Below are 57,671 nucleotides of genomic sequence, written 5' to 3'. Positions count from 1 at the left end.
CAGCTCAAACCGGAAGCGCTGGAAGCCGCGGCAAAGGAGAGTGGTTATCCGCTGACTCTGAATCGCCACGAAGGCTATGATCACAGCTATTACTTCATTGCCAGCTTCATTGGGGAGCACCTGCGATTCCACGCAGAGCACCTGAACAAGTAATGCTAAGGGGAGGCACGGAACTGTTTCCGGTGTTCCCCCGGGCTTATTTCAAACCAGCGGCGGTATGCCTTGTGCAGTGCCGCTGGGTTGGAAAACCCGAGTAGCCAGGCAATTTCAGACAGCGACGTTTCCGTTTCCCGAATATAGTCTCTCGCCAACTGCTTTCTGGTTTCATCCATCAACTCCCTGAAGCCTGTGTTTTCAGAGGCAAGTTGCCGCTGCAGTGTCCATGGCGTAACCCCCAACTTCGAAGCAATGGTCTCAAGGCTCGGTGTTTCTCCCCGGAAAAGGGGCGTGAGCAGGCTCTTTACTCTATCACCCGTCGTCCATCCTCTCTGAATCTCCCGCATTTCCACATCGCATAGCTGCGTTAGCTTTTCATGCATGGCTGATTGTACCTGCAGAGTGTCTTGCCTCCATATGTCTTGTCGCACGGTTATGCTGTTTTTGGCAGCTCCAAACTGTACCGGGCAACTAAACCAGGCTTCGAAAAGCTCATCCATTCCAGTCGATGGGTACTCTATAGATACCCTTTCCAATACATCCCAGCGTCCACTCACTGTGCGGAGAAACTGCGTCCAGGCGCTCAGCACAGAATCCACAACAAAATAGTTGAATGGGTTGTAGGGTCGTATGGAGTAAAACTCAAGCATTCGCTTTTCCGGCTTGGCTTTGGGTGTGCCCCGGCTGTTTCGACTGGTTAGCAAGGAATAGCGGACGAGTGTTTGTATTGCGCTTCCTGCAGTGCTGGCGCATTCCCCTGCAAGGCCTGCCAGCCCAGCATCAACGGGCCTGGTCAAAGCCCCCATCCGCAGACCTAGTGCAGTATTGCCGCAGGCTTGGATGGCGGCGTGCCCCAGTCTCATAAAGCGAGGAATGCTGATTCTGGCTGCAGACGATGTGAGAGTTTGTTCGGGAAGCTGAAAGCGGTGTGCAAGCTCTTGAACATTTACTCCTTCTGCTTCAGCGGCGCGGAGCAGTACCGAAACATATAGAACGCTGATGTCGCCGAGGGGGTTGCGGTCCGAGGGGGTCTGAGAAAGGGGTGATTTCATGTTCAACCGCCACCAGTTGTCATCTGAGGATAATATAATGTTATTCAGGGATATTGTTGAAAGCAACCCGCATGGGTACTTTAGACAGCATTAAAAAGAGCAGGGCGGCCAAGACCCTGCCAGTGACCATTCTGAGGAGACCAATGATGACTACTAATACGACACCGGGCCTTGCCAAGTATTCGAATCTGCTTGAGCCGCTGGACCTGGGCTTCACCAAACTGCGCAACCGCACGCTGATGGGATCCATGCACACTGGCCTGGAAGAGGCTAAAAACGGCTTTGAGCGTTTGGCTGAATTTTATGCTGAGCGGGCTCGCGGCGGCGTTGGCCTTATCGTAACTGGTGGCATTGGGCCTAACCCGGAAGGCGGCGTGTTCCAGGGCGCAGCCAAGATGACCAACGACGACGAAGTGGAAAAGCATAAGGTAATCACCAGTGCCGTTCACAAAGCGGACGGGAAAATCTGCATGCAGATTCTTCACGCTGGTCGTTATGCCTATTCCCCTGCGCTGGTTGCCCCTTCTGCTATTCAGGCTCCTATTAACCCGTTCAAGCCCAAAGAGTTGGACGAAGCCGGTATTGAAAAGCAGATTGAAGATTACGCTGTATGTGCCCAGCTTGCTCAAAAAGCGGGCTACGACGGTGTTGAGATCATGGGTTCTGAAGGCTACTTCATTAACCAGTTTATTGTATCTCACACCAACCATCGCACCGATAAGTGGGGTGGCAGCTATGAAAACCGCATTCGCCTGCCAATTGAAATTGTTCGCCGTGTGCGTGAGCGGGTGGGCGAGAATTTTATACTGATTTACCGCCTATCCATGCTGGATCTCATCGAAGACGGAAGCACCTGGGAAGAAGTGGTGCATCTGGCCAAGGAAATTGAAAAGGCTGGTGCAACCATCATCAACACAGGCATTGGCTGGCACGAGGCCCGCGTGCCTACGATTGCCACCTCAGTTCCCCGTGGTGCTTTTACTCAGGTAACTGCCCAGCTTAAAGGCGAAGTTAGCATTCCCTTGGTCACCACAAACCGTATCAATATGCCGGATGTTGCCGAGAAAATTTTGGCAGAAGGCGCTGCAGATATGGTGTCTATGGCACGCCCATTCCTGGCGGATGCAGATCTTGTGCTGAAAGCTGCTGAAGACCGGGCTGAAGAAATCAATACCTGCATCGGCTGTAACCAAGCGTGTTTGGATCATACCTTTAGCGGCAAGCTGACATCCTGTTTGGTAAACCCGCGTGCCTGTCACGAAACTGAACTGACCTATGTGAAAACTGCGTCACCCAAATCGATCGCTGTAGTGGGTGCAGGCCCAGCGGGGATGGCATTTGCATCTGTCGCCGCAGAGCGCGGCCACAAGGTGACTCTGTTTGACGCGGGTAAAGAGGTCGGCGGGCAGTTCAACGTAGCCAAGCTGATTCCAGGCAAAGAGGAGTTCTACGAAACCCTGCGCTACTTCCGTGTAATGCTGGATAAGCATGGTGTAGATGTTCGGCTTGAAACCCGTGTAAATGTTGATGATTTAAAGGCGGGTGGGTTTGACGAGGTTGTGCTGGCTACGGGCGTAGAGCCGCGCACACCGGATATCGAAGGTGTTGATCATCCGAAAGTGATTGGCTACCTGGACGCACTGCTTGAACGCAAACCAGTGGGGCAGAAGGTCGCTGTGATCGGGGCTGGTGGTATCGGCTTCGACGTGTCTGAGTTCATTGTTCACAAGGGTACCTCTGCGGCACTGGACACTGAGTTGTTCATGCGTGAGTGGGGTGTGGATCTGACCGTTGAGCACCGAGGAGGCATTAAAGGCGTAAAGGCAGAAGTTCCTGAGCCTGCCCGCGAAGTCTTCCTGCTTCAGCGTAAGACGTCCAAAGTGGGTAAGAACCTGGGTAAGACCACGGGTTGGATTCACAGAACCTCTCTCAGAAATCGCAATGTGCAGATGGTGCCTGGCGTCACTTATCGCAAGATTGACGACGAAGGCCTGCACATTACTGTTACCCCCAAGGGTGCAGAGCAAGGCGAAGATCGGGTGCTGCCGGTAGATACCATCATTCTGTGTGCTGGCCAGGAGCCACTGCGTGAGCTGCAGGGCGGGCTTGAAGCAGCTGGTCTGCCTGTACACCTGATTGGTGGCTCAGATGTGGCTGCAGAGCTTGATGCCAAGCGTGCAATTGATCAGGGTAGCCGACTGGCTGCGGAGATCTAATGCCGACCTGATCTCAGGCTGATCACAAAACGTTGCAGTTTTAACCTGTGCATCGGAGACTCTCTGACTAGACTATAAGCTTTTAGTCTTTCAGAGAGTTTTTTGATATTGGAGAGTCTGTAATGGTATCTGCCCGCCAGGCAACGGACGATTATTCGGCGGTGTTCTTTGTTGAAGGCAACGAGGTGGCCCGGCAGATGCGAGCCAGCGAGTTCGGGGCTTTCCTCGATGGTTATGTCGGGCTATCGGATCTGGCTGAAACGGATGTGAAAGCGGTTCTGGTTGAGCTGAGCAGCGACCTTCTCGTGCATGCGCTTGTGTTTTTTCGCATCTGGTTTGATGAAGAGGGCCGAGCTGACAGCAGCTGGAATGTGCCCATCGAAGCACTTGCTCGCATGGGCGCAAAGGGCCCGGATATGGGCAGTGGCGCTATTCGTCTAGTCTGTCGCAGTCAATGTCCGGATCCTCAGTACGCATCTGAGTTGTGGGACCCGGATATGACTCCGGGCAACAATCACTTCCAGCTTATCCGCAAAACAGTCAGCGCCAATACACTGAAATTTCGCCATATTCCCCCTGATGAAGAGCATATCCCTGTACTGCGTGCTGGAGAGCAGGATTCGGCTTTGGATGACGAATCCCGTATCGGTGCTGATCGAACGCGGCTGGCGCAATTGATCCGCGAACAGCGCTTGCGCATCAAGACCCTGCAGAGCGTGCACCGGGACATGCTTTCAGAGGTGCAGCGAGAGCATCGGCTCGAGATCAAGGCGCTGGGTAACGAGATCGCTGATCTCGAACAAAAGTATGAGCGTCAGCGCCTTGGCAACGAACAGCTTAGGCAGCGCTTGGCAGAACGAAACCAGCAGTACCTCAGCATGCAGGAACAAGTGGCTTCTGGCAGTGTTGGAAACGACCGGGATGATGTCAACGCCACTGCAGAGCTTGTTTTGCTGAGGGAACAGTTGGAGCGCAAGCAGCGCAAATTGGAGCATCGGGATGAAAAGCTTGTTGCCCTCGAGCAGGAGGTGCACGAGCTTCGGCACCGGAAACCTCCGGAAAATACCGTTATGGGCCACCTGCAGGATGGATCTGCATTCCTGGTTGTCTATCACGCGGGGGTCGGTCACTTAACCCTTCCTTACGACAAAATTGAGACCTACTTTCGCAACCCAACGGCCTATGCAGCGGAACTTTGCGGTTTGAATGAACCTGCATACCTTCAATGGCTTGAGCATTATGAGAACCCGGTTTGCCAACATCGCTCAGATAATGATGCCCTTTGTGGCGAACCGCTGATGCGGGTTAGTCAGCCTGGTGAGTTCCGTCCTGGTTTCGACGACCGTTGTGAGAACCATCAACCGTGAAAGCAAGGAGCCACAACCAAGTCATCTCAGAACTTTTTTCAGTATCGGAGTAACTTTGGTTAGACTGTAGGTCAGATTGATAAAGGCGACACCACAGGAAGCTTCATGGAGCAATTCAGAAACATAGGCGTTATAGGTCGAATGGGCAGTGTTAAAGTGGTTGAATCACTGCGCCAACTGAAACAATACCTGATCGCCAACCACTACCACGTAATTCTTGAGGAAGACACAGCCAGCATGCTGCCTGGGCACGGCTTGCAGGTCGCCAGCAGAAAACTGCTGGGCGAAATATGCGATCTGGTTATTGTGGTGGGGGGTGACGGAAGCCTGCTGGGCGCAGCCCGGGAATTGGCCAAATCCAAGATTCCACTACTGGGTGTGAACCGGGGGAGGTTGGGTTTTCTTACAGATATCTCACCTGCAGACCTTGAAGAACGTCTCGGTAAGGTGCTTGCAGGAGAGTACATTGAAGAGACCCGGTTTCTTCTTGACGGCAACGTTGAACGCAACGGGCAGCCGCTGGGTTTTGGTACAGCTTTGAATGATGTGGTGCTGCACCCGGGTAAATCCACCCGGATGATCGGCTTTGATTTGTATATCGATGGTCACTTTGTCTACAGCCAGCGATCAGATGGCCTGATCGTGGCCACTCCTACAGGTTCTACGGCCTATTCGCTTTCAGCCGGAGGGCCGATTATGCACCCTAAGCTGGATGCGATTGCATTGGTGCCCATGTTCCCGCACACCCTGAGTAGCCGCCCGATTGTGGTGGATGGTAAGAGTGAGATAAAACTGGTTATTGGAGAAACCAATGAAACCTATCCGCAAATCAGCTTTGATGGCCAGATGAATATTGCCTGCGCGCCAGGTGACATTATCCGTATTGCCAAAAAGCCTTTCAAAGTGCGGCTGATTCACCCTACAGACCATAATTTCTATGCCACCTGCCGCGACAAGCTGGGCTGGGCAAGTGAAATAGCAGCGAGTTGATCATGGCTGGAAAGAATCATACTGCAAGTCGTGGTTACGACATCATCGGCGATATTCACGGTTGCGCGAATACGCTTGCCATGCTGTTAGAGCAGATGGGGTATAGCAAGGTGAACGGTGTTTACCAGCACCGGCGGCGGCAGGCTGTATTCATTGGCGATATTATTGACCGTGGCCCCAGAATTCGTGAAGCCTTGCACCTGGTGAGGAACATGGTTGAGCGCGGTTCGGCGCGTATTGTGATGGGGAACCATGAGTACAACGCTCTGGGCTACTGTACCCGTGCGCGAGCCGGTAGTGGCAAGACATGGCTGCGCGAGCACAACCCGCGCCACGACCGGCTGATCCGGGAGACTCTGGATCAGTTTGAAGCTCATCCTTACGAATGGAATGACTTTCTCGAGTGGTTTTACACTATTCCTTTGTTTATTGAGGAAGACGATTTTCGGGCAGTGCATGCTTGCTGGGATGATGAGCTCATACAGAAGTTCAAACAGTTGCAGGGAGGCGCCTGCATTGATGAGGATTTCCTTCACGCCTCTGCTGCAATCGAGTCGTTTGCCGGGCAGGTTATGGATACCCTTTTGCGAGGCACAGATTTGCGGCTTCCTCACGGTCTCAAAATAACCGGGCGGGACGGTTATGTTCGGGAGTTTTTCCGGACAAAGTTCTGGGCAGATAACCCACGCACCTATGCTGACGTAGTGTTCCAGCCCGACCCTTTGCCTCCGGAGGTGGCCAGCCGGGTTTTGACCGAGGACGAGCGTAAGCAGCTAATTACCTACCCACTGGATGCGCCGCCAGTGTTCGTTGGTCATTACTGGATGGACAGCGAACCTGCTCCATTGAAACCTAACGTAGCTTGTATAGATTATAGCGCCGTGAAGTACGGCAGGTTGGTGGCGTACCGTATGGATGGTGAGCGAGTGCTTTCACCGGACAAGTTTGTCTGGGTGAATGTGGCTCGGGATCACCAGGATTCCCCGGACTACCCCACCAGTGAAGACAGCGTCGCCCGTTAATGTGGTTGTGCGGCTTGTCGGTCTGTAGATCCTGCGAGGCAAGGTAAATTGTGTACCGAGTAAAGCAGTTGGATACCAGTGTTGATCTTGGCGGGTTCAGCCAATGGCTAAGAAGCCGGGGCGTCCCCCATAGAATCACCGCTGAGGGTAATTTTCAGGTGTTGTGGTTGGAGCATCCGGAACATGCCGAGCCGGTTCTGGAGGCTTTGGACCGATTCCTCGCCGAGCCCGAAATCCGTCAGGCCGTTGAGCATCAAAATCGCTCACCTGTGTTTGTGGCGGGGCGCTGGCAACCATCTCCACGTCATGCTCCATTGGTGCTGGGCATCATCGTGGTGGGTGTGTTGATGGCATGGTTCACCGGCCTGGGCAGCAACCAGTTCACTGTCAACCTGTTGATCATTGATCCCCGGGATCACGACTGGGGTACTCTGACTGAACGCCTTGACGCGCTTTCTGCAACGCTGGCCAGTGGTCAGGTCTGGCGGCTGTTCACCCCCGATTTTCTGCACTTCAGCTGGACCCACATTATTTTTAATTCCGTGATGCTGTGGTTCCTGGGCAGCCAGATCGAATGGTTTGATGGTCGTGGCCGGCTGGTGTTGCTTTTTGTTGTCACCAGCCTTGTGTCCAACGGGCTTCAATATGTAGTGTCCGGGCCGTTTTTTGGCGGCCTTTCCGGGGTCGTGTATGGCATTCTGGGTTATTGCTGGCTGAGCCAGAGAGTGAAACCAAGGTTCCAGTTCCCACCTGCGCTGGTAACCTTTGCCGTTGTGTGGATGGTAATTGGTTTTACTCCCTTGCCAGAAATGCTGGGGCTGGGGCGTATGGCAAACGAAGCGCATTTGGGTGGATTTGTTGCAGGCCTGGCGCTAGCAGCCATTTTGCCGGCCCGCCATAAAGGGAAGGCATAAAAAACCCCACCAGAGGTGGGGTGTAAAAGAAGCGAATTGCTCCTGATGAGAGAGACCAAATGATACGAAAGTTCGTCCTCATTCGGCAAGGCAATGATAATCATTACCGTTTGAGTCTGTCAAACGATTCCTCTACTTTTTCATGAAGGTTTTTTCAGGAGAACCGGATGACTTACGAAGAACTTATCGAGCGGCTGGACCCGAACGTTTATCAAAGCCTGAAGCGGTCAATTGAGCTGGGCAAGTGGCCAGACGGTCGGAAGCTCACGCCCCAGCAGCGGGAAATAAGCCTGGAGGCCGTTATCTATTACGAAAACCTGCACAACATTCCCGAGCAAGAGCGCGTTGGATATCTTGATCGTGGCAGCAAGGCGGGCACCGCCTGTGATCCCAGTGTGCAACGCACTCAGTCAGGTGGTAACAACATCGATCCTGAACAGTTTGTTGAGGTCAAATCTTGAGCGATATTGTGGATGTAACCGGGCGACTCCGGAAAATGCCCACAGAGGCTAGCGATCCTGTGTCCTATGTTTTGGCTGTGGGTGATGCTCGAGTAGCGTTGAACGAGCTCATTGGCAAACCTCTGCGCTTTGATTTTGAGGGCGTGATCCGATGCATTCATTGCGACCGAACAATCAAAAAGAGCTTTAATCAGGGTTATTGCTACCCCTGTTTCCGCAAGCTGGCGGCTTGCGATAGTTGCATTATGAGTCCTGAAAAATGCCATTATCATCTTGGCACCTGCCGTGAGCCAGAGTGGGGTGAAACGCATTGCATGATTGAGCATGTGGTTTACCTGGCTAACTCATCTGGCTTAAAGGTCGGGATCACCCGTGGCTCTCAAGTACCAACGCGCTGGATTGATCAAGGCGCTGTGGACGCGATACCCATGCTGAGAGTAGCCACTCGCCATCTCTCAGGCCTTGTTGAGGTGGCCTGTAAAGCACATGTTGCTGATCGCACGAACTGGCGCGCGATGCTCAGGGGCGATGTTGCAGAGCTGGATCTTGAGCACGAGCGCGAGCGAATACTGGCATTGATTGCCGATGATATTGCCATTTTGCGTCAAGAACATGGTGTGGATGCTATTCGTGAGGTGGATGAGCGGGGACTTGGTCTGAGTTACCCCGTGCAGACCTGGCCCGAAAAAATCAAAACCCATAACCTGGATAAAACACCGGAAGTGGAGGGGGTTCTTGAGGGCATCAAGGGCCAGTATCTGATCTTCGACACCGGCGTGATCAATATTCGTAAGTTTACCGGTTATGAAGTCCGCTTCAGGGTAATGGATACTTAAACCATCCCGTGTCCGCCCGCACTTATAAAGCCTGGCATGACCTTTTTGGGGTGTCCTATGGTTTGGAAATCTGGAGATAATTAATGCGCACAAGTCAGCCAAAGACCATCCGTCTAAGCGAATACAAAGCACCTGCTTACTTGGTAGATACCGTTGATCTTCGCTTCGAGCTCTTTGAGGAAGGCGCCAGAGTACACGCCACTCTTGCGGTGCGCCGTAACCCGGAGTCCACGGGCGCGGCTGCGCCGCTGATGCTGGATGGCGACAGTCTCAAGTTGGAGCAAGTTGTGCTGGATGGCAAAAAGCTGGCAGCAGGCGATGATTACGAAGAGACCGGCGCACAGCTTGTGATAGCCAAGGTGCCAGCCCGGTTCGAACTGACGGTCGTGACCTGGATCGAGCCCCAGAACAATACCCGTCTTGAGGGGTTGTACAAATCTTCGGGCATGTTCTGCACTCAGTGTGAAGCCGAAGGCTTCCGCTGCATTACCTATTTCCCGGATCGGCCGGATGTTATGGCTCGCTATCGCACTCGGATTGAGGCAGACAAAGCCAGTTGTCCGGTGTTGCTGTCCAACGGTAACGACGTTGAACGCGGGGATCTGGAAAATGGTCGCCACTTTGTAACCTGGGAAGACCCTTTCCCCAAGCCCAGTTATTTGTTCGCCTTGGTGGCGGGTGACCTGGTTGAGAAAAAGGATAACTTCACCACTTGTTCCGGCCGGGACATTGATTTGCGTATCTACGTTGAGGCACGTAATGCCGCTAAGTGTGAGCATGCGCTGGATTCTCTCAAGCGCTCCATGCGCTGGGATGAAGAGGTTTATGGCCGAGAGTACGATCTCGATATTTTCATGATTGTCGCCGTAGATGACTTCAATATGGGGGCCATGGAAAACAAGGGACTGAACATTTTCAACTCGTCCTGCGTCTTGGCCAGTCAGGAAACCGCAACCGACCTCGCGTTCCAGCGCATTGAATCCATTGTTGCCCATGAGTACTTCCACAACTGGTCTGGCAACCGGGTAACCTGCCGGGACTGGTTTCAGTTGAGTCTGAAAGAAGGGTTCACGGTGTTCCGGGATTCTGCTTTTTCTGCGGATATGGGCTCACCAACGGTGAAGCGCATTGAAGACGTTACATTGCTGCGCACCGCTCAGTTCGCAGAGGATGCAGGTCCCATGGCGCACCCGGTACGCCCGGCTTCGTATATGGAAATCAGCAACTTCTACACCCTTACCATCTATGAAAAGGGTGCCGAAGTGGTGCGGATGATTCACACCTTGCTCGGGCCAGAACTCTTCCGCAAAGGCAGTGATCTGTATTTCGAGCGCCACGATGGTCAGGCGGTCACCACCGACGACTTTGTTAAAGCGATGGAAGATGCGTCTGGCCGGGATCTCACACAGTTCCGTTTGTGGTACGACCAGGCCGGTACACCGGTACTGACTGTGTCCGACGCCTACGATGCAGAACTGGGAATCTACCGTTTGACGGTTCAACAGGATATTCCGGACACTCCGGGCCAGACGGGCAAGAAGCCGCAGCATATACCCTTTGCTCTCGGTCTGCTGGGCACGGATGGAGAGGCTTTGCCCCTCAAGCTGGAAAGCACCGAAGATGCAGCGAACGCGCCAACCGAGTGTATTCTTGAGTTGACCAAAGCAAGCCATACGTTCGAGTTCCACGGCCTGGCTCAGAAGCCGGTGCCCTCGCTGCTGCGCCACTTTTCAGCACCGGCGCGGGTGGTTTACCCCTGGACCCGCGAGCAGTTGGTGTTTTTGATGAGCCATGACCCGGATGGCTTCAACCGCTGGGATGCTGGTCAGCGTCTCGCTGTTGATGTTATCCAGTCACTGATCGGCGCGCCTGAGGATACTGAAATAGAGCCGCAGCTGGTTGCTGCTTACCGTAGCTTGCTTGGGGATGTGGCGCTCGACCAAGCGCTTGTTGCCAAGATGTTGCAGTTGCCCTCTGAAGCTTATCTCATAGAGCTGGCGGACAGCCCGGATGTTGCTGCCATTCACCGTGTGCGCGAGCGGGTGCTGGGTCACCTGGCAGGATCCCTGCGGGATGACTTAATTGACTGCTACCACCGGAACGCGAGTGAGGGAAGCTACGACCTCACGCCAGAATCCGTTGCTCGCCGAAGCCTGAGGAACACCGCGCTGGCCTGGCTATTGATGATTAATGACGAAGCCGGTCGCGATCTTGCCACTCTGCAGCTTCAAAATGCAGACAATATGACCGATCGCATGGGAGCCTTGAAAGCGCTGGTGAACTCCGATTACGCAGAGGAGCGAAGCAGAGCGCTTGAGGATTTCTATGAGCAGTTCCAGAGCGATCCCCAGGTTGTTGAGTTGTGGTTCTCGGTGCAGTCGTCCAGTGATCGCGCTGGCCAGTTGCCGCAGATTCAATCGCTGCTCAAACATCCCGCCTTTGATTGGAAAAATCCCAACAAAATACGCTCGGTGATTGGTGTCTTCGCTGGCCAGAATCTGGCGGCCTTCCATAGTCCTGACGGGTCGGGCTATGGGTTTCTCGCCGACCAAGTGTGCCGGCTGGATGATAGTAACCCGCAAATCGCAGCCCGACTGGTCACGCCGCTAACCCGCTGGAAGAAGTTTGCTCCTGGTTACAGTGCTCTGATGCGTTCAGCTCTGGAGCAGATCCGGGACAAACCAGAACTGTCGGCCGATCTTTACGAGGTGGTACATAAGAGCCTTGAAGCCTGAACGTAGACACGGTAGGAACTGGCTGCATGTGAAGCCCTGCATGCAGCCAGTTACAAAATCGCACTTTCGGTCGATAGACAACCTTGACGGATCGGTTAATCTTTCAGAAAGCCTGTTTTCCGTCAGGCAATAATAAAAAAGCCTTTCTACAGGCTTCCAGTTGAATTCAGGGCAATCTATGAATTATAAAAAGAGTGCGATACTCGGGGGCCTGCTCGCCCTCTCGATAGCATCAGCGCCTTCCTGGGCTGCAGTTTCTCCCAGTGAAGCTTCCCGTCTCGGCCGGGATCTTACCCCGTTCGGTTCCATAAAGTCCGGGAATGAATCAGGCACAATTCCGGCATGGACTGGAGGTCTCTCAGAGCCGCCGGCTGGCTATAACGGATCGGGCCAGCATCACATTGACCCCTTCCCGAACGATGAAGTGCTTTTCACCATCAATGCGTCCAATAAAGACCAGTATGCTGAGCATTTGTCGGACGGCGTTCTGGCAATGTTTGAAACCTATCCCACCAGCTTTCGCGTGCCGGTATACAAATCCCGCCGCACTCACGCAATACCTGATTGGGTTGCGGAGAACACCCGTGAGAATGCCGTTGAAGCACAGATTGTTGGTAAGGGTGAAGGTCTCAAAGGTGCTTATGGCGGCTACCCTTTTCCGATTCTGAGTGGCAATAACGAGGAAAAAGCCTGGCAGGTTATCTGGAATCATCTGACGCGTTGGCGTGGAATTTCAGGTACGCGTCGCTCCAGTGAGGTTGCTGTCCAAACTAACGGTAACTACTCGCTGGTGACCTCTCAACAGGAAGCATTTTTCAACTTCTATAACCCTGAGGGAGGAGAGAGTGAACTGGATAACGTAATATTTTATTACATCTCTTTCACTCAGTCTCCACCACGACTTGCAGGCAGTGCCATTCTTATCCATGAAACCCTGAACCAGGTCGTCAGCCCAAGAAATGGCTGGGGCTATAACGCTGGGCAGCGCCGGGTAAGAAGGGCTCCCAACCTCGGTTATGATTCGCCCATTGCATCTGCAGATAACCTTCGCACAGCGGATGATTCGGATATTTTCAACGGCGCTCTGGATCGGTACAACTGGTCTTACGAGGGATTGAAGGAAATTTACATTCCGTATAACAACTACCGCATCGGCGAAAAAGGTACACCCTATTCCGAAATACTCGGCATATCGCACTTGAATCCGGATCTCACACGCTGGGAACTTCACCGTGTGCACGTGGTTGAGGCCACGCTGAAAGAGGGGGCTCGGCATATATACGGCAAGCGCCGCTTCTACGTGGATGAAGACAGCTGGAACACGGTTTTGCTGGATCAGTATGATGGTCGTGACGAGTTGTGGCGTGTAACCATGGGCATGGCAAAAAATTATTATGAACTTCCAGGTGTGTGGACGGTTCTGGACGTCTATCATGATTTACAGGCCCGCCGCTATCACGTACTTGGCCTTGATACGGAAGAGCCCAATACACGGGTCCTTACTGACGACGTTCCGAACAAGCGTTACTATTCACCGGCTTCCCTGCGCCGTCGGAGTGTTCGCTAAGGCGCGCACTCTTTGTTGGTAGCACCAGTCTCGCTGCTTGAGGTCGAGATATCACATGCCGGTAACCCCAAGTGCCGGTTTGTTTGCCGTTTATTGCCGGTACTTCCGGCCAGAGACATACAGTTAAAACAACACAATAGGCAATTTGCATGGCTAAAAGGTTGATGTGCAAGACTCTCGGGGCGGCCTGTCTCGGGCTTTCCATGGTTTGGGTGGCGCCAACGGCGTTTGCGCTGCCGGATATTATTGAAACCCCCGCGCGGCAAACCGATTTGGCTTCTACGAACCTCCTTAACGACGCAGTTCGCACGGGCGACCGCATAGTTGCGGTTGGGGAAAGGGGGCACATCATATACTCGGACGATAACGGGCAAACCTGGGTTCAGGGTAGTGTGCCTGTGTCCGTTACCCTGACGGCTGTAGATTTTGGTAATGAAAGCCAGGGCTGGGCGGTTGGCCACAGCGGAGTGGTGCTGCATACCGAAGATGGCGGTGAGAACTGGAGTCTACAGCTAACTGGCACGGACGCGGCCGAGCTGGCGATTGCGAGCATGGAAGATCAGATTGCTGCCATGGAAGAGCGTATTGAAGCGGCTCCGGATTCCGAGAAAGCAGATCTTGAGTGGGCGATGGATGACTTGTTTTTTATCTTAGAAAACATGCAGTCAGACCTGGATATCGGTCCGGTAAACCCGCTACTGGGTGTCTGGTTTGAAGATGACCAGCACGGATTTGTCGTAGGCGCTTATGGCATGATCCTGCGCACAGAGGACGGCGGCCAGACTTGGAGTGATTGGGCGGCACAAATCGAGAACGCACAGAACTTCCACCTCAACAGCATTGCCCCTATTACTGGCGGCGCGCTTGCAATTGTTGGAGAGGCAGGGCAGATCCATATTTCAGTAGATGGTGGGGATACATGGGAGCGCCGGGAAAGCCCTTATGAGGGCTCTTTGTTTGGCGTGATCGGAACTGGCCGGGTTAATGAACTTCTAGCCTTTGGTCTGCGTGGCAACATGTTGTTTTCAACAGATCTCGGGAAGAGTTGGCGAATGGTTCCAAACAGTGCAGGTGCGACGCTTAACGATGGCGCCGTAGCTGACGATGGTCGGATTACTCTGGTCGGGAATGGTGGTGCAGTACTTATGAGCACTAATGGCGCAGAAACGTTTCGTGAGCATTTCCGAAACGATCGGGCCGGTATTATGAGTGTTGTTCCGGTAACCGGTACCAACCTTCTTGTCGTAGGTGAAAGCGGCGTGAAAATTACCGACGCCCGCGGAAAGAACCTCCAATAACGCCCTGATGCGGCAACAACTGAATAAATAATAGAGGGGCTTTTGAATGTCCAACCCGAACCATGACAGGGGTGAGCACTACCTGACCACGCCCAAGGCAGAGCCATTTTTGGAACGCCTGATTTTTAATAATCGTGCGGTGATCCTAATAGGTTTTCTGCTTTTAACGGTGTTTTTGGGCTATAACGCTGTAAAAATCCAGCCGGATGCAAGTTTTGAGCGGATGATTCCGCTTGAGCACCCATACATTATCAACATGCTGGATCACCGGAATGACCTGGAAAACCTTGGCAACTTTGTGCGTATTGCTGTGGAAACCAAAACCGGTGATATCTTCTCCGCAGAGTACATGGAAACTCTGAAGCAGATCACCGATGAGGTTTTTTATCTTAATGGTGTCGATCGTTCGGGGTTGAAAACCCTTTGGACATCGAACGTTCGTTGGGTGGAGGTAACAGAACAAGGATTTCAGGGCGGTATCGTTATTCCCGATGACTACGACGGCTCACCTGCCAGCCTGGAAAACCTGCGCCAGAACATACTTCGCTCCAACGAAGTGGGGCGGCTGGTATCAGATAACTTCCGATCCACGATCGTGTATGCGCCTCTTTATGAGAGGAACCCGGAAACCGGTGAGCCGTTGGATTACGCAACCTTCTCTCGAGAGTTGGAAGAAAAAATACGAGATAAATACGAGGCACAAAACCCCAATATAAAAATTCACATTGTCGGCTTTGCTAAAAAAGTTGGGGATTTGATTGAGGGTATTGGTTCGATTGCCTGGTTTGCTGGTATCACCATTCTTCTGACAACCTTGCTGCTGTTCTGGTACTCCCGTTGCATCAAAGGTACGCTGGTGCCTGTTTTTACCTCTATTGTGGCCGTGTTTCTGCAGTTAGGCGCCCTGAGACTTCTGGGCTATGGGCTGGATCCATACTCGGTACTGGTACCTTTCCTTGTATTTGCCATTGGCATCAGCCATGGCGTGCAAATTGTAAACGCCATGGCAGTGGAAGCTGCTAAAGGCTTTGATGCGGTAACTGCCGCTCGCCTGGCATTCCGTGCATTGTATATTCCGGGGATGCTAGCGCTGATTTCCGACGCATTCGGCTTCCTCACGCTGTTCTTCATCGAGATAGACGTTATCCGTGATCTTGCTATTGCGGCTGGTTTGGGTGTGGCCTTTGTAATCCTCACCAATCTGGTGCTCCATGTACTGATCATGTCCTACCTTGGAATCTCCAAAGGCGGTATTCGTCACGTACAGAACCAGGGTGAAAAGCAAGATCGCAAGTGGCGTTTGATGTCCTACTTTGCCCACCCTGGCGTCGCGCCGATTTCACTACTTATTGCTGTGGTCGGCTTGGGTCTTGGGCTTTACCACAAGCAGGATCTGAAAGTTGGAGATCTGGACCAGGGCGCCCCTGAACTTCGTGCCGATTCGCGCTACAACCTGGATAACGCCTATATCATCGATAATTACTCTACGAGTGCTGATGTGTTGGTTGTGATGGTCAAGACGCCGGAAGAACAATGCACCCAGTACAATGTTCTGCGAGCTATGGATTCCTTGCAGTGGGAACTCCAGAACACCCCGGGTGTCCAGTCGTCTGCTTCGCTTGCCGATGTTTCCAAAATTGTTACCAAGGCACTTAACGAGGGTAACTGGAAGTGGTATGAGATCTCCCGCAACCAGACCATCATAAACGCGTCTATCCGTGAGGCGCCGTCTGGGCTAATCAACACCAGTTGCAGCCTGACACCGGTGCTGGTGTTCCTTGAAGACCACAAGGCAGAAACCCTGGAAACTGTGGTTGAGAGGGTTGAGAAATTTGCCGGGGAAAACAGCAACGATGAGCACACCTTCTTACTGGCGGCGGGTAACGCCGGGGTTGAAGCGGCCACCAATGAGGTTATTGCCAGTGCCAAGGATATGATGCTTATCCTTGTATACAGCGTGGTGAGCCTCTTGTGCTTTGCGACCTTCCGCTCTGTGCGGGCTGTGTTGTGTATTGTTGTCCCACTGGGGCTAACGTCGATCCTTTGTGAGGCGATCATGGCTGTGTCGGGTATTGGCATCAAAGTGGCGACCCTCCCGGTAATTGCTCTTGGTGTAGGTATTGGTGTGGACTACGGTATCTATATCTATAGCAAGCTCGAAAGGTATCTGTTGGAAGGCAAGCCGCTTCAGGAAGCCTACTTTGAAACTCTGCGCTCAACCGGTAAGGCTGTCATGTTTACGGGTGTTACGCTGGGGCTTGGAGTGGTGACCTGGATCTTCTCGCCAATCAAGTTCCAGGCAGATATGGGCTTCTTGCTGTTTTTCATGTTCCTGTGGAATATGATTGGAGCCATCTGGCTTCTGCCTGCGCTCGCACGATTCCTGCTGCGGCCGGATCATATGATCGCCAAGTCACGCGCTGCAAAATAGAATTGGTAGCAGCTGAAATAAAAGCCCGCTAACTGCGGGCTTTTTTGTTGTCTGCTCAATCGGTTAGCGTGCGAATCAAGACTTTATTTATCGCGTAAAGTGGTCTATGTTCTAATTTGAGCGCGATGCTTGCCCGAGTCTTCAGGCGGGTAGTTGAATACAACGATGACAATAAGGAATGATTGACATGACACTGAAACTTAAAGCCTCTGCATTCGCAGTTGCTGCGGCTGTTACTCTGGGCGCTGCCTCCACAGCTGTTTCCGCACAGGAGCAACGTTTTGTTACTATCGGCACCGGTGGTGTTACCGGCGTTTATTACCCGGCAGGTGGCGCTATTTGCCGCTTGGTTAATATGGATCGTAAAGAGCACGGTATTCGCTGCTCTGTAGAAAGTACGGGTGGGTCTGTTTACAACCTGAACGCGATCAGCCAGGGCGAACTGGATCTTGCGGTTGCTCAATCTGACTGGCAGTACCACGCCTACAATGGCACCAGCCAGTTCAAAGACAGTGGTGCCAACACAAATCTGCGTGCTGTGTTCTCCCTGCACCCGGAGCCGTTTACTGTTGTCGCCAGCAAGGGTTCAGGTATCAAGAACTTTGAAGACCTGGCTGGCAAACGGGTTTCTGTTGGTAACCCAGGCTCAGGCCAGCGTGCCACAGCTGAGGTTCTGATGGACGAAATGGGCTGGACCATGGACAAGTTCTCTCTGGCTGCCGAGCTAAAGGCTGCAGAGCAATCTCAGGCTCTGTGTGATGGCAACATTGATGCCTTCTTCTACACGGTCGGTCACCCTTCTGGTGCAATCAAAGAAGCAACCACATCGTGTGACAGCGTTCTGGTGAACGTATACAACGATTCAGCTAAAAAACTGATTGATGACAACCCGTATTACCGGAAGGCGGTCATTCCCGGAGGCATGTACCGTGGCTCTGATAACGACGTAACCACCTTCGGCGTGGCGGCAACCTTTGTTTCTTCAACGGATGTGCCTAACGAAGTAGTTTACGAGGTTGTCAAAGCGGTATTTGAAAACTTCGACAGCTTCAAGCGTCTGCACCCAGCTTTCGCAAACCTGAAGAAGGAAGAAATGGTTTCAGATGCCTTGAGTGCTCCGCTGCACCCTGGCGCAGCCAAGTACTACAAAGAAGCCGGCCTGATTGAGTAATCTGATCCCAGGCGCATGAAATAGCTGCGGGCGAATTCTGCCCGCAGCCTTAATTAATCTATTGTTTCCCTCTTACAGGATTCTGCTATGACCAATAGCGACCCGAGAGTCGGGGATGGCATCGATAAGCAGAAGGTGGAGGAGTTTCTTCAAACCGAATCCGGTGGAAGGGCTGCTACCGGATCTGCTGCGATCATTCTTTTTGTTGTTCCTTTGCTCTGGTCTCTTTTCCAGCTTTGGATAGCATCACCATTACCCTATATTTTTGAATTTGGCGTGCTCAACTCTACAGAGTCGCGTTCGATTCACTTGGCGTTCGCCTCATTCCTGGCATTTGCGGCATTTCCAATGATTCGAGGCAGGCACGTCAATAAAGTGCCTGTCTTTGACTGGATACTCGCACTAGCGGCAGCGGCTACGGCGTCATACCTGTATGTTTTTTATGACCAGTTAGCAAGCCGTCCGGGCTCACCTAACACGCAGGACCTTGTAGTGGCCCTGACCGGGCTTGTGCTGTTGCTTGAGGCTACCCGCCGCGCGCTGGGCCTTCCCCTTACGATTGTTGCGGGTGTATTCATTGTTTACTCCCTTGCCGGCCCCTACATGCCGGATGTGATTTCCCACAAAGGAGCAAGCCTGAACAAGCTCGCATCGCACCAGTGGCTTGGCACCGAAGGTGTATTCGGTGTTGCTCTGGGTGTGTCTACCAGTTTTGTCTTCCTGTTCGTTCTGTTTGGCGCTTTGCTAGAACGCGCTGGAGCGGGAAATTACTTTATCAAGGTGGCTTACGCCATGCTTGGCCACATGCGTGGAGGGCCTGCAAAAGCGGCGGTCGTCGCCAGTGGTCTCAGTGGTGTTATTTCCGGCTCCTCCATTGCAAACGTAGTTACCACGGGAACCTTCACCATTCCGCTAATGAAAAAGGTGGGCTTCCCGGCCACCAAAGCTGGCGCGGTCGAGGTGGCAGCCTCAACCAATGGGCAGTTAACGCCACCCATCATGGGTGCGGCGGCATTTTTGATGGTTGAGTACGTGGGTATTTCCTACCTTGAAGTGATCAAGCATGCCATTTTGCCGGCGATGATTTCCTACGTGGCGCTCATTTATATTGTGCACCTGGAAGCTTGCAAGATGAATATGAAGGGGGTTGAGCGCCAGAACAAGCCGACCCTCGCCCAGCGTATGCTCGTGTGGGTAATGCTTCTCTTGGGGCTGAGTGTGTTGACTCTGGCCGTATATTATGGAGTTGGCTGGATGAAAGGCGTGTTCGGCAGCGCCGCCATGTGGATACTTGCGCCGCTTCTGGTGGCTATTTATGTCGGGCTTGTGGGCTACGGCTCGCGCTTTCCCGATCTGGAGGAGGATGCTCCGGATTCACTCATGGAGCAGCTGCCACCAGTCGGGCCCACGGTAAAAACCGGGTTGTACTTTCTGTTGCCAGTCGTTGTGCTGGTCTGGTGCCTGACAGTGGAGCGCTTCTCGCCACAGCTATCGGCCTTTTGGGCTACCGTGTTCATGGTGTTTATCATCATTACCCAGCGCCCACTGAAGGCCTTTTTCAAGAACAGTGGTAATTACACGGGTGGGCTGAAACAGGGAGGCCTGGATCTGGCCCAGTCGCTGGTCACCGGTGCTCGCAACATGGTGGGTATTGGTGTGGCTACAGCTACTGCAGGCATTGTAGTGGGAACGGTTACTTTGACCGGTATCGGCTTGGTAATGACTCAGTTTGTTGAGTTCATCTCCGGCGGTAATCTGCTGCTGATGCTGGCTTTCACTGCAGTTATCAGCCTGATACTTGGGATGGGGCTACCGACTACGGCTAACTACATTGTGGTGTCTACCCTCATGGCGCCGGTTATTGTAACACTGGGTGCAGAAAACGGTTTGTTGGTGCCTTTGATTGCCGTTCACTTGTTTGTATTTTACTTCGGGATCTTGGCGGATGACACGCCGCCAGTAGGGCTGGCTGCCTATGCTGCCGCAGCGATATCCGGGGCAGATCCAATACGAACGGGTATACAGGGCTTCACCTACGATATACGAACCGCCATTTTGCCTTTTATGTTCATCTTCAATACTCAGTTGTTGTTGATTGGGCTGACAGGGTGGTTTGACTTGTTGGTGACGGTGTTTAGTGCTGTGACTGCCATGCTGGTGTTTTCGGCAGCCACTCAGGGCTTCTGGTTTACCAAAACCCGTTGGTGGGAAACCATTGGCCTTCTGCTGATTACCTTTACGCTGTTCCGCCCCGGCTTTTGGTGGGATGAAATATACCCGCCCGCCATTGATCGTCCCGGTTCAGAGCTGATGGAGCATATCGATGATATTGCCCCGGATCAGGCTATCGTGTTGCAGGCCACTGGCATGTCGTTTTCGGGTGAGGATGTGTCCAAGTACCTGAAGTTGCCATTACCTGCAGCTGATACACCAGAGCAGCGATTGGCGGCTGCTGGGTTGGAGGTGTCCGAGGCCGGCGATGTTATGAACGTTGATTTTGTCAACTTTGGTAGCGATGCAGAAAAAGCCGGGTTGGGTTTTGGCTGGACAGTTGATGTGGTGCAGGTGCCAAACCCGCGCCCGCCAAAAGAGTTAATGTTCATTCCGGCACTGCTCTTGCTCGGCCTTCTTGCCTTTGCACAGCTTCGGCGCAGGGCTGGTGAAGGTGAGCGGCCTCCTTTTGTGCCGTCGGCCCAGTAAACTGATAGCCCGGCAGTAAAACCGCTTGGTATGGCTCTAAGTAAACCCCGGCATTAACCTGTCGGGGTTTTTTCTGTTAAACTGCCCCCCGAAACGGCTCGCGGTTTGTATCGCGGAATGCTGTCACCATGTGATCTCTGGTATAGATCACCGCTGAGCAATTAACAGGAGCTTCTCATGCCCGTCATAACCCTGCCGGATGGCAGCCACCGTAGTTTTGCAGAACCCGTAACTGTCCATGATGTCGCCGCCGACATTGGTGCCGGCCTTGCCAAAGCCGCTCTTGCCGGCAAAGTGGATGGCAAGCTTGTGGATACCAGCTATCGGATCGAACAGGATGCCGAACTGGCAATCATTACTGAGCGTGATGAAGAGGGTGTTGATGTTATCCGCCACTCTACGGCTCACCTACTGGCCATGGCGGTTAAAGAGTTGTTCCCTTCTGCACAGGTGACTATCGGGCCGGTTATAGACAACGGCTTTTACTACGACTTCAAGTTCGATCGGCCTTTCACCAATGAAGACCTGGCCCGAATCGAGAAGCGCATGGAAGAACTCGCCAAACAGGATATCCCCGTATCCCGCTCTGTGCTTTCCCGCAGTGAAGCGGTAAAGCTGTTTGATGAAATGGGTGAGGAATATAAAGTCCGGATTATTGAAGACATTCCTGGTGATGAGGATCTGTCTTTCTATCGTCAGGGGGAGTTTATCGATCTTTGCCGCGGCCCTCATGTACCCAGCACTGGCAAGCTTAAAGCCTTCAAGCTGACCAAGGTTTCCGGGGCTTTCTGGCGCGGCGATACCGACAATGAACAGCTACAGCGGGTTTATGGTACTGCCTGGGGTAACAAAAAGGACCTCAAAGCCTACCTGCACCGCCTGGAAGAAGCAGAAAAACGTGACCACCGAAAGCTCGGTAAAAAACTGGACCTCTTCCATATGCAGGAAGAATCGCCAGGCATGGTGTTCTGGCACCCGGACGGTTGGTCGATCTACCAGGAAATCGAGCAGTACATGCGGAGCAAGTTGCACCAGCATGGATATAAGGAAATCAGGACGCCCCAGGTGGTGTCTCGCAATTTGTGGGAGCAGTCCGGTCATTGGGACAAGTTCCGTGATGATATGTTTACCACAGAATCCGAGAAGCACGATTTCGCCATCAAGCCTATGAACTGTCCCTGTCATATTCAGGTGTTCAACCAGGGTTTGAAGAGCTACAAGGACCTTCCTTTACGGCTTGCGGAGTTCGGTTCGTGTCACCGGAATGAGGCCTCTGGTGCCTTGCACGGTTTGATGCGAGTACGTGGGTTTACTCAGGATGATGCTCACATTTTCTGTGAAGAGGATGCGGTTCAGCCGGAAGTGTCAAAATTTATCGAGCTTCTTCATGAGGTGTATGCAGATTTTGGCTTTGAAGAGATTCTGTACAAGCTTTCTACACGCCCTGAAAAGCGCGTGGGTTCAGACGAAGTATGGGATAAAGCCGAAGCCGCTTTGGAAGAGGCTTTGAACCGCGAAGGCGTTGATTGGGAGTTGTTGCCGGGTGAGGGTGCGTTCTACGGCCCAAAAATCGAGTTTTCTCTCAAAGACTGTATCGGTCGAGTGTGGCAGTGTGGCACTATCCAGGTAGACTTTTCCATGCCTGGCCGTCTTGGCGCCCAGTACGTTGCAGATAACTCTGAGCGTAAAACGCCGGTTATGCTGCATCGGGCCGTACTTGGCTCTTTTGAGCGGTTTATTGGTATCCTTATTGAAGAGTATGAGGGGGCATTCCCCACTTGGCTGGCTCCAACACAGGTGGCAATCCTTAATATTACCGATAATCAGCGTGATTATTGTCAGGATCTGGCGAAAAAGTTGGATTCTTTAGGCTTTAGGGTTAATGCTGACTTGAGAAACGAGAAGATCGGCTTTAAAATCCGCGAGCATACAATTAACAAAGTTCCCTTTCTTGCCGTTGTCGGCGATAAAGAAGTCGAAAACAACGCTGTTGCGGTGAGAACCCGCAAAGGCGAAGATTTGGGAACTCTATCGCTCGAAGCGTTCGAACAACTTCTGAAAGAAGATGTTGAGCGTAAGGGCAGAATCAAGACGGAGATTTAACTATTAAACAGCGAACGAATCGGGGTGGGCGTACTCCAAAGGCGCCGATCAATGAGAATATTGATGCAACTGAAGTCCGCCTGATTGATGCCGAGGGCACTCAGGTAGGTGTAGTTCCGATCGCAGACGCCCTCAAGATGGCTGAGGAGGCGACCCTGGATCTGGTACAGGTTACAGATTCCGATCCGATCGTCTGTAAAATAATGGACTACGGCAAAAAGGTCTTCGACGAAAAAAAGGCGAAGGCAGCTGCCAAAAAGAAGCAGAAGCAGACACAAGTCAAAGAGCTTAAGTTCCGTCCAGGAACTGAAGAAGGGGATTATCAGGTAAAACTACGCAACCTGGTACGTTTCCTTGAAGGCGGGGACCGCGGCAAAATCACTATCCGCTTCCGTGGCCGTGAGATGGCACACCAGGAAATTGGTATGAAGCTCATGGAGCGCATCGAAGCAGATATTGAGTCGATTGCCCAGGTAGAAATGCGGCCGAAAATGGAAGGCCGGCAAATGACCATGGTTGTGGCTCCCCGCAAAAAGAAGTGAATTTGACTCAGTGATGGAGCCCCTGCCTAAGGCGGGGGTTTCGTCGTTCAGATTCATATTGATGTATTTAAAAAAACAGAATGCGGAGTTTTAAAAAATGCCTAAGATGAAAACGAAAAGTGGAGCGGCCAAGCGGTTCAAGAAAACTGCTACCGGCTTCAAGCACAAGTCAGCCTTCACCAGTCACATCCTGACCAAGAAGAGTCCCAAGCGTAAGCGTCAGCTGCGTGGTACTTCATTGGTTGCCAAGTCTGATGTGGCTTCCGTAAAGCGTATGCTCCGTAAATAACGCAGAATACACTCACAACGGTTTCAAGGTAGAAGGATTAAAGTATGGCTCGTGTTAAGCGTGGCGTGGTTGCACGTCGTCGTCACAAGAAAGTATTAAAGCAGGCCAAGGGTTACTACGGCGCTCGTAGTCGTGTATTCCGCGTTGCCAAACAAGCGGTTATCAAAGCCGGTCAGTATGCGTATCGCGACCGTCGTAACCGTAAGCGTGCGTTCCGCGCGCTGTGGATTGCTCGTATCAACGCTGGTGCCAGGGCTAACGGCCTGTCATACAGCCGCTTGATCTCTGGCCTGAAGAAGGCAAATGTTGAAATCGATCGTAAGGTTCTGGCTGATCTGGCCATGAACGAGCAGCAGGCTTTTGCTGCTGTTGTTGAGACTGCAAAAGCATCCCTTTGATCGCTTAGCTCTTTCATCGATTACGAGTCGATCGAGTGCCAGGCGCTGTTTAATCTGCGCAACAGGCACCGTTTAATAGGGGAAGGGCACGCTCTTCCCCTATTTTTGTTTAAAGATTTCTTTTTGAAATCCTCATTTCTGGTTTGGAGCAGGGTCAATGGAAAACCTGAAGCAACTGGTTCAGGACGGTTTAGCAGCAGTCGAAAATGCCGACAGCTTGCAGGCGCTTGATCAAATTCGTGTGGAATATCTTGGCAAGAAAGGCGCCATTACTCAGCAGGCAAAGACCTTGGGCAAACTTTCTGCAGAAGAGCGCCCCGCAGCCGGCCAGAAGATTAATGAGGCAAAAGGACAGGTTGAGCAGGCGATTAACGTCAAGCGCAGTGACCTGGAGAGAGTTGCCATTGAGCAAAAGCTTGCTGGTGAATCGATTGACGTAACCTTGCCTGGCCGGGGCCAGGATCTGGGTGGCCTGCACCCGGTTACCCGCACTCTTCAACGTATAGAAGAGTTCTTCTCCCGTGCCGGTTATACCGTAGAGCAGGGGCCGGAGATTGAGGACGATTACCACAACTTTGAAGCCCTCAACATTCCAGGCCATCACCCGGCTCGGGCAATGCACGATACCTTCTACTTTAACCCTGGCACTTTGTTGCGTACACACACCTCTCCGGTACAGATCCGTACCATGGAAGCGGGGAAGCCACCGTTTCGCATGATTTGCCCCGGGCGGGTGTATCGCTGCGATTCGGATATGACCCATACCCCTATGTTCCATCAGGTTGAGGGGTTGCTGGTTGAGAAGGATGTCAGCTTTGCAGACCTGAAAAGCACGGTTGAGGAGTTCCTGCGAGTATTTTTTGAGCGGGACCTTCAGGTTCGTTTCCGGCCTTCTTACTTCCCTTTCACCGAGCCTTCCGCAGAGGTGGATATTGAGTGGGGGCGTGAAGCCGATGGCAGCATCAAGTGGCTGGAGATTATGGGTTGCGGCATGGTGCACCCGAAAGTATTTGAACATTGCGGCATTGATGCCGAGGAATATCGCGGCTTTGCGTTTGGTATGGGCGTCGAACGCCTTGCCATGCTCCGTTATGGCGTAAACGATCTGCGCATGTTCTTTGAGAACGACCTGCGCTTTTTGCGCCAATTCCGTTAATACGACGTTTTACGGCATCCGAATCAACAGTCGAAACCGCATCAGGACAAGGCAATCAGCATGAAATTCAGTGAGCAGTGGCTGCGCGAGTGGGTTAATCCGGAAATCAGTTCTCAGGAGCTGATGGATCAGATAACAATGGCAGGGTTGGAAGTCGATGGCTTCGAACCTGTGGCTGGCAAGTTTGAGGGCGTGGTCGTTGGAGAAGTTCAGTCCGTTGAGCCCCATCCGGACGCCGATAAGCTGCGTGTATGCCAAGTGAGCGATGGTGCTCAGGTTGTTCAGGTTGTGTGTGGTGCGCCCAATGTGCGCGAGGGTCTGAAAGTACCTTTTGCAGTGGTTGGTGCCGTTCTGCCCGGAGATTTCAAAATTCGAAAAGCGAAGCTTCGCGGCCAGCCTTCTGAGGGCATGCTGTGTTCGGAATCCGAGTTAGGATTGTCAGAAAGCCATGAAGGGTTGATGGAGTTGCCCTCTGACGCTCCGGTTGGGGTGTCCTTGAGTGACTACCTCAGGCTGAATGATGTGGCCATCGACGTGGATTTGACTCCCAACCGTAGCGATTGCCTTTCTATTAAAGGCATTGCTCGCGAAGTGGGCGTTTTGAATAGCATGGTTCCAGAAGCACCACATATTGAGCCAGTAGAGGCTGTGCACTCAGAGGTTCCCGATATCCGTGTGGACGCACCGGAAGGTTGTCCGCGCTACTTGGGGCGCATTCTTCGGAATGTGAACCTTCAAGCCGAAACGCCCTTGTGGATGCAGGAGAAACTCCGTCGTTCCGGCTTGCGCTCTATTGATGCAGCGGTGGATGTGACCAACTTTGTAATGCTGGAGCAGGGGCAGCCCCTGCACGCATTTGATCGCGATGAGATTAGTACGGGCATTGTTGTTCGTATGGCGCGCCCCGCTGAAAAGCTTGTACTGCTAGACGGGCAGGAAGTTGAGCTTACTGAACAGACGTTGGTGATTGCCGATCATGAAAAACCAATAGCCATCGCAGGCGTTATGGGTGGGGAGCATTCAGGTGTAAATGCAAAAACCCGTGATTTGGTGCTCGAGGCTGCCTACTTCGACCCGATTACGCTTGCTGGAAAGGCGCGACACTATGGTCTACATACGGATGCCTCTCATCGTTTTGAGCGTGGTGTGGATTACGAACTTGCCCGCGACGCTATGGAGCGAGCAACGCAACTGTTGCTGGAAATTGTAGGCGGTGAGCCTGGGGAAATTGTTGAGGTATCCAGCGCCAAACACTTGCCAAAGGCGCGCACAATCGATCTGCGCTCCAAGCGCTTGGCGGATGTGCTCGGCCTGGAAATTAACCGTACAGCGGTTGAAGAAATCCTGATCCGGTTAGGGTTGCGTGTTGATAAGCTCCTGAAAGATGGCTGGCGAATTCTCGTGCCCAGCTTTCGCCCTGATATATCCATTGAAGAAGACCTGATCGAAGAGGTTGGCCGCATTTATGGTTACAACAATCTTCCCGTCACCGAGCCTACGGGTTCGCTTGGGTTGCGCTTAAATGACGAAGCAACTCGGCCAGTGTCGGCGATACAGAGTTACTTTGTTTCTCATGGCTATCAGGAAGCGATTACCTACAGCTTTGTAGATCCAAAAGTGCAGGCGCAGGTAGATCCTGAGCATGAAGGTATCGCCTTGGCGAATCCCATTTCTTCAGACTTGTCCGTTATGCGAACCACCCTCTGGAGTGGCTTGTTGAAAACGGTTGCTCACAACCAGAATCGCCAGCAGCCACGGATACGTTTGTTCGAGACAGGTTTGCGTTTTCTGCAAGATGGCCAACGGATTGAACAACAGCCCATGTTGGCCGGTGTGGTTGTTGGCCCGCAATATCCTGAAAACTGGGTGAATGGTCGCAGAACTACAGATTTTTTTGATGTAAAAGGTGAGTTGGAAGGGCTTTTTAGTTTGCTGGGTATTCAAATCGGGTTTGTTGGTAGCCGACACCCGGCTTTACACCCTGGCCAGACTGCTGAGCTCATTAGGGATGGAGAGCATGTAGGGTGGCTGGGTACGCTACACCCACAGGTTCAGAAAAATCTTGAACTTAATGGCACCATTCTGATGTTTGAGCTATCCTTGAATTCAATCACTACTGGATATGTGCCTAATTTCAAAGAAATTTCGAAATTCCCGGAAGTTCGACGGGATTTGGCGATTATTATCGGTGGTGAAGTCTCGTTTGCTGACGTAGAGCGTGTAGCCCGCAAGCATGCCGGCGAGCGATTGACAGCGTTGCGTGCGTTTGATGTGTATCAAGGAGAAAGCCTGGGCGAGGGTAATCGTAGCTTGGCGCTCAGCTTATTCTGGCAACATCCTGAACGTACGTTGAATGAAGATGAAGTGCATTCACTCTTTAATGGTGTTATCGACGCACTGAAGGAAGAGCTGGGGGCAACACTGAGGAGTTGAGACATGGCGGCTTTGACGAAAGCGGAAATGGCGGAGCGCTTGTACGAAGAATTGGGTCTGAACAAACGCGAAGCCAAGGAAATGGTGGAAGCTTTCTTCGATGAGATCAGAGGCGCACTCAGCCACAACGAGCAGGTAAAACTGTCGGGTTTCGGTAACTTTGATCTGCGAGACAAAAAGCAGCGGCCGGGCCGAAACCCAAAAACCGGTGAAGAAATTCCTATAAGCGCACGACGCGTTGTAACGTTTCGCCCGGGTCAGAAACTGAAACAGAAAGTAGAAGCGTATGTTGGAACCCAGTCATAACAACGAACTGCCCACCATTCCCGGGAAGCGTTACTTTACGATTGGTGAAGTAGCAGAGCTGTGCGCTGTAAAGGCGCACGTTTTGCGCTACTGGGAACAGGAGTTTCCGCAGCTGTCACCTGTCAAGCGCCGCGGGAACCGCCGCTACTACCAGCGTGCGGATGTGATAACCATACGCCAGATACGCAGCTTGTTGTACGAGCAGGGTTATACTATTGGTGGGGCCAAGCAGAAGCTTAGTAGCCATGAAGTAAAAGATGACACGACCCAATACAAGCAGCTTATCCGGCAAATGATTACTGAATTGGAAGAGGTTCTGGACGTACTGAACGCGCCAACAAAATAGACAAGAGCCTCTTTATATAGAAAAGCCGAAGCGATTCTTCATCACTTCGGCTTTTTTGTGCCAGTTGTTCAGCCTGGCCAATGTGTCAATCTACTGCTTTTTACAGGTTTTAATCCCCAGCAGTGAATACGCAGGGCAGTTGCCTGCGAGCGCTGTCACCAAAGGCACAATACCAATCCAGCCCCAAGGAGTTTGCGGGCCAACGAACACCAGCGCCAGAAGTACAATGCCAACAATGGCACGAATGATTCTGTCTGCAGATCCCATATTAACGCTCATAATCCCTTCTCCTGTGTTGGTATGAGGCTACAATGCCTACTTTAGCCGGCACCCTGTGCCCGTTCAGTGATAAAGTCACACTGACCCCTTTCTTATTTAAAGCCCAGGGAAGAGTTGATGCTGCATCATAGTATTTTAGATACACTGCCCAGGGAGCTTCGGATGGAGGCTCTTGAAAGTATTCAGGTTATGCGCTTTCCGCGAGACAAGGTTCTGTTCCGGGCAGGTGAGCATTGTCAGGGCCTGCCCCTGATGCTTAGTGGCTCAGTAAAAGTTCAAATGACTGGCGTGTCTGGTAACAGTATTGTGCTTTACCGTATGGCTGCGGATGACATATGCACTCTGTCTATTGGCTGCCTGATGACCGGGCATGGTTACAGGGCAGAGGCATTTGTGGAGGAAGAGTCTGAAGCAGCCATGGTTCCTCGGGGCTTGTTCGATAGGCTGATGGATCAGTCTGCCGATTTTCGTTTGGGGATTATGGAATCTTACGGGCGGCGTCTTGACGATCTGATGCTGTTGGTGGAAGAGGTGGCATTTCGCCGAATGGATGAGCGGCTTGAGGAATGGCTCCAGGCACGCCGCAGCCCTATACACATCACTCATCAAGAGATCGGTGTAGAGCTTGGAACCGCCAGAGAGGTCGTCAGTCGGTTGCTGAAAGAGCTTGAGCGCAAGGGAAGAGTAAAATTGTCGCGTGGCAGGATTGATGTCACGGGCTTATAAAACAAGCGCCCCGGCGTTCTCCGGGGCGCTTGGTCGGCCTTATGGCCGTCAGGGGTAAGAATTACCAGTCGGTGACAGACTTAATCTCAAGAAACTCTTCCAGCCCCCAAGCGCCGCCTTCGCGACTGCCATTGCCGGATTGTTTCATGCCACCAAATGGAAAGCCTGCAGAACCGGGTTTTCCGTTGATCTCCACCATGCCGGATCGGACTTGCCTGGCAACCCTGCGTGCTTTTTCTTTATCGGAGGTCTGAATATAGTTGGTAAGCCCGTAAACGGTATCGTTTGCTAGCTCTATTGCTTCCTCTTCCGTTTCAAAAGGCGTAATAGAGAGGACCGGGCCAAAAATTTCCTCGCTCCAGATGGTCATACCGGGAGTGACATCCGCGAAAACAGTTGGCTTTACGAAATAGCCCTTCTCAAAACCTTCTGGTCGGCCTTCACCGCCCGCCGCTAGCCTGGCGCCTTCCTCTATACCTTTTTTGATCAGTCCCTGAACTTTTTGGAACTGCTGTTCGGAGACTACGGGCCCGATGTGTCGACCTTCAGTGCCTGCAAGGCCCACGTCGGTTTTGCTGGCGATCATCACGGCAGTTTCCACTGCTTGGTTGTAAACAGACTTTTCCACCAGCATTCGAGTAGGAGCGTTGCAGGATTGGCCTGAGTTGGCGAAACAGTGGCGTACACCGCGGGTCACCGCTTTTTCATCCGCATCTGCAAAAATTATATTGGCCCCCTTACCGCCCAACTCAAGGCCGACCCTCTTCACTGTGTTTGCTGCTGCAATAGTGATGGCTTTGCCTGCGCGGGTTGAGCCGGTAAAACTCACCAGATTAACGTCTGGATGCTCGGAGAGTTGCGAGCCAACGCCGGCGCCGTCGCCATTGACCAGGTTGAACACGCCCGGTGGGAAGCCAGTGCTGTCGATCATGTCTGCTAAAAGCATGGCTGAAAAGGGTGAAACTTCTGAAGGTTTGAGAACCATCGTACAGCCGGCGGCCAAAGCCGGAGCTACCTTCAGCATTACCTGGTTCATTGGCCAGTTCCAGGGTGTTATCAGCGCGCACACACCCACGGGCTCATGCAGGATAATGTTGTCCGGTGCATGCTCACCAAGTGGGTGTTCAAAGTTGAAGGACTTGAGTGCGCGGATGGTGTTTTTCAGATGCGCTGCGCCAGCTCCAACCTGTGCACTGCGCGCAAGATCAATAGGCGCGCCCATTTCCTGGCTGATGGTTTGGGCCATCTCTTCTGCCCGGGCCTTATAGGTTTCAAACAGGCGTTCCAGCAGCTCGATACGCTGCTCTTTGGTAGTGGCCGACCACGTCGGGAAGGCCTGTTTTGCAGCAGCGACGGCGTTATCTGTATCGGCCTGTGAGCCCAGGGTGATTGTGGCGAAACCTTTCTCGTCAGAAGGGTTGATCACTTCCAGGTGCTGGGTTCCCTCAGGTGTAACCCACTTGCCATTAATGTAGAACTTGTTTGCATCCATCATGGTTCAGCTCTTTATTGGGAATTTAGGCCATGGTAACAGATTGAAGGGATATTGGGCCTGAGGCGGTGACCTTCAGTTGATCAAGCGAACCCAGGGGGACCCCAATCTACCGGTGGGGCATTTGGCCCGGAGTCTCTGAGTGCCACTAACGCTTCTGGTCGTCGTAATAGCAATGGTTAAATGAGTGACGAGGAAGCCGGTCGGAGTAACGCTCCTGAAAAGCGCGGGATTCCGTAGCGCAATACGGCCATCCTGGATATATCGCACCACTTGGCGGAGCTGACCCCGGGCGAGACATTTTTGCGTGGTATTCCGGCAGGCTTTTTCATTGCGGCAATGGTGTGGATGTTGCCATCAGCGAAGGGGTACGAACTGCTGGTTATTGTGATGTTTACCTGGCTGATCGCCGCGGGTTGTTCGCGATGCTGGCCTATGGCCAGGTTCATGAAGAAATGTGAAGGGCGCCCTGATCCTGGTTCACTGAATGTGCTTCCGTCCGCACCAGAAATTCTCCTATATGTTCGAAGGCCTCTTCCGCCTCCGGTAACAAGGGCGTGAACAGGTGCCACACATGAACCATGTCGGGCCAGGTTTTCAGTTCCACCGGCGAGCCAGCCGCCTGTGCTTTTGCGACATACCGTTGGGCATTTTCCAGTAATAGTTCCGATTCACTGGCGTGAATCAGTGTTGGCGGAAGATTATGGAGCTCTCCTCGCAAGGGGGATACCATTGGGTTGGTGGGCAATACCCGCATGCCCAAAACCGTTCCCCACCAAAGTAGCGGCAGAGGTATCCGCGCCAGTTTCTCAACAGTTGGTCCCAACATGGCGTCGGTTTTCAGGTTGGCTCGTTTGCTCAGTGATGTGAGCATGAGCTCGGTAGAGGGCGACAGGGCAATAGCTGCATTCGGTGTTCGCAGCCCCTGGTCTCGTATCCAGGTAATCAGCCCCAGGGTGTGACTGCCGCCTGCGGAGTCCCCGGCGACCACCACAAAATTGGCCGGTGTCTTGCCGTCCGGGCCGTTGTCCAGTATCCACCGGTACGCCTGCTGGCAGTCGACAATGCCGTCCAAATAGCGGTTTTCCGGCATTAGCCGGTAATCAATGGCGAATACGCAGGCGTGGGCCAGCCTCGACAACCGGTCAGTGATGGCGCGATGGCTTTTGGGGCTGCCGGCGAACCAGGAGCCGCCGTGAATATAGAGAATCCGGCGGCTGGGATCTGATCCGGGTGCAATCACCCATTCCCCCTTCGGTGCGCCGCTTTCAGGCGGGTGGGTTTCCGAGACGAGTTCCAGGCCGTCGCTCATGCTATCCATGTAGCGACGCAGTGCCTTTACACGAGCCCGGCCCCGGAGACCTTCAGCTGCGGCATGCATTCCTTTAACCTTTTCAAGTACTTGTCGTTGGGCCTCGCTTTGTTGCGGGTGGCTGGTCGTTTCGTCCTCGGTATCGTGTTTTTGACGCCGTACAAACACCACTGCTGCCAGCAGCGCGACCACCAGCAAGCCAAACCACATCATCATGAACCAGGCGATTCCGAAAATCATGTGCCATCCTTTCGTGGTTTCAGGGCGGCTCACCGATGAGCTGCCATGCAGGTACAAGAAATCTGGACTAAGGTACTAAACACCATGGTTGAGTTTGATTATCAAGTAAATCTTGGTACGGTTTTCGCAGATGTTCAGGTTAACAATGCAATTTGGAGATGACTTCATGCTAAAAAAATATGTGATACCCAGTTTGCTGTTGGTCGGTCTTGGCCTGACGTCTCTGAGCGTGCACGCAGGCTGGACGCTTGACTCGGATAAGTCGTCACTACACTTCGTATCAATCAAGAACGGCACAACCGCCGAAACGCATAGTTTTGCGGAGCTGCAAGGGAAGGTTGGTGATGATGGAAAGGTGAATGTGGATATTCATCTCGATAGCGTTGATACCGACATTCCTATCCGCGACGAGCGCATGCGCGAGATGCTGTTTGAGACGGAAACCATGCCAACGGCAACAGTAACGGCCCAGATTGAAGCCGCCGTATTCGAGCAAATGCCGGAGGGTTCTATTGAGAGCAAAGACGTTCGCCTGACGCTGTCGCTGCATGGTCAGGTGCAGGAATACGACACCCGCATGAAGATCGTAAAGCTGGCCAACGGCGGCGTTGCCGTCAGCACTGAACAACCATTGCTGGTTGAAGCAAAAACCTTTGGCTTCACTGAGGCTATTGAAGCCCTGCGCGAAATTGCCGGGTTGTCGTCTATCGCAGCCGCAGTCCCGGTCACGGCTAATCTGGTGTTTCGGATTGTAGACTAAAAAGCTGGGGCAGGCAGAAGTTCGTGAGAAGTTGCAGCTAAAGCCTTGCCCTTATACTCTTTGAGCGCCAACTAAATCCACTCATGGCCCTGCGGCGCTTTTCAACATGACAGTTTCCTACTCCCCCGCCTTAAAAAGGGCAGCAAATAGCGTCCCGCACCAGTGCCTGTGCCAAAAATAATATTCAGGAACTATGAAGATGCAGAAACGATCAAAACTCGATCCTTATGTGTTCTGGCCAGCTATTGCCGTACTACTGGTCATTACGGCGCTCCTGGTAGGTTTTCAGGACACTGTCGCGCCTGTGATTACGCAGGCGTTAAGCATGATCACCCACCAGATGGACTGGGTCTTCGAATTTCTGACGTTTGGCATCTTTATTCTGTTGCTGTGGTTTGCGGCTGGGCGTTATGGAAAAATCCGCTTCGGTGATGATGCCGCAGGCCCGGCATTCGGAAATTTCAGTTATGGTGCCATGCTGTTTTGCGCCGGGATGGGTACCAGTATCATGTTCTGGTCGATCATAGAGCCGATGTACTACTACCAGGGCCCGCCGTTTCAGATTGAAGGCCAGACTGCCGCAGCCGCCGAATGGGCACTGAGTTACGGGCTGTTCCACTGGGGCGTTTCGGCCTGGGCTATCTACACTCTGCCCACCATCGTGATTGCCTACTCGCTTTACAATAAAGGTAACAAATCGCTCAAAATCTCCCAGGCCTGCAAGGGCGTGCTTGGCAGTAAGGCAGATGGCTGGATTGGTCGCATCATTGATATCTTGGTTATCTGGTCTCTGGTTGGCGGGCTGGGTACCTCGCTGGGGCTTGGCGTGCCGATGATCGCTGCCGGCATTGGCGATCTTTTTGGCTTTGAGCAATCCACTCCGCTGAGTATTGGCATTATCCTGATCTGGTCGGTTATTTATCTGACCAGTGCCACCTTGGGGCTGGAAAAGGGTATCAGTAAACTCAGCAACATCAACGTGTACCTGGCACTTACCCTGGCGATTTTTGTGCTGATTGTAGGTCCTACAAGCTTTTTGCTGTCTTACTTCACCGACAGTTTTGGGCAGATGGCTCAAAACTTTTTACGTATGAGCTTCTACACAGACCCGGTTCACCAGAGCGGTTTCCCTCAGGACTGGACGGTGTTCTACTGGGTATGGTTCGCTTGCACAGCGCCATTCCTTGGCCTGTTTGTGGCGCGCATATCAAAAGGGCGCACCATCAAGTCTGTGATCGTGAACATGCTGGCCTGGGGTACCCTGGGTGGCTGGCTGTATTTTGCAGTGATGGGCGGGTATGCCATGGACCTGCAACTGTCCGGGGCGTTCAATGTTGTGCAGAGTATGGCGGATAACGGCAATGCTCAAACAATTATCAATGTACTCAATACCCTTCCGCTAGCGAAAATTGCCGTACTGTTCTTTGTGGTTCTCGGGTTTATCTTTCTGGCCACCTCGCTGGACTCCGCATCATTTGTATTAGCCTCTACCGCATCCACCTCCGCCGGGGATGGTGAAGAGCCCGCGGTTTGGCACACGGTTACCTGGGGCATACTCATGGCGGTGTTGGCCATATCGTTGCTTTTGATTGGCGGGTTGAAGGTTGTGCAGTCGTCGACGGTTATGGTGGCCATTCCGATACTCATCATTTATATACTTTTGACCGTGTCTATTTTGCGCTGGTTGCGCCAGGATCACGGCCTGCAGGAGGAGCAGTAATGGGCGTTTTTGATGTAGATTACAGCAAAATCCGTGAACGGACCGATCTGCCTTATAGCGTTAAGGTAACGGAGCATACACCCATACCGCTTTCCGACGGTACCGTGCTTTCTGCCAAGCTCTGGCTGCCCGAAGGCCTGGCGAAAGCCCGGGGCGTGGTTCTGGAGTATCTTCCGTATCGGAAAGATGAGTTTACTGCCCTGCGGGATGAGATCCGCCATGGATATTTTGCCGGCTGCGGTTATGCGGCTATACGGGTAGATATTCGGGGTACGGGCGATTCGAGCGGGATTATCCAGGACGAATACCCTGTTCAGGAGCAGGAGGATTGCCTGGAAGTATTCGATTGGATTGCCGCGCAGGAATGGTCTGCGGGCAATGTTGCCATGATCGGCAAATCCTGGGGTGGCTTCAATGGCTTGCAAATGGCGGTCCGCAATCACCCGGCCTTGAAAACCATCATCAGCCTGTGCTCCACCGACGACCGTTATGCCGACGATGTGCATTATCGCGGCGGTACCCTGATGGGTTCAGACATGCTGTGGTGGGCATCCACCATGTTTGCCTATAACGCCCGCCCGCCATTCCCACGGTTTGTTGGAGACCAGTGGCGAGACATGTGGCTGGAGCGCATGGAGAAAACGCCACCCTTTGTAGAAACCTGGCTTGAACACCAGCAGCGCGATGTCTATTGGGAGCAAGGCTCGGTTTGTGAGGATTACAGCGCCATCCGTATTCCTGTGCTCACCATGAGTGGCTGGGCAGACGGCTATACCGATGCAGTCTTTCGGCTTATGGACAATCTCGACGTGCCCAAGCGCGCCATCATCGGCCCCTGGGCCCATGAGTTCCCCGACCTTGCCATTCCAGGCCCCCAGATTGGCTATCTGCAGGAGTGTATAAGCTGGTTCGATCGCTGGCTGGCCACTGACGCCACCAGCGAGCCCCACGAAGACAGCTTTATTGTGTACTTGCAGGACAGCGTGGCGCCCCAGACCAGCTATGACTACCGGGAAGGGCAGTGGGTGGATCTGTTGGCTACAGATATTTCCAGCGTGGATGTAATGGAGTCTTTATCAGGCCAGCAAACGCTGATTAATCGCCAGCACCATGGTATGTACTCCGGTGTGTTCTGCCCCTTCGGTCAGGAGGGCGATCTGCCGGATGACCAGACAATTGATAATGCATTGGCCGCCACCTGGACTCTGCCGGTAGCCGATGAACCCCTCAATTTGCTGGGCAACCCCCGCGTTAATTTGTGGCTGAAGAGTGATCAGCCCACGGGCAATGTGCACGCTCGCTTAACCGATGTGTCGCCCACTGGCGAGAAAACCTACATCACCGCCGGCCAGTTCAATCTTACCCACCGCCATTCCCACGCAAGCCCCGAGGCCTTGCCCGTGGATGAGTGGTTTGATGTGAGCTTCCGGCTGGATGCCATAGGGTATCAACTGCCAGCCGGGCACCGCCTGGAAATCAGCTTGAGCCCCACTTACTGGCCACAGATCTGGCCCTCGGTTTCTTTGGCCAGGCTGGAAGTGGATCTTGATCGTAGCCAGATTCTGGTGCCCCAATGTGCGGAACCTGTGCTGACCGAACTGCCGTTTACTCAGGCTGAAACTGCCAAACCCTTGGAAAAGACCATCCTTCGGGAGGGCAGCCGTACTCGGCAGGTCATCAAATCCCTGACCACTCATGAGTGGGTACTGGACGATTTTTCCGACGAAGGCCTGCGCATGCTGGATCACAATGGCATTACCTACGGCACAAAAAACCACAACATCTGGCGCATCCAGGAGAATGATCCTTTGAGCGCGGTAACCGAGTCAAACTGGGAAGTGGATCTGAGTGATGCTGATATCAGTATTCATGTGGAAACACAGAGCAGGCTTTCCTGCGATGCAGACAACTTCTATCTGGTAAACAGCATGCAGGCCTATGAAGAAGGCAAGGAGGTATTCCGGAACACCTGGGAAAAGACCATTCCTCGCCGTTTCTGTTGATTCCGGGTAGAGTGCTCGAATAAGAGGAGCTAATCCTCAGTTGATCAAGCGAACTCTGGGGAGGGATTCTGCTTCGGCCCAGTTGACTGTTGCCGGCTGGGTATCCTTGTCTGTAAACAGATGCCCGATTTCTGGTACTGCATAACGCAGGTCGCCGCGAGTCGGGCGTTGCTGATTAAACTCGGCGTGGCTTATGCCAACCTCCCAGATGTTATCCGAGCCTTCGCTGGCCCAGCCCTCGGGGCGCAACTCAACCCGCACTTCAGAACCGATAAGGCTGACCGCTTCAATACGCAGTGGCAGATTGGCATGGGCTACAGGCGCTGTAGCAAGGCGTACCTCATGAGGGCGCAGGTAAAGCTGTGCGTTGCCCTGATGTTCAATGCCGGGCACGGTGACCCAGGCGTTGCCCTGATTCAAACGGCTGTGTTGTACCTCGCCCGACAGCACGTTTACCTGCCCGAGAAAATCGAACACAAAACGGCTGTCAGGGCGGGCGTAAAGCTCAGTCGGCTCGTTTACCTGCTCCACATTACCCTGGCTCATGACTACTACCTGATCCGATAGCTCCAGAGCTTCTTCCTGGTCGTGAGTCACGAAAATACTGGTGAAATGGAACTCATCGTGCAAATTCCGTAGCCAGCGCCGCAGGTCTTTACGCACCTTGGCGTCCAGAGCACCGAAAGGTTCATCCAAGAGCAGAATTTTAGGCCGTGTGGCAATGGAGCGGGCAAGGGCTACGCGCTGTTTTTGACCGCCAGAGAGTTGAGCGGGGAAGCGATTAGCCAAGTGTGGCAACTGGATCATTTCCAACAACTCGTTAACGCGCTTCTGAATTTCCGCTTTGGGAGGGCGCTGTTTGCGGGGTAACGAATCCAGGCCAAATGCGATGTTTTGCGCAACGGTCATGTGCCGAAACAGGGCGTAATGCTGAAACACAAAACCGATGTTGCGGTCACGCACGTGCAGTTTGGTTACGTCTTGGCCAGAGAAGGCAATTTGGCCGCTATCAGCAGATTCCAGACCAGCAATAATGCGTAGCAGTGTCGTTTTTCCGGAACCTGATGGCCCCAGTAGTGCTGTCAGTTTTCCCTCAGGTATATCCAGAGAGACGTTGTTGAGCGCCTGAAATTTGCCAAAACGCTTGCTGATGCCATCAACAGTGATAGTCATTACGCTGTCTCCTCTGTTTGCAGACGATTCAAAGTGCGTGTCTGTCGCCATTCCACGAAACCTTTAACAGCCAGCGTAAATACGGCAATACCGGCCAGTAATGAAGCGCTGGCAAACGCGCCAACGATATTGTAATCCTGATACAACAGCTCCACGTGCAGGGGGAGGGTGTTGGTTTGCCCGCGGATATTGCCAGACACCACCGATACCGCACCAAACTCGCCCACTGCCCGAGCGTTGGTGAGGACCACACCGTAAATCAGCGCCCACTTGATGTTGGGCAGAGTGATTGTGCGGAATATCCTCCAGCCAGAGGCGCCTAGCACCACACCGGCTTCTTCTTCCTCGCTGCCTTGCTGTTGCATGAGCGGGATCAGTTCGCGGGCAACAAACGGGCAGGTAACAAATACGGTAACCATCACAATGCCAGGCCAGGAAAACATCAGCTGCATGTCGTAATCAGCCAGCCAGCTGCCAACCCAACCATTGCGACCGTAAAGCAGAAGGTACAACAAGCCGGCCACAACCGGAGATACCGCAAACGGAATATCAATCAGAGTGATCAGTAACTTGCGGCCGGGAAAACGAAAGCGTGTAACAAGCCAAGCCAGTGCAGTACCAAAAACCAGGTTAAGAGGTACGGTAAGCGCAGCTACAAACAGTGTGAGGCCAATGGCATGTAGTGTGTACTGATCCGTTAGATTATCTGCCAGGGTTCCCCAGCCAGCACCCAATGCCTCAACAAAAATCACGAGTAAAGGCACTATTAACAAAGCCAGTGCCACAGCTACAGCAATGCCGATCAACAGCCATTTTATTACCGGGGTGTCGCCAACACGGCGGTGCCGGGAAGATTGGGAGGCATTCATGAAACTAGCGCCCCTCTACGCGTTTAAGGTAACGGGCTTGCCAAAGGGTGATTGCAAAAAGCATCACCAGCGACACCATCAACACCACAGACGCTATGGCGCTGGCCGCTGCATAGTCGTATTCCTGCAAGCGGACAAAAATCATCAGGCTAGTGACTTCGCTTACGTAAGGCATGTTGCCTGCAATAAAGATAACGGCACCGAACTCACCCAGGCTGCGGGTAAACGACAAGGCCACACCAGTCAGCAGAGCCGGCCAAAGGGCAGGAAAGATTACCCGTCGAAATACCAAGCCATCGCTGGCGCCAAGGCTAACAGCCGCCTCTTCGTCTTCAGGGGCGAGCTCTTCCAGTACCGGCTGAACCGTTCGTACTACAAAAGGCAGGCTGGTAAATGCCATGGCTACAACAATGCCTACAGGCGTAAAGGCAACCTCAATGCCCAGCTTGCTCAGCCATTGACCGTACCAGCCGTTTTCTGCAAACAGTGTGGCGAGAACGATGCCGGCGACAGCTGTTGGTAACGCAAATGGCAAATCAACTACTGCATCAATCAGGCGCTTTCCAGGGAATTCATAACGCACCAGAACCCAGGCCAGAAGCAATCCGAAGAGGCCGTTAAACAATGAGGCAGCTAGCGCTGCCAAAGCAGTAACTTTGTAAGAGGCGACTACACGTGGGTCGGTGATCACAAACCAGAACTGATCGAAGCTCATGGCAGAAACTTCCATCACCAGCCCGGTCAGTGGAAGCATCAAAATCAGGCTGATAAACAGAAGCGAAATACCGAGGCTCAAACCGAACCCCGGTAGTACCCGCTTGCTGCGGTTTCCGATCCGTGGCCAGCGCTGAGAGATCACAGCGCTGGCTTGGTTAGCCGTGGACATGAATTACCGCCGGCGCTGCAGTTGGTCGAGCTTGCCGCCGCTGGCAAAGTGCTCTTTAGTGGCGTTTTCCCAGCTGCCAGCAATGGCGTCGATGGGCAGCAGCTTTACTTCTGGAAAGCGGTCTGACGTTTCCTGCTTCACCGTCTCATCGTGAACCCGGTAGTTGAATCCAGCCAGCAGGCGCTGGGCGTCTTCGCTGTACAGGTGCTCCAAGTAAGCTTTAGCAAGATCCTCGGTTTTGTTCTGCTTCACGTATTCGTCGATCCAGGTAACCGGGAACTCTGCCAAAAAGCTTACCTTGGGTGTGACAACTTCATATTCACCATTGTCGTAACGGTCGGCCAGGTTCAAAACCTCTGATTCAAACGTCAGCAGAACATCACCAATCTCACGCTCGATAAACGTGGTGGTTGCACCGCGTCCACCGCTGTCGAATACCTTCACGTGAGAAAGGAAATCCTGCAGGAAGCTGTCAATTTTCTTCTGGTCGTCGCCAAAGCGGTCTTGAGCATAACCCAGTGCTGCCAGATAGGTGTAGCGGCCGTTGCCTGAGGTTTTCGGGTTGGGCATCACCAGGGCCACATCTTCTTTAATCAGATCGTCCCAGTTTTGAATGTTCTTCGGGTTACCCTTGCGCACCAAAAAGGCCATGGTGGAGTAGTAGGGCGAACTGTTGTTAGGCAAACGCTCAGCCCAGTTCTCTGGAATCAGGCCGCCACGGGCGTGCAGGATATCGATGTCGGTAACCTGGTTGAAGGTTGCTACATCAGCTTTCAAGCCCTGGATGATGGCCTGTGCCTGCTTTGAGGAGCCCGCGTGAGATTGGCTGACTTCAAGCGTTTCGCCGGTTTTCTCTTCCCAGTACTGGTTGAAGTGCACGTTGTAAGCAGCAAACAGTTCCCGGGCAATGTCATAGGAGGTGTTAAGCAGTTCACGGTCGGCGGACACCGCCGGTTGTGCAAAGAGTGAAGCGCTTAGCGCAAGACCGGTGACCAGGCCTTTGAGTTTACTTGGCATGACAATCCCCTAAACCAGATGATTTGATGGGAAGTAATCTAACAAAGGCAGCTTAAAGCTTGAAAGAATATTAAATCATTTATTCATATCTTTATGGAATAAGGGGGTGCAGCGATTCAATATCGACAAAGGGTATATCTTCGGATGCGCCCTTTGTCGTTAAAATATGGTCGGGAGGGTAGGGAGTGAAGTTGTTTTATGCGCTTACTCATCCATTCTCACCCGTCTTGATCTACCACATTCGCCAGTGCTCACCGGTAATATTCTCGCTAGTGCAGGCTTGTTTGTTCGCCAGGCAGGTGCAAGAAACCTGGACTAATATACTAAGCACGGTGGTTAAGTTTGTTTATCAAGTAAATCTTCGTAAGGTTTTTCGCTGATGTTCAGATTAACAATGCAATTTGGAGATGGCTTCATGCTTAAAAAATATATTATATCCAGCTTGCTGTTGGCCGGTCTTGGTCTGACGTCTCTGGGCGTGCATGCAGCCTGGACGCTCGACTCAGAGAGCTCGTCACTGCACTTCGTATCGATCAAAAACGGTACAACCGCCGAAATACATAGCTTTGCAGAGCTGCAAGGGAAGGTTGGTGATGATGGAAAGGTGAATGTGGTTGTTCATCTGGATAGCGTTGACACTGACATTCCGATCCGCGACGAGCGCATGCGCGAGATGCTATTTGAGACGGACACAATGCCAGTAGCCACAGTGACTGCCCAGATTGATGCTGCAGCATTCGAGCAAATGCCGGAAGGTACTGCTGAAAGCAAAGACGTTCGCCTGACGCTGTCGCTGCACGGTCAGGTGCAGGATTACGACACCCGCATGAAGATTGTAAAACTAGCCAACAGCGGCGTTGCCGTCAGCACTGAACAGCCGTTGCTGGTTGAAGCGAAAGCCTTTGGCTTTGTTGGAGCTATTGAAGCCCTGCGCGAAATTGCCGGGTTGTCGTCTATCGCAACAGCAGTCCCGGTGACGGCAAACCTGGTGTTTCGGGTTTCGGACTAAAGTGCTGGGGTAGGCATAAGTTCGTACGACGTTGCAAGTTACGTGTCAGCACAGAGTGAAATTCGGCGGGTTGAGGTAGTGGCAGCGTAGAAGGTTTCGAGTTTTTATTGAGTTGGTTTTGCGCTGCCAAAAAAACAAAAAAGCCAGATCACCTGTAAGTGTCTGGCTTGATTGGGGAATTTGGTCGGGACGGTAGGATTTGAACCTACGACCCCTTGCACCCCATGCAAGTGCGCTACCAAGCTGCGCTACGCCCCGATTCGCTAACGTTCGCCGTTTCAAAGCTGAGCTTTGCTGGCGAGTGCCATTGAGACTTAAAAGAGGAATCTCAGTGGCTTAGCGGGAGCGAAGTCTACACTAGCCCAAGATGAAAATAAACAGGCACAGTGAATTTCGCTCTAAAATTTCTAACGTAGCTTGGTTTCCCTGAGTTTTTGGACGAATTCCGGTGGGTCAAAGCTATCGGGTTGCGAATCGGCCCAGTATTTATCGAAGACTGCCATGCCGGTTTTCCCTTCAAGCAAGGCGCCGGGTTCCAGAAAGGGAAACAGATCTATGTATGAGTGCACCACTGTTTTCGATACGCGGCGCACAATGTGCTCAGGACCGAGTTCCGAGGTATCGCGTAAGCCGGCGGCTTCCAGAAGATTTTGCAGGGCCTCCATAGTGTTTTTATGGAAGTTGTATACTCTTTGGCTTTTATCCTCTACGTCCAGCTTCTTTCCCCGCCTCGGGTCTTGGGTAGCTACACCGCTTGGGCATCGGCCAGTATGGCAATTCAAGGCTTGAATGCAGCCCAGTGAGAACATGTAGCCACGCGCAGCGTTGCACCAGTCTGCGCCCAGGGCGAGCGTGCGGGCAATATTGAAGGCTGAGGTGATTTTTCCGGCAGCACCGATGGATATGTCTTCTCTCAGGTTGGTGCCCACCAGCGTGTTGTGCACAAGAAGCAGTGCCTCAGTCATGGGAGTGCCGATACGGTTGATGAACTCCAGGGGAGCAGCGCCTGTGCCACCTTCTCCCCCATCTACTACGATAAAGTCCGGCTTTCGGCCAGTCTCAAGCATGGCTTTTACAATTGCGAACCACTCCCATGGGTGGCCGATAGCCAGTTTGAAACCCACTGGCTTGCCTCCTGAAAGCTCACGCAATCGGTCCATAAATTCAAGCAGTTCAATCGGTGTGGAAAAAGCCGAATGTTGGGGAGGGGAAACGCAATCCTCACCGACCGACACGCCTCGGGCTTCGGCAATTTCCGGTGTGACTTTGGCCCCGGGTAGAATGCCGCCATGGCCCGGTTTCGCACCCTGAGATAGTTTGACCTCTATCATTTTTACCTGATCGAGCGTGGCGTTTTTCCTGAACATCTCAGGGTTGAATGTTCCGTCTTTGTTGCGACAGCCAAAGTAGCCGGAGCCAATTTCCCAGACCAGATCGCCACCGGGTTGTTTGTGATAGGTGGAAATGGAGCCTTCACCCGTATCGTGGTAAAAGCCACCCATTTTTGCGCCAGTGTTCAGGCTGAGAATTGCGTTTGCAGAGAGAGCACCAAAACTCATGGCTGAAATGTTAAAAATACTTGCGTTGTAGGGTTTGGCGCAGCGTGAGCCAATTTGCACGCGGAAATTGCTATCCGCGATTTTGGATGGCCTCAATGAGTGATTGATCCACTCGAAACCATCTTCGTACATTTTAAGCTGTGAGCCGAATGGGCGCTTGTCGAGCACATCTTTTGCACGCTGGTAAATAATGGTGCGTTGGTCTCTTGAGAATGGCTGTTCGTCGTTATCTGACTGGATAAAATATTGGCGAATTTCCGGGCCTATGGATTCGAATAAGTAGCGAAAGTGAACCATGATCGGGTAGTTGCGGCTGATCGTGCGCTTCTTCTGCAGCAGGTCGTAAGTGCCAAGAGTGCTCAGAGCACCAAAGATGACAGGGAAGATGTAGCCTGCCTTGAAGTGCAGGCTCAGAACCAGAGAAACAAGAAAGCCAGCAATGCTTATCACATAGGCTGAGTAGCGCATCGGAAATGTGGATGTTTTCTGCATGGGTTTCTCGCTTGATTCCTTAAGGGTTGTGAATGGCTCGGATCGTTTCTCTCAGATAGCAGTATATCGATACGGCGGCTGGCGGATAGTCGACCGCTGGCGTTTTTGGCTTTTACTGCTCTGCCTTTGGTCTATGCTAAAAGTGTACATGCTGTGCTTTTGATGTTTTGAGCTCAAAACATTAACATGGCGCGTCGGTAACATTTGAACCCGGATTATGACGAATTTCCGATACTAAATTCAGAATCAGGAGGCGCCATCACGTGGGCGACGTAATTAAAGACGAGTATCAAACAGATTACGTAGCCGGCCAGGATAACGTAAGACCATTCGGGCTGGATCTGCACGCACCTGTATTTCCGATTACTTCAATACTGGTGGTGATTTTTGTCGTTGGGACCCTCATGTTCCCCACAGCGGCTAACGAACTGCTGGTTGGGACAAAAGACAGCATCATCGAAAACTTCGACTGGTTCTTTCTGCTGAGTGCCAACGTATTTGTTGTGGTGTGTATTGCATTGATTTTTATGCCTGTGGGTAAGATTCGCTTGGGCGGAATGGATGCCAAGCCTGATTTTTCTACCCTTTCCTGGTTTTCAATGCTGTTTGCCGCAGGCATGGGTATTGGCCTGATGTTCTGGGCTGTGGCAGAGCCTGTTGCTTATTACACCGATTGGTTCGGTACGCCGTTCGGGGTTGAGGCCAACACGCCTGAAGCGCGCAAGCTTGCCATGGGCGGAACTATGTATCATTGGGGCCTTCACCCTTGGGCTGTGTACTCTATTGTTGCGCTTTCTCTGGCGTTCTTTGCGTACAACAAGAATATGCCGCTAACCATTCGTTCGGCGTTTTTCCCGCTTTTGAAAGACAAAGTTTGGGGCTGGCCGGGCCATATCATCGATACTCTGGCGGTTGTGGCCACAATTTTTGGCTTGGCGACATCCCTCGGGTTTGGTGCACAACAGGCCGCCTCTGGCCTTAATTACCTGTTTGGCATGGGTTCCGGCATCAACGTTCAAATGGCGATCATTGTTGGTGTAACGGCTGTTGCACTGATTTCGGTTCTGCGGGGTCTTGATGGCGGAGTCAAAGTACTGAGCAATATCAACATGTCGCTGGCGGGGATTCTTCTGTTTTTCGTTATTTTTGCCGGCCCCACCATGAGTATTCTGGAAAATCTCTGGGCAACGAGTTCCAGCTATGTAAGCAACGCGCTGGCGTTCAGTAACCCGTTCGGACGTGACGACGAGGCCTGGATGCGTGGTTGGACTGTGTTCTATTGGGCATGGTGGATTTCCTGGTCGCCATTTGTAGGCATGTTTATCGCGCGGGTTTCCAAGGGACGGACGGTTCGAGAGTTTGTGACAGCTGTGCTGATTATCCCCACCATTATTACCGCAGTATGGATGAGTTCCTTTGGTGGTGCAGCGCTTGAACAAATTGATCAGGGCATTGGTGCATTGGCAGAAGAGGGCATCACTGAAGTGTCTCTGGCTATGTTCCAGATGTTTGCAAACCTTCCGCTGACAGAAATTCTGTCGTTTGTCGGGATTGTGCTGGTGCTGGTGTTTTTCATAACCTCATCGGATTCCGGTTCGTTGGTGATCGATAGCGTGACTGCAGGTGGTAAAACGGATGCACCCACTGCACAGCGTGTGTTCTGGGTGATTATGGAGGGCGCTATTGCCGCTGCGCTGATCTTCGGCGGTGGCGCAGATGCGTTGAGCGCTATCCAGGCTTCTGCTGTGAGTGCCGGGTTACCGTTCACGGCGATTCTGCTGATCATGACCTGGGGCTTGCTGAAAGGCTTGACCCATGAGCGCAAGTTGCTGATCGCAAGAGGCGAGATGACATAAACAGCAAGGCATAAAAAAACCGGAGCTTGTCTCCGGTTTTTTTATGCCTGGTATTCAGGGATTAAAGGCTGGCGAAGGTTTCCATAGCGTAATTCGCGCGCTCTCTGGGTGTGAAGTGGGGGCGCTTGAGGCTTTCAACTGCTCGCAGTCTTGGCAGCAAGCCGCGGCCATTAGCCATTTGGATTGCCAGGCCAGGTCGGGCATTCAGCTCAAGCAGCAGTGGGCCATCGTGGGCATCCACTACTAGGTCAACACCCATATAACCTAAACCAGTTGCTTCGTAGCAACGCGACGCCATCTCCAGCATCTCGTCCCAGGCATCAATATTGATGTTTTCCAGAGGCAGGCCAGTATCAGGGTGGAGTGTAATGGGGCGGTTGAACTGCACGGCGTTCAGGCTTTTGCCTGTGCCCAGATCCAAACCCACGCCCACTGCGCCCTGGTGCAAGTTTGCCTTGCCATCAGATGCCGTGGTGGCAAGGCGCAGCATAGCCATAACCGGGTAACCCTGGAACACGACGATGCGGATGTCAGGAACGCCCTGATGTGAATAGCGGGCCAGTGACTGATCGGACTCCACCAAGTCTTCAACAATGGCGACGTCTGGTGTGCCTGCCAGAGAATAAAGGCCGGCCAGAATGTTAGTCAGGTGTCGTTCCAGCACCGAAGCGCCAACGCGAGCGCCCGAAGCTTTCACATAGCCGTCGCCATCCCGGCCGGTGATCACTGTAATACCTTTGCCGCCAGATCCCTTTGCGGGCTTGATGGCAAAGCCTGCCAGCCCTTCAGCCATCTCCCTGAAGCGAGAGATTTCATGCTGGTGTTTTACAACTTGCAGCAGCTTTGGTGTTTTTACGCCGTATTCCGCAACAGCCAGCTTGGTTTTGAGTTTATTGTCTACCAGCGGGTAGGACGAACGCTCGTTGTAACGAGCGATATAATCCACGTTACGCCGATTCATGTTCAACATGCCCAGGCGGTTCAGTGCGCGCGGAGAGATCCAGTCCATATCAGTCGTAGACCTTCATTGCGGTAAAGCGTTTGAGCTCGCTGAGCTTGTAGCCGGTGTATTGACCCATCAATAGAATCAGCCCCAGAATTGTCAGGTGCAGTTCGGGGAAGTTGAATGTGAGGTGGCCTGCAAGGGGCGCGCTCATTAATAAGTAAGCACAAATTGCAACGAACAGACTGCCAGAACCTTGCACCAGTACCTCTTGGCCGCCTTCCTCTTCCCAAAGAATCGACATTCGCTCAATCGTCCAGGCGATGATCACCATAGGAAAGAAGGTTACGGTCATACCTGTATTGAAACCCATCTGGTAACCAAAGATGCTCAGGCCTGCGGTAATGAAAATAACCAGAATAATCAGGGCAGATATCCGTGACACGAGCAGTAAGTTCAAGCTCGAGAGGTATCCGCGCATTGCCAAACCAATAGACACCACCGAAAGGAAGGCAACGAGGCCCGGTACCAGTGTGGTTTGAACAAATGCCACGGCAATCAGTACCGGCATGAACGTACCCGAGGTTCGGATGCCAATCACGATGCGCATGAAGGCCACCACAAGCGCCCCGAGAGGCAGTAGCAAAAGCATGCGGAACATGCTCTGCTCTTCAATCGGAAGCTCATAGAAGCTCAGAAAACCCAAGCCGTTGCCATCAGATTGCATGGCGGCTAGCTGGAGCGCTGGTATGGTTTGGCGGAGTATGGAGAAACTGATCTCGGAGTTATCTCCGCCCACAACATCGAGCAAAGATTCAGAGCCTTGCCGCCAAAGCAGCAGGTCATCGGGAACGCCCTGAGCAGCAGTTTTCGGATTCAGGGTGAGCCATCGTTCCCCATTATATATTTGCAGGAAGGGCGTTAGTTGCTGCCTCCGGCGGGCGTCCTCAAGCTTCAGGCCATCGGCCGTGCGCGCAGGAATGCCGGAGTGGTTAAGCATATTAACCAGCAACTGGAGGTAATTGTCCTCAGATACGAGAAGCGTTGTGTTCTGAACGCGGGTGTCTGGCTGCATTAGCCGAATCAGTTCCCGTGTCATGCTTTCTGGAGTGCTTGAGCGAGCTTCCGCCTGCGCCAGAATTTCCCGCACAGCGGTGGCTTGGGGCTCCTCCCAGAAGAGACGCCTGGTTTTTGGCGGCTGGGCTGGAGGGATGGGCTCTGCCCCGGGGTCGGGTATAAATTGTGCCTTGAAGTACAGAGTTTGCGGGCCCGCTACTTCTCGTTTTGTCCACTCAGCGCGCCGGCTACCAGACTTATCGATGATCGAAAAGCCATAACCTGGCGATGCAGCCTGCTCTGTGAGAATTCTGAATCCGGGCGGTTGCTCGGGAACGTTAAGGCTTGCAACTACGGGTTGATTAGAGCCATTAAAATCTACCCGGGCTTCAACCATCCACACCGGGTGTTGCTCCCCGGTAAGCCAGGGAATGCCCAGTTCAACGTGCCGCCAAACGGCGAGTGAAATACCTGCAGTAATCAGCAGAAAAACAGCGATATAAAACGGTAGGCGGGAGGGGCTGCTCACGGTTAATTCCCGTTGTCGTTATCTGTGCGAATTGATTCAGGCAGCTCTGTCGCATACTCCTTGCCGACATCAATCAGCATGACATCCCGCAGTACGTTGCGGCCGATAAGCGCCTGGTATGTGAGGTTGCTCCTGTCTGAAAGCGTAAACTCTGCTACTTGTTGGTGGTCGCCAATTGAGAACTGAAGTTCCACAACTACCCGCCGTTCAGCGCCTTCTGCGCTTGCCTGTATCACCTTTACACGCCGGGAAATCTCTTTCTCGAGGGTAACAAATTCTTCTGAGCCAGGAACAGGCACATCAAAGCGAACCCAGTTGCTGCCGTCGCGCTCGAAGCGGGTAATGTTGCGTGCGTCGATGGAGGACGTTTCAGCACCGCTATCAATACGTGCCTTGTAAATCAGGCCGGGGCCAGCCAGATAAAAGTTTTCAACTTCACCAACAATCACTTTGCCTTTGAGTCGATCAGCCCGGCCCTTTGTTCTGTCACTGTCCGGGCATGCTTTCTGGGCCGGAATGGGCGGACAAGAAGGTTTGGCAACTTGTGTTGCAATGGCTTCCAGCACTTTTTGCGTTGCGGCGTCGTTATGCTCCAGCAACGTGTTTTGGCGAACCGTCGCGTTGTTTTCCATGGTGACAAGTGTCGCACGCTGGGTTTGTACCGAGTTGCTGAGTTCGCCCAAGTCGGATTTGGGAACCATGAAATACTTGTCTGCCGAGCAACCCGTAAGCAGAACAGCGCCTGCTAAAACCGCAACGGACAACGTCGATAGACCAGCTCGCAATTGTTTAGAACGCATGAATAACCTCTGAGCCGGTTGCCGGCCACACTTGGAATGGAAGTAAGCGTGACGGTTTGAAAAATAATAATGGAGAACATCCGGGGCAGGAGTATACAACAACCGACGTGTGTATTTGCTTTACAGTTGGTTAAGGGAGAGATGCCATCTACGGACGTAACTGCTTAGCGGAACAGGAAGTGGTTGGTGCCGAGAATCTCGTCGGAACGTAAATATTCCTGAATAACCGGTGAGCAGTTGAGGTAAAAAAGAAGCAGCTCTTTTTGTACGTCCTGGTCCTGAACCCTGGCGGCAAAAACGATAAGGTCGCGTATTGCGTCGTCAGTGCCTGCGGCATCTACGTCGGGACTTTTTCCGTACCGGCTTTTGAGAAGGGCAGTAAGCCTCTCAAGATGGAACTCGCCTGTGTGGGTGATGTGAGGGAGAAGCCTGAAATCGTCTGAACCATAATAGTCAGGATCGCTTTCTCCGCATCCACTGAAGGGATTGGCTGTCTGTCGAAAATCAGCGCCCAGCTTTCGCCAGAGTTCTTTCAGCATGGTCATTAGTCCAGTTTGGTTCGGTACCGGCTTCAAAAGCCGTTAAAAAAGCGTAATCCATTATTTTTGGGCGATACAGACTCTTTTAATGGATATTACGGTGCGCGTCCAGAGCTGGATCTGGGCGCATTACCAAATTGCCAAGCAATCGTGATACAGCCCGTGCATGTGCCTCATAGCAAAAACCGCCGGCGAAAAGGCTGTTGCGTTCCTATAGAATGTAATACGTGAGTAAGCTCACGTTAATCCGGACAAATACTGAACGTATCAGAGGAGTTTTGCCTGTGCCCGATGCCGTCAGCGACTTTGTGGTGTCCCGGCCAGAGATGATGGCTGCATTGGTAGGCCTGCTGGTTGCAGTTTTGGTTGGTATTTCGGGGCTTAGGGCAAGGGTCAGGGCGGAGCGCCGGGTTGCAGGCCTGCAATCTGATGTTGCAGCTCACAGCCGGCGAATCGAAGAACTACTGGAAGAGCGCCAAAGTCAGGAGGCGAAGATTGACGCACTTGGGAGTGAGTTGAATGAGGCCCGTGCGCTATTGCGAGAACAGCAGGTGGTACTGAAGGAAGAGCGGCGATCGGCAGCGGAGAAGCTTGCATTGCTGGAGCGCAACCGGGATACGCTGAAGCAAGAGTTCGAAAATCTTGCTAACCGGATCTTTGAGCAGAAAAGCGAACGTTTTACTCAGCAAACCCGAACAAACATCGATACTCTTCTCAATCCCTTTCGTGATCAGTTACAGGACTTCCGAAAGCGGGTAGAGGATGTTTATACCACAGAAACCCGGGACAGACAGGCGCTTCGCAGCGAGATAAAGTCACTGCAGGATCTTAATCGTCAGATTACTGAAGAAGCTGCCAATCTTACTCGGGCCCTTAAAGGCGACAAGAAAATCCAGGGCAACTGGGGCGAATTGATTCTGGAGCGGGTTCTGGAGAAATCCGGGCTGCGTAAAGGCATTGAATACGATACCCAAGGCAGTTATCGGGATGCCGAAAACCAGTTGCTCCGGCCGGACGTGGTTGTGCACTTGCCAGATAGCCGCAACCTGGTGATTGATTCTAAAGTGTCGCTTGTGGCTTACCAGAAGTGGGTTACGGAAGAAGACGAGCGCGCCAGAGAAGGGGCCCTTAAAGAACACGTGGCAGCCGTGCGCAGTCACATTGTCACCCTCAGTGAAAAAGATTATAGCCAACTGGGCGGCTTGCACTCACCAGATTTTGTTTTCCTGTTTATGCCCATAGAGCCGGCCTTTGTGGCGGCTTTTCAGCAGGACGAGAACCTCTTCTCGGAAGCGTTTGAACGAAAGATTATTGTAGTAACACCAACAACACTGTTGGCAACCCTGCGCACAGTTGAAAACATCTGGCGCTATGAGCGACAGAGTCAAAATGCGCGTTTAATTGCGGAGCGTGCGGGCGCGGTTTATGACAAACTCAGGGTATTCGTGGAAGCCATGGAGCGACTCGGTGGTCAACTCCATACCGCGCAGGTGACCTACGACTCGGCCATGAACACACTTACCCGGGGCCGCGGCAATCTTGTATCTCAAGCGAACCGATTTGTTGAGCTTGGTGTTCGAGTGAAAAAAGAGCTGCCAAAAGCCATTATGGATCAGGCGGAGGTGGATTCTGAGCAGGAAGAGCCCCGCAAAGAGCCGGATTCGGAAAAACAGGCAATTGGTGCAGATAACGATCAGGAGTAAGTACCATGGCAGTAGGTTTGGGGAACAGCCGATTACCGGGTTGGGCGTTAAAAGGCCGCAAGCTGGCCAGCGTGGCGATTATAGTTTCGGCGCTCATGGCGGGCCAGGCAGCCGCATTGGCACCGGAGCATGAAACCCGGCGGCTGATGCTGGCCACTGAGGAGGCGGTTAATGCTGAAAGCTGGGGCGAAGCCAGTGAGTATCTTAATCGTTTGCAACTACTGGATGTGGAAAAGCCGGCTGATTACTACTACTACCGTGGCAGGGTGATGCTCCAGTCTTCTCACTTTAATGAGGCTCAGTCGGCGCTAGAGGCTTATGTAACCAAGGCGGGAGTGGAGGGAAGCCATTACCAGAATGCCTTGAAACTCATCACAGACATTGAGCGTGCGCGAAAAGTACAAACCCAGGTGCCTCAGGCTGATGGCGAGGCCAGAGTTGCGGTGATTGAACCGGCTGGAAATAAGCGGGCTGAATCTTTGCGCAAGTTGTATCTGGCAGACACAGACCGCGAAGCGCTGGTGTTGCACCTCAACAGCCTCTTGGGTGTTACAGGATGGCGAAAGGATCAGGCGGTTGTGCGCCTGGACCGGCCGGCGGATATTGAATACCGCCTGAACATCAGCGGAAATGCCATTGCGTATCAGGAGATCAAACGTAACAGCTCTGGTGGCGCTACACGCACAACTGGTCAAATCCCGGTGTTTGGGGTGAACCCGCAGGTGGAATGGCGGTGTGAGCCTGCCTTGGCAACTTGCTGGGTGTACGACCCGCGCGACGGCTCGCGCTTATTCCAGCTTTCGCACAGTCGGAGCCAGGCAGAAGAAGTGGCAGAGACTCTGGGCAGGCTGATTCGCAACTTGCAGGCGCCTTCAGGCTCTTAGCTCTTAGTGCTCGGTTTTGAGGTTGCCCCGCTCGCCTTCGCGATAGGCGCCCGGGGTAACGCCTGTCCATTTCTTGAAAGCCCGGTGGAAGGTTGAGGGCTCTGTGAAGCCTACCTTCTCTGCAATATCGTTAATGGACAGTTCTTGCCGGCTTAAATAGTAAATCGCCATATCCCTGCGCAGTAAATCCTTGATCTCCTGAAACGACGTGTTCTCCTGCTTTAGCCTGCGGCGCAGGGTTTGTGGGCTTGTGTGCATCTCGCCCGCAATCCACTCAAAGTCGGGTAGGGGTTTTGAAAAGTCGCGGCCGATGAGCCCTCTGATTCGCCCGGTGTAAGTGTTGCTTTCATCCGGGCGGGAGAGCAGGTCGGCTGGCGAGGTTTTCAGGAACTGTAAAATTTCCGGTTTGTCCCTGATAACAGGTGCCGAAAGAAAGCGTTTATCGAAGGTAAGCGCAGTGCAGTCAGAGTCAAACTCCAGAGGACAATGGAAAATATGGCGATACTCATCGCCATGAGCAGGCCTGGGGTAATTAAACTCGGCTTTCTCCAACTCTACTGGTTGGCCTACCAGCCAGCTCCCCAAACGGTGCCAGATAACCAGAATGCTCTCGCGCAAAAAATAATCCGGGTCGTGAATCTCGCCTTCAATACGGGACACCAGTTGCGCTTTCTGCCCGCCGGCTTTCAGTTCCATTGTGACCATGGGATCAAACAGCCGGGAAAACCGGTAGGCGCGCTGATAAACCGCTTCCAGCGTCGGGCAGTCGATAACCAGAGCACACATAGTGGCAAAGGTGCCGGCCCGAGCTCGCCGTGGGCCCATACCCAGGAACTCATCGTCCATGCGGCTCCATGCAATCTGCAACAGCGAGCTGAACTGATCGCTATTAACCCGGGCCATTTCAATGCGCAAAAGGTCCGGGGAAATGCCCGCATCCCGTAGCATTTTTCCGGTATCCAGCCCCAAGCGTTCAGCGCCAGACAGGGCAGCCTGCACAAAGTGCCGTGAAACGGTTAGATCAGACATTTCTTTCGCAATCCCTTTGAAACCAGACCCATCATAAAACCCCCTAGTCACAATGCAACCCAAGCCACTGTAAGAATTGGCTAATCGTTATGGCGCAACAGGTGGTTGGCCCTGTTGCCAAAAACATGCAGCATGGGGTGACCAAGAACAAACTATCACTTATTAAGGAGAACTCTATGGCTGGCCCGCTGACTTCAATGAAAATTTTGGACTTCAGCACACTACTGCCCGGACCATACGCCACCATGCTTTTGGCAGATATGGGCGCGGAAGTGCTGCGAGTAGAAGCGCCAGACAGGGTAGACCTTACCCGTGTGATGCCGCCCCACGATGCTGGCGTAAGCACTGCCCATGCATTTCTCAATCGGGGTAAGACGTCACTGGCGCTCAACCTGAAAAAAGAAGGCAGCAGGGAAAAGATTCTGGAACTGGTGAAGGATTACGACATAGTGATCGAACAGTTTCGCCCCGGTGTTATGGACCGGTTGGGCATTGGTTATGAAACCCTGAAAGCCATCAACCCCAAACTCATCTATTGTGCAATCACAGGCTATGGCCAGACAGGCCCATACAAAGACCGGGCAGGGCACGACATAAACTACCTCTCCATAGCCGGCGTTAGCAGCCATTGCGGCCGTGAAGACAGCGGCCCCCCACCCATGGGCATCCAGATTGCGGACGTAGCTGGCGGCTCCCACCACGCAGTAATGGGCATACTCGCAGCGGTGATCCATCGCCAGCAAACCGGAGAAGGGCAGTTTGTTGATATCAGCATGACCGACGCCGCCTTCGCGCTCAACGGTATGGCCGGTGCCGCTAACCTGGCTGGTGGCCAGGAGCAGAAGCCCGAGGGCGCCATGCTCAATGGTGGTTCTTTCTATGACTACTACAAAACCCAGGATGGCCGTTGGCTATCTGTAGGAAGCCTGGAGCCACAGTTCTCCACAAGGTTGTGCGATATTCTTGAGCTGGCGGATATGAAGAGCTTTGCCCTGAGCCAGAACCCTGAGCACCAGAAAGCATTCAAAGCTGCGCTGAGTGAAAAGATACAGCAGAAAACGTTGGAGCAGTGGCAGGCTATCTTTGCTGATGTGGATGCCTGTGTGGAACCGGTCTTGACGATTGCTGAGGCGGCTGAACATCCTCAGTTAAAAGCCAGGGATATGGTGATTGGCGTTGATCGTGGGGATGGGACGTTGCAGAGGCAGATTGGGTTTCCGATTAAGTTTGAGAAGACGCCTGCGGCGACGACGCGGATTGGCCAGCCTTTGAAGAAATAGGCAGGGAAACCTAATTAGAAAGTATGATTTGTGAGGCAAGTAAATGAATAAGGGTTCAGTTTCCACAAGCATCTGCTAGGTTTAGTAGTGTCGCCATTCATGGCGAATCCCGTATTAACAATTATAAAGGGCCACTATGAAAACCATAAGAAATCGAGCCGCGAAACTATCGCGCGGCGCAGCGCTTGTGCTTTTGGGAGGCACAATGATGACCGGCTGCTTCGATGGCAGCAGTTCATCATCTGGGCCTTCTGAGCCTGAATTGAATACCAACCTCTTTCCGGCAGATGGGAAGCTGGAGGCCACGATCCGCAGAACGACCGGAGGTGTGCCACACATCAAGGCAGACAACCTGAAATCTGCTGCATTTGGGCATGGATACGCCCAGGCGCAGGATAATGTTTGCTTATTGGCTGAGGCCATTGTTAAAGCCCGGAGTGAGCGGGCCAAGTATTTTGGGCCTGGGCCTGGAAAGATAAATATCATCAACGATTTTAGCTATAAAGCTCAGAAAATATTGAGCGGCGCTGAAGAGGAGTACTCGCAACTAAGCCCTGAAACCGGAGCGATGATTGAAGGGTTTACCGCAGGCTATAACAAGTATGTGAGCGAGACGGCATCAGCAGAGCTGCCGCTGGAGTGCAGGGACCAACCTTGGGTAAAGGAAATTACCCCGGTTGATTTGTTCGCACACTATCGAATCGTAGGTCAGTATGCCAGCGGCGCATTATTTGCCACCGGTGCTGTCTTTCTTGCTGTACCAGATGGCGACTCCCCGCAGCCTACGCAGGTGATGAGCGTAACGGACAGCGCGGATGACACGCTGAGCAAAGAGATGAAGCGGGTTGTTGCCAGTGCCCGAGTAAATGCAGGTGCTCAGACTGACTACCAGGATATCGGTTTGGGCAGTAATGCCTGGGGTATTGGTGGCGATATGTCGGAGCAGGGTAGAGGTGCATTGCTCGCTAACCCACACTTCCCCTACACCGGCCATCGCAGACTGTATCAGGCTCAGTTGACCGTTCCCGGGTATTTGAACGTCAACGGTGCCGGATTGCTGGGAACAGCGATCCCCCTGATCAACTTTAACGAGAATCTGGCGTGGTCCCATACGGTAACCACCAGTCGCCGCTTTACACTTTACGAATTGACTCTAAAAGATGGTGACAACTTTACCTATATAAAAGACGGTAAAGAGAAACCTATTACATCAGAAACTTATCAGATTGAAGTGAACAACGGCATGCCTACGCCAACGGTGCTTGAGAAAACTTTCTATTTCTCAGAGTATGGCCCGATGTTGGCGGCAGATGTTGTCACCGACGGTGGGTTGAGCGCTTGGGGGGCTAACGGCAAGGCTTATAGCTATCGTGATGCCAACGCCAGCACCAAAAAACTACTCGATACTTGGCTGAAAATGAGCCGCGCATCTGATCTGGGGGAGTTTAAGGCAGTTTTTCAAAATTGTGGTAGCACACTTTGGACGAACTCGACCTACGCTGATGATCAGGGCAATGCCTACTACATTGACAGTAGCTCGGTACCGAATCTATCAGCTGCATCGCTCGCCGTTGTTGATTTCAAACGATCGGTAAACGCGGGCTACAACGAACTGTTTGAAGGGGGACTCACGCTTTTAGACGGGAGTACATCACGTGATGACTGGATTGAAGGCCAGTGCAACGGCATAGTGCCATTTGACCAGCGCCCGCAGTTGACACGTAAAGACTGGGTTCAAAACTCCAATGACAGTTATTGGGCAACTAACCCGAGCGAGTTTCTGACGGGATTCTCGCCCCTGTTCGGTTCAGAGAAAACGCCGCTAAACCCGCGTACACGCATTGGTATTACCATGCTCCAGAATCCGATGGAGAAGGGGTTTGCTGACCGCGCTCCAGCAGGCCAAGACGCCAAGTTTGGTGCAATTGACCTGATCAAGGTCATCTACAACAATCGTACTTGGTACTCCGACATGTTTCTGAGCGAACTCAGAGCCCGGTGTGCTGCTATAGGCACTGATCCTGTCAATCTGTCAGGAGGTGGAGCTCGCGATGTAGATGAGGCTTGTGGCGTACTGAAAAACTGGGACGGTGTATATAATACTGACAGTGTTGGAGCCCACGTATTTCGCGTTTTCATCGCGAATTACCGCAATGATTTTGCGGACGACTTGACGGTACCGTTCGATGCAGCCAACCCTGTTGCTACGCCGTCTACACCCTCGCAGACCGCCAAGGGTACCGAAAATGATGTAATGCTAGTTGCATTGGCAGATGGGTTGGAAGCACTGGATTCTGTGAATATTGCCTACAACGCTGCTCTTGGTGATGTTCAATACTACCAGCCATCGGGCGGCGTGCCCCCAGGCGGGATACCAGTTGAGCTTGGCGGTTCTTACGCGTGGCATGGCGGAGATGGTTCGATCGATGGTGCTTTCAATGCCATTGGTGTTGTAACCAGTCCGGTTGCTGAAGACACTGTATTCCCGAGAGTTGCACCAAAGACCCTGCCAAATACCGCAGGCCTATCTGAACAAGCTGATATTGGATGGCAGATGGCCCGTGGAACCAGTTGGCACTTTGGCCTGGAATTTACTGACGAAGGCCCTGTAGCTTTCGGGCTAACCAGCTACTCTCAGTCATCAGACTCAGGCTCGCCCCATTTCACCGACCAGAGTCAGCGCTACTCCGATAAAAATTATCGCCAGCTCTGGTTTAGTGAGGCGGACATTCAAGCGAACCTTCTGGCAAATGGGGAGGTCACCATCAGCCAATAATTTGTTGACGTGCATAGCCACAAGGGGACTAAGGCTGCCCCCTTGTGGTTGCTTCATCGCACTTTACCGGTGCGGGTCCTACCAACGCTATCTTGCATTTTCCCAGGACGTCTCATTCCCCAAACAGTAGCGTAAGCGTCCGCCCATCACACCTTGCTAATGCTCATAGGCTTCCAGTTGTGCGGTAGCAGTTCATCAATGGCGTTGTTTTTCTGCGTTGGCAGTTTCGTCAGAATATCTTTCAGATAGG

The 57,671-nt window shown here is 52.7% G+C and carries 47 protein-coding genes and 1 tRNA gene (1 of these 48 running past the window's edge); 32 read left to right on the top strand and 16 right to left on the bottom strand.

The window, feature by feature from the left end; all coding sequences use genetic code 11:
- Positions 1–153, top strand: partial view of an S-formylglutathione hydrolase gene (fghA, locus tag CDH47_RS10505; RefSeq protein ID WP_100639850.1) — the end only. Its footprint begins 687 nt before the window's first position; 153 of the gene's 840 nt are visible here — the last part of the coding sequence; its start codon lies off the left edge, out of view; it ends in the stop codon at positions 151–153.
- Between the two features lie 2 nt (positions 154–155).
- On the opposite strand, the gene CDH47_RS10500 is transcribed toward fghA, so the two are convergent.
- Positions 156–1,208, bottom strand: a complete 1,053-nt coding sequence (locus CDH47_RS10500) for an AraC family transcriptional regulator (RefSeq protein ID WP_100639848.1) — start codon at positions 1,206–1,208, stop codon at positions 156–158.
- Positions 1,209–1,354: 146 nt separating this feature from the next.
- On the opposite strand from CDH47_RS10500, the gene CDH47_RS10495 reads away from it, so the two are divergent.
- The 21 genes from CDH47_RS10495 to CDH47_RS10395 all read left to right on the top strand — a co-directional run bounded on the left by CDH47_RS10495 (position 1,355) and on the right by CDH47_RS10395 (position 28,489).
- A complete protein-coding gene (locus tag CDH47_RS10495; protein WP_100639846.1) occupies positions 1,355–3,424 on the top strand; it encodes an oxidoreductase in 2,070 nt (689 codons plus the stop codon).
- A gap of 122 nt (positions 3,425–3,546) precedes the next feature.
- Positions 3,547–4,791 (top strand): DNA repair protein, encoded by a 1,245-nt coding sequence (locus CDH47_RS10490; RefSeq protein WP_100639844.1) that lies wholly within the window; start codon positions 3,547–3,549, stop codon positions 4,789–4,791.
- Between the two features lie 105 nt (positions 4,792–4,896).
- Positions 4,897–5,781 (top strand): NAD(+) kinase, encoded by an 885-nt coding sequence (locus CDH47_RS10485; RefSeq protein WP_100639843.1) that lies wholly within the window; start codon positions 4,897–4,899, stop codon positions 5,779–5,781.
- Positions 5,782–5,783: 2 nt separating this feature from the next.
- On the top strand, positions 5,784–6,803 hold the full coding sequence (locus tag CDH47_RS10480) for a metallophosphoesterase (protein WP_100639841.1): 1,020 nt from the start codon (positions 5,784–5,786) through the stop codon (positions 6,801–6,803).
- 50 nt (positions 6,804–6,853) lie between these two features.
- Positions 6,854–7,717, top strand: a complete 864-nt coding sequence (locus CDH47_RS10475) for a rhomboid family intramembrane serine protease (RefSeq protein ID WP_100639840.1) — start codon at positions 6,854–6,856, stop codon at positions 7,715–7,717.
- Between the two features lie 167 nt (positions 7,718–7,884).
- The gene (locus tag CDH47_RS10470) at positions 7,885–8,178 is read left to right on the top strand and encodes a YeaC family protein (RefSeq protein ID WP_100639839.1); all 294 of its coding nucleotides are present in this window, start codon (positions 7,885–7,887) and stop codon (positions 8,176–8,178) included.
- The gene (locus tag CDH47_RS10465) at positions 8,175–9,014 is read left to right on the top strand and encodes a DUF2797 domain-containing protein (RefSeq protein ID WP_100639838.1); all 840 of its coding nucleotides are present in this window, start codon (positions 8,175–8,177) and stop codon (positions 9,012–9,014) included. The genes CDH47_RS10470 and CDH47_RS10465 overlap by 4 nt, the downstream gene beginning before the upstream one ends.
- Before the next feature lie 83 nt (positions 9,015–9,097).
- Positions 9,098–11,749 (top strand): aminopeptidase N, encoded by a 2,652-nt coding sequence (pepN, locus tag CDH47_RS10460; protein ID WP_100639837.1) that lies wholly within the window; start codon positions 9,098–9,100, stop codon positions 11,747–11,749.
- Positions 11,750–11,927: 178 nt separating this feature from the next.
- Entirely contained in the window at positions 11,928–13,316 is a 1,389-nt protein-coding gene (locus tag CDH47_RS10455) for a DUF1329 domain-containing protein (RefSeq protein WP_100639835.1), read from the top strand.
- 149 nt (positions 13,317–13,465) lie between these two features.
- The gene (locus CDH47_RS10450; RefSeq protein ID WP_239985724.1) at positions 13,466–14,614 is read left to right on the top strand and encodes a WD40/YVTN/BNR-like repeat-containing protein; all 1,149 of its coding nucleotides are present in this window, start codon (positions 13,466–13,468) and stop codon (positions 14,612–14,614) included.
- A 46-nt stretch (positions 14,615–14,660) separates the two neighbouring features.
- A complete protein-coding gene (locus tag CDH47_RS10445) occupies positions 14,661–17,045 on the top strand; it encodes an efflux RND transporter permease subunit (RefSeq protein ID WP_100639834.1) in 2,385 nt (794 codons plus the stop codon).
- Positions 17,046–17,232: 187 nt separating this feature from the next.
- Positions 17,233–18,216 carry a TAXI family TRAP transporter solute-binding subunit gene (locus CDH47_RS10440; protein WP_100639833.1) on the top strand — a complete coding sequence of 328 codons (984 nt, stop codon included), beginning with the start codon at positions 17,233–17,235 and terminating at the stop codon, positions 18,214–18,216.
- An 87-nt stretch (positions 18,217–18,303) separates the two neighbouring features.
- Positions 18,304–20,916: a TRAP transporter permease gene (locus CDH47_RS10435; RefSeq protein ID WP_100639832.1), complete on the top strand. Its 2,613-nt coding sequence runs from the start codon at positions 18,304–18,306 to the stop codon at positions 20,914–20,916.
- A 177-nt stretch (positions 20,917–21,093) separates the two neighbouring features.
- On the top strand, positions 21,094–23,019 hold the full coding sequence (gene thrS / locus CDH47_RS10430; protein WP_100639831.1) for a threonine--tRNA ligase: 1,926 nt from the start codon (positions 21,094–21,096) through the stop codon (positions 23,017–23,019).
- Positions 23,020–23,021: 2 nt separating this feature from the next.
- On the top strand, positions 23,022–23,561 hold the full coding sequence (gene infC / locus CDH47_RS10425; protein ID WP_100639830.1) for a translation initiation factor IF-3: 540 nt from the start codon (positions 23,022–23,024) through the stop codon (positions 23,559–23,561).
- Positions 23,562–23,658: 97 nt separating this feature from the next.
- A complete protein-coding gene (gene rpmI / locus CDH47_RS10420) occupies positions 23,659–23,850 on the top strand; it encodes a 50S ribosomal protein L35 (protein ID WP_100639828.1) in 192 nt (63 codons plus the stop codon).
- A 44-nt stretch (positions 23,851–23,894) separates the two neighbouring features.
- Positions 23,895–24,248 (top strand): 50S ribosomal protein L20, encoded by a 354-nt coding sequence (rplT, locus tag CDH47_RS10415; RefSeq protein ID WP_100639826.1) that lies wholly within the window; start codon positions 23,895–23,897, stop codon positions 24,246–24,248.
- Positions 24,249–24,405: 157 nt separating this feature from the next.
- Positions 24,406–25,404, top strand: coding sequence for a phenylalanine--tRNA ligase subunit alpha (gene pheS, locus CDH47_RS10410; protein WP_100639825.1), 999 nt, complete (start codon positions 24,406–24,408; stop codon positions 25,402–25,404).
- A gap of 60 nt (positions 25,405–25,464) precedes the next feature.
- Positions 25,465–27,837, top strand: coding sequence for a phenylalanine--tRNA ligase subunit beta (gene pheT, locus CDH47_RS10405; protein ID WP_100639823.1), 2,373 nt, complete (start codon positions 25,465–25,467; stop codon positions 27,835–27,837).
- Positions 27,838–27,840: 3 nt separating this feature from the next.
- Positions 27,841–28,143: an integration host factor subunit alpha gene (ihfA, locus tag CDH47_RS10400; RefSeq protein ID WP_071264800.1), complete on the top strand. Its 303-nt coding sequence runs from the start codon at positions 27,841–27,843 to the stop codon at positions 28,141–28,143.
- Positions 28,124–28,489: a MerR family transcriptional regulator gene (locus CDH47_RS10395; RefSeq protein ID WP_100639822.1), complete on the top strand. Its 366-nt coding sequence runs from the start codon at positions 28,124–28,126 to the stop codon at positions 28,487–28,489. The genes ihfA and CDH47_RS10395 overlap by 20 nt, the downstream gene beginning before the upstream one ends.
- A 90-nt stretch (positions 28,490–28,579) precedes the next feature.
- Here CDH47_RS10395 and CDH47_RS10390 read toward each other — a convergent pair whose 3' ends face one another.
- Complete coding sequence (locus CDH47_RS10390) at positions 28,580–28,768, bottom strand: YgaP family membrane protein (RefSeq protein ID WP_100639821.1); 189 nt, start codon at positions 28,766–28,768, stop codon at positions 28,580–28,582.
- A gap of 162 nt (positions 28,769–28,930) precedes the next feature.
- On the opposite strand from CDH47_RS10390, the gene CDH47_RS10385 reads away from it, so the two are divergent.
- Positions 28,931–29,494, top strand: a complete 564-nt coding sequence (locus CDH47_RS10385) for a Crp/Fnr family transcriptional regulator (RefSeq protein WP_239985722.1) — start codon at positions 28,931–28,933, stop codon at positions 29,492–29,494.
- 61 nt (positions 29,495–29,555) lie between these two features.
- Here the strand turns inward: CDH47_RS10385 and CDH47_RS10380 are convergent, their stop codons facing one another.
- Positions 29,556–30,989 (bottom strand): aldehyde dehydrogenase family protein, encoded by a 1,434-nt coding sequence (locus CDH47_RS10380; RefSeq protein WP_100639819.1) that lies wholly within the window; start codon positions 30,987–30,989, stop codon positions 29,556–29,558.
- Between the two features lie 442 nt (positions 30,990–31,431).
- On the bottom strand, positions 31,432–32,538 hold the full coding sequence (locus CDH47_RS10370; RefSeq protein WP_193601643.1) for an alpha/beta hydrolase: 1,107 nt from the start codon (positions 32,536–32,538) through the stop codon (positions 31,432–31,434).
- Between the two features lie 166 nt (positions 32,539–32,704).
- Here CDH47_RS10370 and CDH47_RS10365 point away from each other — a divergent pair, with 166 nt between their 5' ends.
- The 3 genes from CDH47_RS10365 (at position 32,705) to CDH47_RS10355 (ending at position 37,021) form a co-directional block, all read left to right on the top strand.
- Positions 32,705–33,298 (top strand): YceI family protein, encoded by a 594-nt coding sequence (locus tag CDH47_RS10365; RefSeq protein ID WP_161494487.1) that lies wholly within the window; start codon positions 32,705–32,707, stop codon positions 33,296–33,298.
- A gap of 199 nt (positions 33,299–33,497) precedes the next feature.
- Complete coding sequence (locus tag CDH47_RS10360; RefSeq protein ID WP_100639817.1) at positions 33,498–35,018, top strand: BCCT family transporter; 1,521 nt, start codon at positions 33,498–33,500, stop codon at positions 35,016–35,018.
- Positions 35,018–37,021: a CocE/NonD family hydrolase gene (locus CDH47_RS10355; protein ID WP_100639816.1), complete on the top strand. Its 2,004-nt coding sequence runs from the start codon at positions 35,018–35,020 to the stop codon at positions 37,019–37,021. Before CDH47_RS10360 ends, CDH47_RS10355 begins: the two co-directional genes overlap by 1 nt.
- 36 nt (positions 37,022–37,057) lie before the next feature.
- Here the strand turns inward: CDH47_RS10355 and CDH47_RS10350 are convergent, their stop codons facing one another.
- From CDH47_RS10350 to cysP, 4 genes are read right to left on the bottom strand one after another with little or no spacing between them, the layout of a single operon-like run.
- Positions 37,058–38,194, bottom strand: coding sequence for a sulfate/molybdate ABC transporter ATP-binding protein (locus CDH47_RS10350; RefSeq protein WP_100639815.1), 1,137 nt, complete (start codon positions 38,192–38,194; stop codon positions 37,058–37,060).
- Positions 38,194–39,063: a sulfate ABC transporter permease subunit CysW gene (cysW, locus tag CDH47_RS10345; RefSeq protein WP_100639814.1), complete on the bottom strand. Its 870-nt coding sequence runs from the start codon at positions 39,061–39,063 to the stop codon at positions 38,194–38,196. Before cysW ends, CDH47_RS10350 begins: the two co-directional genes overlap by 1 nt.
- Before the next feature lie 4 nt (positions 39,064–39,067).
- Positions 39,068–39,898: a sulfate/thiosulfate ABC transporter permease CysT gene (gene cysT / locus CDH47_RS10340; protein ID WP_420843683.1), complete on the bottom strand. Its 831-nt coding sequence runs from the start codon at positions 39,896–39,898 to the stop codon at positions 39,068–39,070.
- Positions 39,899–39,952: 54 nt separating this feature from the next.
- Complete coding sequence (cysP, locus tag CDH47_RS10335) at positions 39,953–40,966, bottom strand: thiosulfate ABC transporter substrate-binding protein CysP (protein WP_100639812.1); 1,014 nt, start codon at positions 40,964–40,966, stop codon at positions 39,953–39,955.
- Positions 40,967–41,381: 415 nt separating this feature from the next.
- On the opposite strand from cysP, the gene CDH47_RS10330 reads away from it, so the two are divergent.
- A complete protein-coding gene (locus CDH47_RS10330; protein WP_161494486.1) occupies positions 41,382–41,975 on the top strand; it encodes a YceI family protein in 594 nt (197 codons plus the stop codon).
- A 181-nt stretch (positions 41,976–42,156) separates the two neighbouring features.
- Here the strand turns inward: CDH47_RS10330 and CDH47_RS10325 are convergent.
- Positions 42,157–42,233: transfer RNA gene (locus CDH47_RS10325), tRNA-Pro, on the bottom strand.
- A gap of 149 nt (positions 42,234–42,382) precedes the next feature.
- The gene (locus CDH47_RS10320) at positions 42,383–44,026 is read right to left on the bottom strand and encodes an FMN-binding glutamate synthase family protein (protein ID WP_100639810.1); all 1,644 of its coding nucleotides are present in this window, start codon (positions 44,024–44,026) and stop codon (positions 42,383–42,385) included.
- Between the two features lie 263 nt (positions 44,027–44,289).
- Here CDH47_RS10320 and CDH47_RS10315 point away from each other — a divergent pair, with 263 nt between their 5' ends.
- Entirely contained in the window at positions 44,290–45,882 is a 1,593-nt protein-coding gene (locus tag CDH47_RS10315; RefSeq protein WP_100639809.1) for a BCCT family transporter, read from the top strand.
- A 61-nt stretch (positions 45,883–45,943) separates the two neighbouring features.
- Here CDH47_RS10315 and CDH47_RS10310 read toward each other — a convergent pair whose 3' ends face one another.
- The 4 genes from CDH47_RS10310 to CDH47_RS10295 form a co-directional block, all read right to left on the bottom strand.
- Positions 45,944–46,891 (bottom strand): alpha-L-glutamate ligase-like protein, encoded by a 948-nt coding sequence (locus CDH47_RS10310; RefSeq protein ID WP_100639808.1) that lies wholly within the window; start codon positions 46,889–46,891, stop codon positions 45,944–45,946.
- 1 nt (position 46,892) lies between these two features.
- On the bottom strand, positions 46,893–48,410 hold the full coding sequence (locus tag CDH47_RS10305; RefSeq protein ID WP_100639807.1) for an inactive transglutaminase family protein: 1,518 nt from the start codon (positions 48,408–48,410) through the stop codon (positions 46,893–46,895).
- 2 nt (positions 48,411–48,412) lie between these two features.
- Positions 48,413–49,210, bottom strand: a complete 798-nt coding sequence (locus CDH47_RS10300; RefSeq protein ID WP_239985720.1) for an ATP-dependent zinc protease family protein — start codon at positions 49,208–49,210, stop codon at positions 48,413–48,415.
- Between the two features lie 164 nt (positions 49,211–49,374).
- On the bottom strand, positions 49,375–49,749 hold the full coding sequence (locus CDH47_RS10295) for a hypothetical protein (RefSeq protein WP_100639805.1): 375 nt from the start codon (positions 49,747–49,749) through the stop codon (positions 49,375–49,377).
- Positions 49,750–50,075: 326 nt separating this feature from the next.
- On the opposite strand from CDH47_RS10295, the gene CDH47_RS10290 reads away from it, so the two are divergent.
- Positions 50,076–51,452, top strand: a complete 1,377-nt coding sequence (locus CDH47_RS10290) for a DNA recombination protein RmuC (RefSeq protein WP_420843682.1) — start codon at positions 50,076–50,078, stop codon at positions 51,450–51,452.
- Between the two features lie 5 nt (positions 51,453–51,457).
- Positions 51,458–52,336: a hypothetical protein gene (locus tag CDH47_RS10285; RefSeq protein ID WP_239985718.1), complete on the top strand. Its 879-nt coding sequence runs from the start codon at positions 51,458–51,460 to the stop codon at positions 52,334–52,336.
- 3 nt (positions 52,337–52,339) lie between these two features.
- Here CDH47_RS10285 and CDH47_RS10280 read toward each other — a convergent pair whose 3' ends face one another.
- Positions 52,340–53,365, bottom strand: a complete 1,026-nt coding sequence (locus CDH47_RS10280; RefSeq protein ID WP_100639804.1) for an AraC family transcriptional regulator — start codon at positions 53,363–53,365, stop codon at positions 52,340–52,342.
- A gap of 176 nt (positions 53,366–53,541) precedes the next feature.
- Here CDH47_RS10280 and CDH47_RS10275 point away from each other — a divergent pair, with 176 nt between their 5' ends.
- The gene (locus tag CDH47_RS10275) at positions 53,542–54,645 is read left to right on the top strand and encodes a CaiB/BaiF CoA transferase family protein (RefSeq protein WP_100640176.1); all 1,104 of its coding nucleotides are present in this window, start codon (positions 53,542–53,544) and stop codon (positions 54,643–54,645) included.
- A 205-nt stretch (positions 54,646–54,850) separates the two neighbouring features.
- On the top strand, positions 54,851–57,421 hold the full coding sequence (locus tag CDH47_RS10270) for a penicillin acylase family protein (RefSeq protein ID WP_239985717.1): 2,571 nt from the start codon (positions 54,851–54,853) through the stop codon (positions 57,419–57,421).
- 146 nt (positions 57,422–57,567) lie between these two features.
- Here the strand turns inward: CDH47_RS10270 and CDH47_RS17810 are convergent.
- The coding region (locus tag CDH47_RS17810; protein WP_239985745.1) for a transposase domain-containing protein at positions 57,568–57,671 on the bottom strand (104 nt) is incomplete at its 5' end.

The sequence above is a fragment of the Marinobacter salexigens genome (genome assembly GCF_002806945.1).
GTDB lineage: Bacteria > Pseudomonadota > Gammaproteobacteria > Pseudomonadales > Oleiphilaceae > Marinobacter > Marinobacter salexigens.
This window is presented reverse-complemented; position numbering and strand designations above follow the sequence as displayed.

Coding starts and splice junctions, on each gene's coding strand:
- CDH47_RS10500 (WP_100639848.1), bottom strand. CDS start 1,208: ATGAAATCACCCCTTTCTCAGACCCCCTCGGACCGCAACCCCCTCGGC.
- CDH47_RS10495 (WP_100639846.1), top strand. CDS start 1,355: ATGACTACTAATACGACACCGGGCCTTGCCAAGTATTCGAATCTGCTT.
- CDH47_RS10490 (WP_100639844.1), top strand. CDS start 3,547: ATGGTATCTGCCCGCCAGGCAACGGACGATTATTCGGCGGTGTTCTTT.
- CDH47_RS10485 (WP_100639843.1), top strand. CDS start 4,897: ATGGAGCAATTCAGAAACATAGGCGTTATAGGTCGAATGGGCAGTGTT.
- CDH47_RS10480 (WP_100639841.1), top strand. CDS start 5,784: ATGGCTGGAAAGAATCATACTGCAAGTCGTGGTTACGACATCATCGGC.
- CDH47_RS10470 (WP_100639839.1), top strand. CDS start 7,885: ATGACTTACGAAGAACTTATCGAGCGGCTGGACCCGAACGTTTATCAA.
- pepN (WP_100639837.1), top strand. CDS start 9,098: ATGCGCACAAGTCAGCCAAAGACCATCCGTCTAAGCGAATACAAAGCA.
- CDH47_RS10455 (WP_100639835.1), top strand. CDS start 11,928: ATGAATTATAAAAAGAGTGCGATACTCGGGGGCCTGCTCGCCCTCTCG.
- CDH47_RS10450 (WP_239985724.1), top strand. CDS start 13,466: ATGGCTAAAAGGTTGATGTGCAAGACTCTCGGGGCGGCCTGTCTCGGG.
- CDH47_RS10445 (WP_100639834.1), top strand. CDS start 14,661: ATGTCCAACCCGAACCATGACAGGGGTGAGCACTACCTGACCACGCCC.
- CDH47_RS10440 (WP_100639833.1), top strand. CDS start 17,233: ATGACACTGAAACTTAAAGCCTCTGCATTCGCAGTTGCTGCGGCTGTT.
- CDH47_RS10435 (WP_100639832.1), top strand. CDS start 18,304: ATGACCAATAGCGACCCGAGAGTCGGGGATGGCATCGATAAGCAGAAG.
- thrS (WP_100639831.1), top strand. CDS start 21,094: ATGCCCGTCATAACCCTGCCGGATGGCAGCCACCGTAGTTTTGCAGAA.
- rpmI (WP_100639828.1), top strand. CDS start 23,659: ATGCCTAAGATGAAAACGAAAAGTGGAGCGGCCAAGCGGTTCAAGAAA.
- rplT (WP_100639826.1), top strand. CDS start 23,895: ATGGCTCGTGTTAAGCGTGGCGTGGTTGCACGTCGTCGTCACAAGAAA.
- pheS (WP_100639825.1), top strand. CDS start 24,406: ATGGAAAACCTGAAGCAACTGGTTCAGGACGGTTTAGCAGCAGTCGAA.
- pheT (WP_100639823.1), top strand. CDS start 25,465: ATGAAATTCAGTGAGCAGTGGCTGCGCGAGTGGGTTAATCCGGAAATC.
- ihfA (WP_071264800.1), top strand. CDS start 27,841: ATGGCGGCTTTGACGAAAGCGGAAATGGCGGAGCGCTTGTACGAAGAA.
- CDH47_RS10395 (WP_100639822.1), top strand. CDS start 28,124: ATGTTGGAACCCAGTCATAACAACGAACTGCCCACCATTCCCGGGAAG.
- CDH47_RS10390 (WP_100639821.1), bottom strand. CDS start 28,768: ATGAGCGTTAATATGGGATCTGCAGACAGAATCATTCGTGCCATTGTT.
- CDH47_RS10385 (WP_239985722.1), top strand. CDS start 28,931: ATGGAGGCTCTTGAAAGTATTCAGGTTATGCGCTTTCCGCGAGACAAG.
- CDH47_RS10380 (WP_100639819.1), bottom strand. CDS start 30,989: ATGATGGATGCAAACAAGTTCTACATTAATGGCAAGTGGGTTACACCT.
- CDH47_RS10370 (WP_193601643.1), bottom strand. CDS start 32,538: ATGATTTTCGGAATCGCCTGGTTCATGATGATGTGGTTTGGCTTGCTG.
- CDH47_RS10365 (WP_161494487.1), top strand. CDS start 32,705: ATGCTAAAAAAATATGTGATACCCAGTTTGCTGTTGGTCGGTCTTGGC.
- CDH47_RS10360 (WP_100639817.1), top strand. CDS start 33,498: ATGCAGAAACGATCAAAACTCGATCCTTATGTGTTCTGGCCAGCTATT.
- CDH47_RS10355 (WP_100639816.1), top strand. CDS start 35,018: ATGGGCGTTTTTGATGTAGATTACAGCAAAATCCGTGAACGGACCGAT.
- CDH47_RS10350 (WP_100639815.1), bottom strand. CDS start 38,194: ATGACTATCACTGTTGATGGCATCAGCAAGCGTTTTGGCAAATTTCAG.
- cysW (WP_100639814.1), bottom strand. CDS start 39,063: ATGAATGCCTCCCAATCTTCCCGGCACCGCCGTGTTGGCGACACCCCG.
- cysP (WP_100639812.1), bottom strand. CDS start 40,966: ATGCCAAGTAAACTCAAAGGCCTGGTCACCGGTCTTGCGCTAAGCGCT.
- CDH47_RS10330 (WP_161494486.1), top strand. CDS start 41,382: ATGCTTAAAAAATATATTATATCCAGCTTGCTGTTGGCCGGTCTTGGT.
- CDH47_RS10320 (WP_100639810.1), bottom strand. CDS start 44,026: ATGCAGAAAACATCCACATTTCCGATGCGCTACTCAGCCTATGTGATA.
- CDH47_RS10310 (WP_100639808.1), bottom strand. CDS start 46,891: ATGGACTGGATCTCTCCGCGCGCACTGAACCGCCTGGGCATGTTGAAC.
- CDH47_RS10300 (WP_239985720.1), bottom strand. CDS start 49,210: ATGCGTTCTAAACAATTGCGAGCTGGTCTATCGACGTTGTCCGTTGCG.
- CDH47_RS10295 (WP_100639805.1), bottom strand. CDS start 49,749: ATGCTGAAAGAACTCTGGCGAAAGCTGGGCGCTGATTTTCGACAGACA.
- CDH47_RS10290 (WP_420843682.1), top strand. CDS start 50,076: ATGATGGCTGCATTGGTAGGCCTGCTGGTTGCAGTTTTGGTTGGTATT.
- CDH47_RS10285 (WP_239985718.1), top strand. CDS start 51,458: ATGGCAGTAGGTTTGGGGAACAGCCGATTACCGGGTTGGGCGTTAAAA.
- CDH47_RS10280 (WP_100639804.1), bottom strand. CDS start 53,365: ATGTCTGATCTAACCGTTTCACGGCACTTTGTGCAGGCTGCCCTGTCT.
- CDH47_RS10275 (WP_100640176.1), top strand. CDS start 53,542: ATGGCTGGCCCGCTGACTTCAATGAAAATTTTGGACTTCAGCACACTA.
- CDH47_RS10270 (WP_239985717.1), top strand. CDS start 54,851: ATGATGACCGGCTGCTTCGATGGCAGCAGTTCATCATCTGGGCCTTCT.